At 62.4% G+C, this 57,127-nt stretch carries 50 protein-coding genes (1 of these 50 cut by a window edge); 24 read left to right on the forward strand and 26 right to left on the reverse strand.

Translation table 11 applies throughout. The features are described from left to right. Positions 1-228: hypothetical protein (locus tag KW825_RS18395; protein ID WP_218330010.1), on the forward strand; the 228-nt coding region annotated here is incomplete at its 5' end. Between the two features lie 193 nt (positions 229-421). Beyond that, positions 422-1,618 carry an NnrS family protein gene (locus KW825_RS18400; protein ID WP_218330011.1) on the forward strand — a complete coding sequence of 399 codons (1,197 nt, stop codon included), beginning with the start codon at positions 422-424 and terminating at the stop codon, positions 1,616-1,618. Positions 1,619-1,621: 3 nt separating this feature from the next. Here the strand turns inward: KW825_RS18400 and KW825_RS18405 are convergent, their stop codons facing one another. Then, complete coding sequence (locus tag KW825_RS18405) at positions 1,622-2,191, reverse strand: helix-turn-helix domain-containing protein (RefSeq protein ID WP_218330012.1); 570 nt, start codon at positions 2,189-2,191, stop codon at positions 1,622-1,624. 116 nt (positions 2,192-2,307) lie between these two features. Here KW825_RS18405 and KW825_RS18410 point away from each other — a divergent pair, with 116 nt between their 5' ends. Both KW825_RS18410 and KW825_RS18415 read left to right on the forward strand, forming a co-directional pair. Next, the gene (locus KW825_RS18410) at positions 2,308-3,459 is read left to right on the forward strand and encodes a benzoate/H(+) symporter BenE family transporter (RefSeq protein ID WP_218330013.1); all 1,152 of its coding nucleotides are present in this window, start codon (positions 2,308-2,310) and stop codon (positions 3,457-3,459) included. 148 nt (positions 3,460-3,607) lie between these two features. Continuing rightward, positions 3,608-4,669 (forward strand): DUF3103 family protein, encoded by a 1,062-nt coding sequence (locus KW825_RS18415; RefSeq protein WP_218330014.1) that lies wholly within the window; start codon positions 3,608-3,610, stop codon positions 4,667-4,669. A gap of 71 nt (positions 4,670-4,740) precedes the next feature. Here KW825_RS18415 and metF read toward each other — a convergent pair whose 3' ends face one another. After that, complete coding sequence (gene metF / locus KW825_RS18420; RefSeq protein WP_042653383.1) at positions 4,741-5,637, reverse strand: methylenetetrahydrofolate reductase; 897 nt, start codon at positions 5,635-5,637, stop codon at positions 4,741-4,743. 328 nt (positions 5,638-5,965) lie between these two features. Between metF and KW825_RS18425 the strand changes: the two genes are divergently transcribed. Then, positions 5,966-6,781, forward strand: a complete 816-nt coding sequence (locus KW825_RS18425) for a GNAT family N-acetyltransferase (protein WP_218330015.1) — start codon at positions 5,966-5,968, stop codon at positions 6,779-6,781. Between the two features lie 51 nt (positions 6,782-6,832). Here the strand turns inward: KW825_RS18425 and KW825_RS18430 are convergent, their stop codons facing one another. The 6 genes from KW825_RS18430 to KW825_RS18455 all read right to left on the reverse strand — a co-directional run bounded on the left by KW825_RS18430 (position 6,833) and on the right by KW825_RS18455 (position 16,896). Next, the gene (locus tag KW825_RS18430) at positions 6,833-8,278 is read right to left on the reverse strand and encodes an ABC transporter substrate-binding protein (protein WP_218330016.1); all 1,446 of its coding nucleotides are present in this window, start codon (positions 8,276-8,278) and stop codon (positions 6,833-6,835) included. An 8-nt stretch (positions 8,279-8,286) separates the two neighbouring features. Next, the gene (locus KW825_RS18435; protein WP_218330017.1) at positions 8,287-10,260 is read right to left on the reverse strand and encodes a methyl-accepting chemotaxis protein; all 1,974 of its coding nucleotides are present in this window, start codon (positions 10,258-10,260) and stop codon (positions 8,287-8,289) included. Between the two features lie 202 nt (positions 10,261-10,462). After that, on the reverse strand, positions 10,463-11,074 hold the full coding sequence (locus KW825_RS18440) for an OmpW family outer membrane protein (protein WP_042653387.1): 612 nt from the start codon (positions 11,072-11,074) through the stop codon (positions 10,463-10,465). A gap of 416 nt (positions 11,075-11,490) precedes the next feature. Then, positions 11,491-13,197, reverse strand: coding sequence for a diguanylate cyclase (locus KW825_RS18445; protein ID WP_218330018.1), 1,707 nt, complete (start codon positions 13,195-13,197; stop codon positions 11,491-11,493). Positions 13,198-13,333: 136 nt separating this feature from the next. Beyond that, positions 13,334-16,162, reverse strand: a complete 2,829-nt coding sequence (gene uvrA, locus KW825_RS18450) for an excinuclease ABC subunit UvrA (protein ID WP_218330019.1) — start codon at positions 16,160-16,162, stop codon at positions 13,334-13,336. 95 nt (positions 16,163-16,257) lie between these two features. Next, entirely contained in the window at positions 16,258-16,896 is a 639-nt protein-coding gene (locus tag KW825_RS18455) for a LuxR C-terminal-related transcriptional regulator (protein ID WP_218330048.1), read from the reverse strand. Positions 16,897-17,413: 517 nt separating this feature from the next. Here KW825_RS18455 and KW825_RS18460 point away from each other — a divergent pair. Continuing rightward, on the forward strand, positions 17,414-17,995 hold the full coding sequence (locus KW825_RS18460; RefSeq protein ID WP_218330020.1) for a single-stranded DNA-binding protein: 582 nt from the start codon (positions 17,414-17,416) through the stop codon (positions 17,993-17,995). Between the two features lie 168 nt (positions 17,996-18,163). Continuing rightward, positions 18,164-18,934 (forward strand): ABC transporter substrate-binding protein, encoded by a 771-nt coding sequence (locus KW825_RS18465; RefSeq protein WP_218330021.1) that lies wholly within the window; start codon positions 18,164-18,166, stop codon positions 18,932-18,934. Positions 18,935-18,982: 48 nt separating this feature from the next. Here KW825_RS18465 and KW825_RS20595 read toward each other — a convergent pair whose 3' ends face one another. After that, positions 18,983-19,105 carry a hypothetical protein gene (locus tag KW825_RS20595; protein WP_126623417.1) on the reverse strand — a complete coding sequence of 41 codons (123 nt, stop codon included), beginning with the start codon at positions 19,103-19,105 and terminating at the stop codon, positions 18,983-18,985. A 547-nt stretch (positions 19,106-19,652) separates the two neighbouring features. Between KW825_RS20595 and yjbD the strand changes: the two genes are divergently transcribed. Beyond that, entirely contained in the window at positions 19,653-19,937 is a 285-nt protein-coding gene (gene yjbD, locus KW825_RS18470) for a DUF3811 domain-containing protein (RefSeq protein WP_042653393.1), read from the forward strand. 397 nt (positions 19,938-20,334) lie between these two features. Further along, on the forward strand, positions 20,335-20,547 hold the full coding sequence (gene cspA, locus KW825_RS18475) for an RNA chaperone/antiterminator CspA (RefSeq protein WP_025328559.1): 213 nt from the start codon (positions 20,335-20,337) through the stop codon (positions 20,545-20,547). Between the two features lie 291 nt (positions 20,548-20,838). Here the strand turns inward: cspA and KW825_RS18480 are convergent, their stop codons facing one another. Both KW825_RS18480 and KW825_RS18485 read right to left on the reverse strand, forming a co-directional pair. Beyond that, a complete protein-coding gene (locus tag KW825_RS18480) occupies positions 20,839-22,224 on the reverse strand; it encodes an ATP-binding protein (RefSeq protein WP_042653434.1) in 1,386 nt (461 codons plus the stop codon). A gap of 10 nt (positions 22,225-22,234) precedes the next feature. Continuing rightward, positions 22,235-22,957 (reverse strand): response regulator, encoded by a 723-nt coding sequence (locus tag KW825_RS18485; RefSeq protein ID WP_218292710.1) that lies wholly within the window; start codon positions 22,955-22,957, stop codon positions 22,235-22,237. Positions 22,958-23,157: 200 nt separating this feature from the next. Here KW825_RS18485 and KW825_RS18490 point away from each other — a divergent pair, with 200 nt between their 5' ends. Then, positions 23,158-23,517: a hypothetical protein gene (locus tag KW825_RS18490; protein WP_218330022.1), complete on the forward strand. Its 360-nt coding sequence runs from the start codon at positions 23,158-23,160 to the stop codon at positions 23,515-23,517. Between the two features lie 164 nt (positions 23,518-23,681). Here KW825_RS18490 and KW825_RS18495 read toward each other — a convergent pair whose 3' ends face one another. The 3 genes from KW825_RS18495 to KW825_RS18505 form a co-directional block, all read right to left on the reverse strand. Then, on the reverse strand, positions 23,682-24,101 hold the full coding sequence (locus tag KW825_RS18495) for a hypothetical protein (protein WP_218292712.1): 420 nt from the start codon (positions 24,099-24,101) through the stop codon (positions 23,682-23,684). Between the two features lie 126 nt (positions 24,102-24,227). Beyond that, positions 24,228-25,235, reverse strand: coding sequence for a sensor domain-containing diguanylate cyclase (locus KW825_RS18500; protein ID WP_218330023.1), 1,008 nt, complete (start codon positions 25,233-25,235; stop codon positions 24,228-24,230). Positions 25,236-25,417: 182 nt separating this feature from the next. Then, positions 25,418-26,320: a helix-turn-helix transcriptional regulator gene (locus KW825_RS18505; protein WP_218330024.1), complete on the reverse strand. Its 903-nt coding sequence runs from the start codon at positions 26,318-26,320 to the stop codon at positions 25,418-25,420. Positions 26,321-26,395: 75 nt separating this feature from the next. On the opposite strand from KW825_RS18505, the gene KW825_RS18510 reads away from it, so the two are divergent. After that, positions 26,396-26,794: a VOC family protein gene (locus tag KW825_RS18510; RefSeq protein ID WP_218292713.1), complete on the forward strand. Its 399-nt coding sequence runs from the start codon at positions 26,396-26,398 to the stop codon at positions 26,792-26,794. 266 nt (positions 26,795-27,060) lie between these two features. Here the strand turns inward: KW825_RS18510 and KW825_RS18515 are convergent, their stop codons facing one another. Then, positions 27,061-27,540: an N-acetyltransferase gene (locus tag KW825_RS18515; protein WP_218330025.1), complete on the reverse strand. Its 480-nt coding sequence runs from the start codon at positions 27,538-27,540 to the stop codon at positions 27,061-27,063. 583 nt (positions 27,541-28,123) lie between these two features. Here KW825_RS18515 and KW825_RS18520 point away from each other — a divergent pair. After that, positions 28,124-29,398 carry a RelA/SpoT domain-containing protein gene (locus tag KW825_RS18520; protein WP_218330026.1) on the forward strand — a complete coding sequence of 425 codons (1,275 nt, stop codon included), beginning with the start codon at positions 28,124-28,126 and terminating at the stop codon, positions 29,396-29,398. 70 nt (positions 29,399-29,468) lie between these two features. Here the strand turns inward: KW825_RS18520 and recD are convergent, their stop codons facing one another. From recD to KW825_RS18550, 6 genes are all read right to left on the reverse strand, one after another. Beyond that, positions 29,469-31,562, reverse strand: coding sequence for an exodeoxyribonuclease V subunit alpha (gene recD, locus KW825_RS18525; RefSeq protein WP_218330027.1), 2,094 nt, complete (start codon positions 31,560-31,562; stop codon positions 29,469-29,471). Next, on the reverse strand, positions 31,559-35,179 hold the full coding sequence (gene recB, locus KW825_RS18530) for an exodeoxyribonuclease V subunit beta (protein WP_218330028.1): 3,621 nt from the start codon (positions 35,177-35,179) through the stop codon (positions 31,559-31,561). Before recB ends, recD begins: the two co-directional genes overlap by 4 nt. Further along, the gene (recC, locus tag KW825_RS18535) at positions 35,179-38,589 is read right to left on the reverse strand and encodes an exodeoxyribonuclease V subunit gamma (protein WP_218330029.1); all 3,411 of its coding nucleotides are present in this window, start codon (positions 38,587-38,589) and stop codon (positions 35,179-35,181) included. The genes recB and recC overlap by 1 nt, the downstream gene beginning before the upstream one ends. A 229-nt stretch (positions 38,590-38,818) precedes the next feature. Beyond that, positions 38,819-39,211 carry a DoxX family protein gene (locus tag KW825_RS18540; protein WP_218330030.1) on the reverse strand — a complete coding sequence of 131 codons (393 nt, stop codon included), beginning with the start codon at positions 39,209-39,211 and terminating at the stop codon, positions 38,819-38,821. Positions 39,212-39,295: 84 nt separating this feature from the next. Further along, positions 39,296-39,982: a pirin family protein gene (locus KW825_RS18545; protein WP_042653404.1), complete on the reverse strand. Its 687-nt coding sequence runs from the start codon at positions 39,980-39,982 to the stop codon at positions 39,296-39,298. 30 nt (positions 39,983-40,012) lie between these two features. Then, entirely contained in the window at positions 40,013-40,345 is a 333-nt protein-coding gene (locus KW825_RS18550) for a hypothetical protein (RefSeq protein ID WP_218330031.1), read from the reverse strand. 255 nt (positions 40,346-40,600) lie between these two features. Here KW825_RS18550 and KW825_RS18555 point away from each other — a divergent pair, with 255 nt between their 5' ends. Continuing rightward, positions 40,601-41,515, forward strand: a complete 915-nt coding sequence (locus tag KW825_RS18555; protein ID WP_042653406.1) for a LysR family transcriptional regulator — start codon at positions 40,601-40,603, stop codon at positions 41,513-41,515. A 442-nt stretch (positions 41,516-41,957) separates the two neighbouring features. Further along, the gene (locus tag KW825_RS18560; protein WP_042653407.1) at positions 41,958-42,722 is read left to right on the forward strand and encodes a helix-turn-helix transcriptional regulator; all 765 of its coding nucleotides are present in this window, start codon (positions 41,958-41,960) and stop codon (positions 42,720-42,722) included. Between the two features lie 155 nt (positions 42,723-42,877). Here the strand turns inward: KW825_RS18560 and KW825_RS18565 are convergent, their stop codons facing one another. Next, a complete protein-coding gene (locus tag KW825_RS18565) occupies positions 42,878-43,663 on the reverse strand; it encodes a UTRA domain-containing protein (RefSeq protein ID WP_218330032.1) in 786 nt (261 codons plus the stop codon). 238 nt (positions 43,664-43,901) lie between these two features. Between KW825_RS18565 and KW825_RS18570 the strand changes: the two genes are divergently transcribed. The 6 genes from KW825_RS18570 to KW825_RS18595 all read left to right on the forward strand — a co-directional run bounded on the left by KW825_RS18570 (position 43,902) and on the right by KW825_RS18595 (position 49,312). Further along, entirely contained in the window at positions 43,902-44,948 is a 1,047-nt protein-coding gene (locus tag KW825_RS18570; RefSeq protein ID WP_084228333.1) for an ABC transporter substrate-binding protein, read from the forward strand. 9 nt (positions 44,949-44,957) lie between these two features. After that, a complete protein-coding gene (locus KW825_RS18575) occupies positions 44,958-45,797 on the forward strand; it encodes an alkaline phosphatase family protein (RefSeq protein ID WP_218330033.1) in 840 nt (279 codons plus the stop codon). Beyond that, a complete protein-coding gene (locus KW825_RS18580; RefSeq protein WP_218330034.1) occupies positions 45,797-46,693 on the forward strand; it encodes an ABC transporter permease subunit in 897 nt (298 codons plus the stop codon). Before KW825_RS18575 ends, KW825_RS18580 begins: the two co-directional genes overlap by 1 nt. A gap of 95 nt (positions 46,694-46,788) precedes the next feature. Beyond that, entirely contained in the window at positions 46,789-47,565 is a 777-nt protein-coding gene (locus KW825_RS18585) for an ABC transporter permease (RefSeq protein ID WP_042653412.1), read from the forward strand. Positions 47,566-47,571: 6 nt separating this feature from the next. Next, positions 47,572-48,579, forward strand: coding sequence for an ABC transporter ATP-binding protein (locus KW825_RS18590; RefSeq protein ID WP_218330035.1), 1,008 nt, complete (start codon positions 47,572-47,574; stop codon positions 48,577-48,579). A 73-nt stretch (positions 48,580-48,652) separates the two neighbouring features. After that, the gene (locus KW825_RS18595; RefSeq protein WP_218292726.1) at positions 48,653-49,312 is read left to right on the forward strand and encodes an HAD family phosphatase; all 660 of its coding nucleotides are present in this window, start codon (positions 48,653-48,655) and stop codon (positions 49,310-49,312) included. Between the two features lie 15 nt (positions 49,313-49,327). On the opposite strand, the gene KW825_RS18600 is transcribed toward KW825_RS18595, so the two are convergent. Further along, positions 49,328-50,890 carry a sensor domain-containing diguanylate cyclase gene (locus KW825_RS18600; RefSeq protein ID WP_218330036.1) on the reverse strand — a complete coding sequence of 521 codons (1,563 nt, stop codon included), beginning with the start codon at positions 50,888-50,890 and terminating at the stop codon, positions 49,328-49,330. 167 nt (positions 50,891-51,057) lie between these two features. Here KW825_RS18600 and KW825_RS18605 point away from each other — a divergent pair, with 167 nt between their 5' ends. Together KW825_RS18605 and KW825_RS18610 are read left to right on the forward strand one after the other, a co-directional pair. Next, the gene (locus KW825_RS18605; RefSeq protein ID WP_218330037.1) at positions 51,058-51,498 is read left to right on the forward strand and encodes a DUF2214 family protein; all 441 of its coding nucleotides are present in this window, start codon (positions 51,058-51,060) and stop codon (positions 51,496-51,498) included. A gap of 262 nt (positions 51,499-51,760) precedes the next feature. Then, the gene (locus KW825_RS18610) at positions 51,761-52,672 is read left to right on the forward strand and encodes a DMT family transporter (protein WP_042653417.1); all 912 of its coding nucleotides are present in this window, start codon (positions 51,761-51,763) and stop codon (positions 52,670-52,672) included. A gap of 277 nt (positions 52,673-52,949) precedes the next feature. Here the strand turns inward: KW825_RS18610 and KW825_RS18625 are convergent, their stop codons facing one another. Further along, a complete protein-coding gene (locus tag KW825_RS18625; RefSeq protein WP_218330038.1) occupies positions 52,950-53,825 on the reverse strand; it encodes a GyrI-like domain-containing protein in 876 nt (291 codons plus the stop codon). Then, positions 53,822-54,310: a GNAT family N-acetyltransferase gene (locus KW825_RS18630; protein WP_218330049.1), complete on the reverse strand. Its 489-nt coding sequence runs from the start codon at positions 54,308-54,310 to the stop codon at positions 53,822-53,824. Before KW825_RS18630 ends, KW825_RS18625 begins: the two co-directional genes overlap by 4 nt. A 163-nt stretch (positions 54,311-54,473) precedes the next feature. Here KW825_RS18630 and KW825_RS18635 point away from each other — a divergent pair, with 163 nt between their 5' ends. Then, a complete protein-coding gene (locus KW825_RS18635; protein WP_218330039.1) occupies positions 54,474-55,919 on the forward strand; it encodes a catalase in 1,446 nt (481 codons plus the stop codon). Positions 55,920-56,551: 632 nt separating this feature from the next. Here the strand turns inward: KW825_RS18635 and KW825_RS18640 are convergent. Then, positions 56,552-56,869 carry a YnjH family protein gene (locus KW825_RS18640; protein WP_218330040.1) on the reverse strand — a complete coding sequence of 106 codons (318 nt, stop codon included), beginning with the start codon at positions 56,867-56,869 and terminating at the stop codon, positions 56,552-56,554. 223 nt (positions 56,870-57,092) lie between these two features. On the opposite strand from KW825_RS18640, the gene KW825_RS18645 reads away from it, so the two are divergent. Beyond that, positions 57,093-57,127: the 5' end (the start) of a hypothetical protein gene (locus tag KW825_RS18645; protein WP_218330050.1), read on the forward strand. The gene runs 1,186 nt beyond the window's last position; 35 of the gene's 1,221 nt are visible here — the first part of the coding sequence; the start codon lies at positions 57,093-57,095; its stop codon lies off the right edge, out of view.

Raw genomic sequence — 57,127 nt, forward strand, 5'->3', positions numbered from 1 at the left:
ACTTCACCAGACATTGAAAATCAAAAATTGTTTTTGATGCTCGATGCTGTGAGTGCCCACACAGATTGCTTGATTCAAATTGTTAAAGAGCGTCACGCTTATCGCGTTGAGGAGGCGCATATTACGCCCCTCACTTCGAAAGTCAAGCGCTTGTTTTCGCTTTTCTTTCGGCGCCCACTTCACGAGGAAGCTAGCTCATCAGTCCGGCGTGTTCTGCCGTGCTGGTAGGGGCGCATTATAGGGAGCCAGGCCGCGATGACAAGGGCTTTTTCACCATAATCGTTCGTTCGCTCAGTTCTACAGCAAACCGGTCTTTTTTCGCCCATAACCGTATCGATTTCGGTATTCCCTGGATTTAAATTGAACATTTGAAAAGCCACTTTATAATTGGCTTTTCAAATGCTCAATTAAGGTTGCTGCCATGCACCAGATCCTGGATAGCCATAAGGAAGAACAGATAGTCCCGCTGTTCCGCCTGGGGTTTCGCCCCTTCTTCCTGCTCGGGGCACTGTTTTCCTGCCTGGCCATGCTGGGCTGGCTGGGACAACTCAATGGCTGGCTGCGCCTGCCGGGAATAGCCAATCCTATCTGGTGGCACGGCCATGAGATGCTGTTCGGCTTCTGCGCCGCCATAGTGGTGGGCTTTCTACTGACCGCCGTACAAAACTGGACGGCCCATCCCGGCGTGCGGAGCTGGCCATTGGCACTGGTGGTGGGTCTGTGGGCCCTGCCAAGATGCTTGTTGCCCTGGCTGGGGGAAGGGAGCCACATACTGATGGCGCTGGATCTGGTCTGGCTGCCACTCTGCGCCTGGTTCCTCGCCCGGCCCATCATGGTCACCCGACAATGGCGCAACCTGTTCTTCGTCCCCTTGCTGTTGGTCCTGACCCTGCTCAATGGCGCCAGCTGGTTATGGCGTGATGACGGGGCCATGCTCGAACACCTGCTGATCACGACGGTGCTGCTGTTCAGCACCCTGATTGCGGTCATGGGCGGGCGGGTCATCCCCTTCTTCACCGCCAGGGGTACGGGCCAGGAGAAAGCGGCCCCCCTGCCATGGCTGGAGCGCGGGGCGCTCGCAGCGCTGTGGCTGATCATGCTGCTCTGGTTGCTGCTGCCCACCCCATGGACCACCAGCCTCTATATGCTGCCTCTATATATAGTGGCGGCACTCCTTCATCTGTGGCGACAACTGCGCTGGCGGCCGCTGACGACGCTCACCCATCCCCTGCAGTGGTCGCTGCATCTCGCCTACCTGTTTATTCCCCTGGGTCTGCTTGCCCTGGCGGCTCAGGCCGCGGGTTGGCCCATTACCCTGTCGCTGGCCAGCCATCTGTTCAGTGCCGGCAGCATGGGCGCCATGATCCTGGGGATGATAGCGCGGGTCTCCCTCGGCCATAGCGGCAGAGCCTTGCAGGCGGGACGCAGGATCACCCTGGCTTTCGTTCTGATCATCCTGGCCGCAGTGATGCGCACGCTGATCCCGCAATTCTGGCCCGCCTTCACCCTCGACGGCTGGAACCTGAGTGGCTGGAGCTGGATAGCGGCTTATGGCCTGTTTGTCTGGGTTTATACCCCCATCCTGACTCGCCCCAGGGCCGACGGACGACCAGGTTAATTCTCAAGGACGGGGCGCGGGATAGTGGATCAGGTTGTGGAAGACCACGGGCGCTACCCCGCCATTGCGATAACCATGGGGCCGATCGGCGGCAAAGCGGACCGCCTCCCCCTGTTTGAGTGAATGCCACTCCCCGTCTATCAACACCTCCATGGTGCCGCTGATGACGATGACATGCTCGGTCACGCCCGGCTCGTGAGGCTCGGACTCCCGCACATATCCCGGCAACAGGGTGAGCTCGAACAGTTCGAAGCCAAAGCGGCCTTCATAGGGAAACAGCGGCGCCACCTGCATGCCCTCGCCCGCCGGCTGCTGGCGAATGGCATCGGCGACGCGATACAAGGTTTCATTCTGCACGGCCGGGGCCGGCTCGATAAAGCTGGAGAAGGAGGCCCGGAACCCGGTGGCAATCTTCCACAGGGTGGCCACCGTCGGGCTGGACTCTCCCCGCTCGATCTGCCCCAGCATGGCCTTGCTCACCCCCGTCTCTCGGGCGGCCGCATCCAGGCTCCAGCCCCGCTCGGTGCGCAGCCCCTTCAAGTGCTGAGCCAGGTGTTGACCCATCTCTTGCATATCTCCCCCCTGAATTTTCCATGACTGACTTGTGCGCTATAACGCACGCGCTTATAGTAAAAAGTACATTGTACGTAATAACGCACAAGCTGCCAGCATCCAACAAGGAAGTCATCATGCCCTTTGCCCTACCCCACCTGGTCGCAGGTCTGATCGCCGTCATGGTCGGCTATACCAGCTCGGTCGTGCTGATCATTCAGGCCGCGACCGCCGCCGGGGCCGACGCGGCCCAAGTCTCCTCCTGGCTATGGACGCTGGGGATTGGCATGGGAGTGAGCTGCATCGGTCTCTCCCTTTATTATCGCATCCCGGTGCTGACCGCCTGGTCCACCCCGGGCGCCGCCCTGCTCATCACCAGCCTGGGCAACTTCAGCCTGGCGGAGGCCATAGGTGCCTTCATGATCTCCTCGTTGCTGATCACCCTGTGCGGTATCAGCGGCTGGTTCGATCGGCTGATGCGCCACATTCCCGCCCCCCTGGCCGCCGCCATGCTGGCCGGGGTGCTGCTCAGCTTCGGGCTGGATCTGTTCAAGGTGGCCCCGCAGGATCCTCTGCTGCTGGGCACCTTGCTGCTGGCCTTTCTGATCGGTCGCCACCTCTGGCCCCGCTATACCATGGTGCTGGTGCTGAGTGCGGGGATGTTGCTCTGCACCCTGAGAGGGGAGCTACAGCTGAGCGCCGTCAGCTGGCAACTCTCCAGCCCGGTCTGGACCTGGCCCGAGTTTTCCTCGGGCGCCCTGCTGGGCATAGCCCTGCCGCTGTTCCTGGTCACCATGACGTCGCAGAACATGCCGGGCATCACCATTCTGCGCGCCCATGGCTATCAGCCGGCGACCTCGTCCCTGATCGGCTGGACCGGCCTGACCGGGCTGTTGCTGGCCCCGTTCGGCGGCTATGCCTTCAACCTGGCCGCCATCACGGCCGCCATCTGCATGGGCAAGGAGGTGGATCCCGACGCCAGTCGCCGCTGGCCCGCCGCGGTCTGGGCCGGTGGCTTCTACCTGTTGACCGGCTGCTTCGGTGCGACCGTGGTCGCCCTGTTCGGCGCCTTCCCCGCCGAGCTGGTGACCTGCGTGGCGGGTCTGGCCCTGCTCGGCACCATCGGCAGCAGCCTGCACGGGGCACTGCAACAGGATGAAGAGCGGGAGGCGGCGCTGTTGACCTTCATCATCACCGCCTCCGGGATCAGCCTGCTTGGGGTGGGCTCCGCCTGCTGGGGGCTGCTGGTCGGCATAGGATTGCATCTCGTCAACCGGCGCCGCGCCTGACCTGACCATCTGGGGAGACTCCAGTGAGACGCCGCACATAATTCAGCAAAGAGGGTTCACAGTTGAAACCTATTGCCGTCTAGTGCGCTTGAGGCGCCGATCCTTCCCCGATGCGCGCCTCTGTCAGACTCAATACTGGAGAACAAGAATGAGGAATCAGGCTGTCATTTTATTGCTGACCCTGCTGGGCACCGCTGCCCACGCCGCCGATCAGGATCGGGAGCTGGCACGCCAGCTCGCGTTGCAACAGAAGAACCTGCTGCCCCTGCTCGCCAATCAGGAATACCAGAGTCCGCTGCCCAACCTGCTGCAAAAGGCGAGCTCACGCCTCAAACGGCAGGCCACAGATGCCAATCAGGCCGCCATCAATCGGCAAGGGCTGGAGGGTGAAGTCAAACAACTGATGCAGCTGAGGCTGGCCAACCCCGAGCAGGCTGTCGCACTGAAGCAAGGTGTCGAGCCGCTCGTCGCCTATGTTCCCAGCGGCGATGAGCAGAGCTGGAGCGCCATCGAGGCCTTCGACACGGCCGGCAATCCTGTCTACCTCGATGTGAATCAGCCACCGGCACGCCCGGTACTGGTGGTGGAGGCCGACCCCGTCAAGGCCAAGAATGCCGGTCTGAGGGTGATGCGCAAGGCGCTGGCCGAGGCTGAGCTGCAGGCCGCGCCGCGCGCCGCCGACAGCACGGCACCTCTCAAGACCAGCATTCTGAAGAAGATCCGGCTGCAGGACGATCAGGAGCCCTGGCTGCTCGGCGCCGCCGAGGTGTATGCCGTGGTGGCCGGGGTCAATCCCAGCCGGGATGAGCCCGTGGTGGACATAGTCGACCTGCCCTACCTCGACTATGACAACACCGACTACAGCCCCAACCAGATACTGGTGTACTGGGATCGCTATCGCTGGGGCGCCGTCGATCTCGTCATGATGGAGCAAGATGACAACGTCAACTACAAGGAGCTCAGCGCCCTGCTGATCGAGGCGCTCAAGCTCGGCTTCACCGCCGGTGGTGTGCCGGAGGCCCTGCCCTTCCTCGATCTTGGCGGCCGCATCGTCAAGGCGCTGCCCGACTCCTGGATGACCAACAACGACGACTACCTGGATACCTTCTACACCCTGGAGCAGGATCAGAGCTATCACCAGTACCCCGGTGCGGCCGGCAATGCCGTCATCACGCTGGAACCAAAAGAGATCCAGCCAACCCGGCCCTGACAAGCCAGCCAAAACAAAAAGCCAATGAGGTGACTCATTGGCTTTTTTTGTCCTGTTCCTTCTGCTCGGGATCAGGCCTGGCCCTTCGGTCTGACCCCCAGGGTGTGGCAGATGGCATAGGTCAGCTCGGAGCGATTCAGGGTATAGAAGTGGAAATCCTTCACTCCTTCCTGGCTCAGCACCCGCACCTGATCGATGGCGATGCTGGCGCCCACCATGTTGCGCGTCATCTGATCGTTCTCCAGCCCCTCGAAGCGCTGGTGCATCCAACCCGGGATCTTCACGTTGGTGAAGCCGGCAAACTTGGTGAGCGTCTGGAAGTTGGAGACCGGCAGGATCCCCGGCACAATTTCCGTATCGATGCCGATGGCGGCGCAGCGATCCCGGAAACGCAGGTAGGTCTCCACATCGAAGAAGAACTGGGTGATGGCCCGATCAGCCCCCGCATCTATCTTGCGCTTCAGGCTCAGCAGATCGGACTGCGCACTCCTGGCCTCGGGGTGACCCTCCGGGTAGGCGGCCACCGAGATGTCGAAATCGGCCTCGGACTTGAGCAGGGCGACCAGATCGGTGGCATACATGTCGGGCTTGTCGATACCCGGCGGCAAGTCACCGCGCAGGGCGACGATATGACGAATGCCGCTGTTCCAGTAGTCACGGGCGATGGTTTTCAGCTCGTCGCGGCTGGCATCGATGCAGGTCAGGTGTGGCGCGGCGATGAGGCCGGTGCGCTCCTTGATGTCCTTGATCACCTTGTGGGTGCGATCCCGGGTGCCCGAGTTGGCGCCATAGGTCACGGAGACAAACTTGGGTTCCAGCACCTGCAGCCGCTCGATGGACTGCCAGAGGGTGTTTTCCATCCCTTCGCTGTTGGGCGGGAAAAACTCGAAGCTGACCGATATGTCGCCACCCAGATCAGCCAGACTCTGGTTGAGTGCCTCTACCTGACGCGCGCTGTGAAATCCCATCTGTTATCTCCCTGTCCTACAACCGATTCCTGTACGTCAAAACGGATGTTTGGACGTCTAAACGTCTTGCTATCTTTATGAGAAAACGGATCAAAGTCAACACCGATTTACCGTCAGGGCGGGATCAGCGGCTTTTTTATTTGGCGATTCAATTTAACTAACCCTGTCCCCCCATCCCAAAATGGCCCCAGTCGCGCTATGATGCGGGCGGATCGTCCTGGACGTTCTGAATCTGCGTGTGATTGTTTGGCCGGGCTTTCCCGGCCTTTTTTTTAACTTCCTCCCCTGCCTGCCGATAATCAATTGAGTCACTTGCAGGAACCCCATCATGGAAGATCATCCCGGCTTTGCCACCGATTTGCTGTTCGATCGCTATCAGGGCGAGGTGGTGGACCATGAGCAGTTCTGGGCCGTACGAACCCCGACCGCCCCGGATTACTATTTCGGCAACTACCTGTTGCTCCCCACCCCGCCCAGCGATCGTGACAAGGGCTGGCTCGAGGCCAGCTTCGACAAGCTGATCGGCAGTGACCCCAGAGTGCGCCACCGCACCTTCCAGTGGCCACTTGCCCCGGGCCAGAACAGCCGGGTCGCCGGCTTCGTGGCGGCGGGTTATCAATATATGGAATGCGTGGTGCTGGCACTGGATGCCACCAGCTGGCAGCAGACGGCCCCACCCCCCGCGACGACCCATGCCCGCCCCTTCACGGCGGCCGACTGGGATGATTGGCTGGTGCTGGAGTGCGATGAGCGGGATCCGAGCCACGAGGAGGAGCGCTACCTGCCCTATCTGCAGTCACGCCGCAGCCTGTATCAGGCCATGATCGCCGATGGGCTGGGGCAGTGGTGGGGGATCTGGCAGGGGGAGCAGCTGGTCGCCAGTTGCGGCCTGTTCTTCACCGGGACCATGGGGCGCTTTCAGCTGGTGCGCACCCACCATGACTGGCGCAACCGGGGGCTCTGCCGCCAGCTGCTGAGCCAGGTCGCCCGCCAGGGCCTGACCTGCGCCGAGCGCCTCATCATAGTGGCCGACGAGCACTACCATGCCCAGCGCGTCTACCGCTCGCTGGGATTCGTGCCCGTGGCCCGCATCGGCAGCCTCTGTCGCTGGCACTCGACGGCCGTCGACCGCCCGCAGGAATGAAAACGGGAGGCTGATGCCTCCCGTTGTCGATGCTTCCTTTTATTGTGCGCTTTATTGTGTGGGCGTCGCCAGTTCGCTGGCGAGCGCCTCTTCGACCCCGGCTGCCGGTAGCGGGGTCGCCGCCGCAGGCGTGCCCATCGAGGGTGCGAGGGAAGCCGATGCTCCTGACACCGCGGCCGAGGGTGCGAGGGAGGCCGATGCACCCGTCACCGCGGTCGAGGGCGCCGCCGGCACCTCACACTGGCAATCCGCTGCCTTGGCCTTGCCCTGATGGGGGCCATACCAGCCCTTCAGCCCCTGCTCCAGCTGCTGCGCCGCGGCCTGTGGCGCCAGCTTGCCCTGCAACACCGCCTGACTCACCTCGGCCAGTTCGTCCCCCAGCTTGGGGGTGCCACGGGAGAGGATCTGGGTCGCCACCCGGATGGAGGAGTCGCACTGATCGCGCCACTCCATCATCTCCTTCGCCGCCGGATTGGTCACCTCGAAGAAGTGGTTGGAGAGGGAGAAGAAGCCGGGCAACGAGTTGGTATAGAGTTCGGCAAACTGAGGGGTGGTCAGCCATTGCAGGAAGGCCATGCCCGCCTCCTTGTTCTTGCTGGCCGGGTTCAGCCCCATCCCGATGTCGGTGTGATCGGTGAAGAAGCAGCCGTCCCCCTGCTTGGCCACGGGGGGACGCATGACGCCGAAATCGACCTTGCCGGTGAAGGGGGCTATCTCCCAGGAGCCCGCCGCATAGAAGGCCGCCTTGCCGGAGGTGAAGAGCGCATTGGTGCTGGCATAGTCACGGCTCTCGCCGCCCTCCCCCAGATAGGCGCGCCAGCGGGCCAGCTCGTCGAATGCCCGCACGTATTGCGGGTTGTCGAGCCGCTCCTGGCCGCCCAGCAGCGCCAGCCGGCCATCTTCCCCCTTCCAGTAGTTGGGCCCTATGTTCTGGAAGCCCAGCTCGGACGCCACCCAGCTCTCGGATCCGCTCACGGCCAGCGGCACATAGCGCCCATCCGCCTTCACCTTGTCCAGCACGGCGAAGAAGTCGTCGCGGGTCTGCGGCACTGAGAGACCCAGGTCGCTGAATATCTTCTTGTTATAGAAAAAGCCGTGAATGACGGAGGCCATGGGCACGCAGAAGGTCTGAGCGCCGGTATCCGTCTGCCAGGGCGACTGGGCGAAACTGGGGAAGTTTTCCATCCCGGCCATCTCGCTCAACTCCACCAGATGGCCCGCCTTGAACAGGGCGAGGGAGTCGTCGAACGGGCGGCAGGTGATGAGATCCCCCGCCTTGCCATCCTTCAGGCTGGCCCAGAGGGTCGGCATGTAGTCGACGTTCTGCACCCCGTTGAACCTCACCTGGATGCCTGGGTGGGCCGCCTCGAAGGCGGGAATGATCTTCTGCTCCCACAGGGCCTTGTCATCGATCCGCCAGCTCTCGATCACCAACTCACTGGCCATCAGCTGGCCGCATAACAGGAGACTCAGGGCCCCAATCCACTTGTTAGACATAAGCCCTCCTAGACCTTGAAATGTGCGATCAATTGCTGCTGCTTGGCGACCAGTTCCGCCAGCACTTCACTGCTGCCGGCCGACTCCCGCGCCTCCCGCTCGGTCTCGTAGGCCACATCGGCGATCCCGGCGATATGACGGGCCACCCCCTGGCTGACCGAGATCTGCTCCTGGGCCGCGTGGGCCACCTGATCCGCCATCGACTTGATGGCACTCATCCGCTCGGCGATGGACTGCAACGCCAGATCCATGGCGCGGGTCTGCTCCACGCAGCCCAGCGTCTGCTCCTGGCTGCGCCCCATCACCTCCACCACCTGCCGGCTCGAACTCTGCAGGTTCTCGATCATGGCCTGGATCTCCTCGGTCGAGGTCTGGGTCCGGTTGGCCAGAGCCCGCACCTCGTCCGCCACCACCGCGAAGCCACGGCCGGCATCGCCGGCCCGGGCCGCCTCGATGGCGGCGTTGAGTGCCAGCAGGTTGGTCTGCTCGGCGATGCTGCGAATCACATCCAGGATGCTGCCGATGTTGTTGCTGAATTCCCCCAGCTTGTGGGTGATGCCGACCGCCTCCTCCATGGCGCCCGCCAGCTGCTCGGTGATCTGGCGGGTGGCCGCGACCTGCCGACGACCGGCGCGGGCCTCCTCGTCGGCCAGATCCACCTCCCGCTTGGTGCCATCGGTGGAGCGGGCCACCTCGGTGGCACTCACCTCCAGCTCGGTGATGGCGGCGGCGACCTGGTCGGTCTGGCTCTTCTGATCCTGCACCCTGGCCATGGCCCGCTCGCTGATCTCGGCGGCGCGGCTCGCCTCGCCCACCAGGTGGCGGGAGCCGGCGTTGATCTGGGAGAGCAGCTCTCCGGTCTTGCCCGCCAGGGTATTGATGGAGCGGACCAGGCTGCCGAACTCGCAGCGGCTCTGGTAGTCGATGCGCCTGGTCATGTCACCGGCCGCCATGCGGCCCAGCTCCCGATCGATCAGCTGCAGCGGACGCTGGATACTGCGCGCCGTGGTGTAGCCGATGAGCAGCGCGGCGGCGGCCGAGACGGTCGCCACTATCAGGATCCAGAGGCTGGCACTGCTGACCGCATCATCCGCGGTGAGACGGCTCTGGCTGGCGATGACGCCGGCCGACTGACCCATCTCGTCGAGCAGAGCCAGGCTGTTGGCCAGGCTGGCATCGAGCCGCTGGTTCAGCTCCTGTTGCGACGCGGCCAGTTGCTGGGCGTGACGCATGGTGGCCAGCAGCCCCTGCGGGCCGAGCGCCAGCTCCTGCATCCGATCCAGGTTGGCGACGAAGCGCTGCTTCACATCGTCGGGCACCAGCACCCGCTCGAGCCGCTTGCGGGCCATCTCTATGTCCTTGCTGAGCACCTTCTCCAGCTCGTTGAGATCCGTGCCGGCATCGGCCCGGCGGATATTCTTCAGATCCCGCGCTATGCCGGAGGTGATGAGCTCGGCCTTGTTACGCATGGAGCGCTTGCCGGACGCCTGTTGCAGCAACAGGTCGGCGGCCCACTGATAGGTATCTTCCAACCGGATGAAGGCGATCTCCAGCTGGCGGCGCCGATCGAGGGCCTCGACCCATTGCACATGCTGGGTCAGCACCTGGTCCGCCAGGCCGTAGAAGGTCTTGGTGGCATCATCGACCTGCCGGAAGCGCTCGTTCGCCTCGGTCACGAACTTGCCCATCCCCTGGCTCAGTTGCACGAAGTGCGCCTGCTGCGCCTTGAACTGGCTGGCCAGTTGCGGCAACTGGGCCGCATCCTCGCTGCTGCGGTAGACCAGCACCCAGCGGCTGCTGTCCTGCAGTGCCCCTTTGAGCCCCGCCACGGTAATCACCAGGGGGGTGGCCCGATCCGAGACCTGCGACAGCCCCTCGTTGATACCCCGAATCTTCAGGGTACTGATGAGGCCAAGCAGGATAAGAAGCAGCAACATCAACACAAATCCGGCGATGATCCGCTGCACGATAGACAAACCCATAGAGACATCCTCACTCGTTGGGAAAAATGGCGTGAATGCAGAGACTATCGGCAGGGTCGTTCAATAGGAGAGTGCTATCTGGCGCGATGATGGGCTGGATCAACGTTATGGCCCAGTCGCGGGCAGAAAAGGGCCCGAACAGAGCCGGGCCAAAGAGACGTGCTTGGTTGTCATGGCCTTGAGGCGGCCAACCCGCGTCCTATCAGAAGCGATAGCCGACGCCAAACATGAAGGCGACCGGATCGATGGAGGTGTTGATGGTCCCCACCGCGGTGTGCACATCGGTGTCGATATCGATGAGCCAGGCGGAGGCGTTGACGAACCAGCGATCGTTGATCGCCATGTCCAGACCCACCTGACCCGCCAGACCCCAGGAGGAGTCGACGCTCACATCCGTGCCCGCCAGGGCACCGCGTCCCTCTTCATCGAAGAAGGTGGTGTAGTTGATGCCGGCACCGACGTAAGGACGCACCTTGCTGTTGGCATCCCCGAAGTAATATTGCGCCATCAGGGTCGGTGGCAGATGCTTGACCTTGGCAACCTCACCCAGCCCTGGGGTCGAGACCGAGTGGGAAAAGGGGGTGGCGGCCAGCAACTCGACGCCCCAGTTGTCCGTGATCATGTAGGAGAGGGTCAGCCCCAGTTGCATGTTGCTGTCGATATCCAGTTCGCCCGTACCCAGAACATCGTCACTGCTGGTCTGAGGGGAGACGAAGGCCAGACCACCACGAACCAGAATATCACCGGCCTGATGGGCCATGGCGGCAGGGGAAGCGAGGGCGGCTGCGATCAGCAGCGGCAGGATCTTTTTCATCACGTATTTCCTTTTTTGTTTTCTTTCTATGTTGTAAGCCCGAAAACTATAAAAGGATGTGAATAATCAGTTATTGATTTAGCTCAATAGTTGCCAAGAAATAGATGGATGTACATAACAGCTTTCGTTGCTCATCAAATCATCAACAAATTAAAATAAGGCCATTAATTACAATAGATTAACGTGAGATATAACTGAGTCTTGCCCACTTAAATATAATTTAAATACACCTTTGCGGCCGCTCATTCCCGTCTTGAGCGTTGTTTACCTATCCTGAAAGGCGTATTTTATTAAGGTGATGTAACACGCCTGTAAGCGATATTTTATGAAAGAGCAAACCACCAGAGACAAAGTATTAGGCATCCTGGCAGCCATCTGGGGCATAGGCTCCTTCCTGTTCATCTTGCTGGGATTTGTTATCGCGCTGGCGTGGCTGGTCCTGATGCACTAGTGTCCTCCGCCGGGCCGGACGTCCGATAATTCAGCACCCCACCGGCGACGATCTGCTCAGGCGACGACGCCCACCACTCGCGAGGCAACTCGCCGTCGAACCCCTGCCAACGATCACGCCCCTCCTGCTTGGCACGATAGAGCGCGATGTCCGCCAGCTTGAAGCTCAGTTCCCAGAACGACTCCTCCAGCTCCCGGTGCAAGGGGTAGTCGCAATAACCCAGCGAGACCGTCATGTGCAGCGGCGCCGTCTCCGGGCCGAACGGATAGGCGGCGATCTCGCGGTGCAGGCTGGCGAGGCGGACCTGCCCATCCTGGCGGGAGAGCAGCAACAGAAACTCCTCCCCACCCAGCCGGATCAGCGGCTCCCCCTCCCTCAGCGAGTGGCGCAGCAGCGCGGCCAGCTGGCGCAGCACCAGATCCCCCATGTCGTGACCGAAGTGATCGTTGACCCGCTTGAAGTGATCCAGATCCAGCAGCACCGCCAGCCTGGGCTCGGCCAGCTCGTAGCGGGCCAGCAACCACTCCTCCAGATAACGGCGATTGAAAGCCCGGGTCAGGGGATCCGTGTAGGCGGCCATCTCCAGCCGGGAGGAGTGCGCCTGCATGGCGCTGTGCTGCAGGCTGATCTTGGCCGCCATCTCCCTGAATTTGCGGCTGAGCAGGGCCATCTCCCGGCTGCTGTCGAAGATGGGAAGGCGGCTCACATCCGGCTGCTCGCTGAAATGCTGCAGGGCGGTCACCAACTCGTTGACGGGCTCCAGCACTATGGTGCGCAGCCGCTGCCGGGCGATGAGGATGCAACACAGGCTGATCAGCAGCATGCCAAACAGCATCCAGAGGGTGCCCTCCAGCGCGCCCCGCAGCACGTCCCGCTCCTCCTCCACGATCAGCGTCAGCACGGGATTGCCCGCGCTGTCGAGCAGCAACCCCTCTCCCCGTACCCAGCGCAGGCCGAGATCCACCAGCCGATAGCGCACCCGGTTGCCGAGCGTGTCAAACCCCGCCATCTCTCTGGCCGACACCGGCGGCGCGAAGCGAAGGGGGATGGCGACGCGCTCGGCCAGCTTGGCCATGTAGCGTCGATCCAACCAGCGCAGCGCCAGCAAGAAGCCGTTGGGTTGGTGCAGCCCCGCACTGTCGGTCACCGGCTGCAACGAGAAGATGAGCGGCCCCCACTGGGAGCCCAGCACCCCGCTCAGGGCACCCATCTTCCCCTGGCGCGACTCCGCCAGCAGGCGCGTTGTCAGCTCGTCCAGAAAATGGGGCAACAGGGTCGTATCCACCCCCTCGGTGTCCGGCAGCATGGTGCGGGTCCAGACCTCCTCCCCCTGCAGATCCAGATAGCTCAGCAGGTTGAGCTCGAAATCCCGCATCGGGGTGTCGACCAGCAGATTGGAGTTGATGTAACCCCGGTTGGGCTTGGCGATGAAGGTCCGGGTCTCGTCCCAGATGCCCCAGTCCCGGGTAAAGGCGTTGATCGCATCGATGTCCCCCTGCACCGCCCTGCACACCCGTTGCAGGTGTTCCCTCATCCTCTGCTCCTCGAGCCGCTCCACCGCCGGTATCTGCGACAGGGCGATCACGATCAGCAACATCAGCACCGCCCCCACCCAGACGGGTAACATGGAGTAGGCCAGCAGATGATCGATGGGACGGGGCTTGTGGGTCATAGACGCCGGGATCCTGATGACAGCAAACAAGGACGGGGACGAGATCAAGTATGGGGCATAGCCTCGGGATGGAGCCGCTCCGCCAGCCCATAAAAAAACAAGGGGCCCTGGGCCCCTTGTTGCATGACTGAGACGCTTATTTTACCAACAAGGGCGCCAAAAAGCGCGCCGTATGGGAATCTTTGCAGCGGCTCATCTCCTCGGGCGTGCCGGTCACCAGGATGCGGCCACCGCCGGCGCCCCCCTCGGGACCGAGATCGACGATCCAGTCGGCGGTCTTGATGACGTCCAGGTTGTGCTCGATGATGACGATAGTGTTGCCCCTATCCCGCAGCTGGTGCAGCACCTTGAGCAGTTGCTGGATGTCGTGGAAGTGCAGCCCGGTGGTCGGCTCGTCCAGGATGTAGAGAGTCTGGCCGGTGTCGCGCTTGGAGAGCTCCCGCGCCAGCTTGACCCGCTGCGCCTCGCCGCCGGAGAGGGTGGTGGCCGACTGGCCGAGCCGGATGTAGGAGAGGCCCACATCCATCAGGGTTTGCAGCTTGCGCGCTACCGCCGGCACAGGATCGAAGAACTCGCGGGCATCCTCCACCGTCATGTCGAGGATCTCGTGGATGTTCTTGCCCTTGTACTTCACCTCCAGGGTCTCGCGGTTGTAACGCTTGCCTTTGCAGACGTCGCAGGGCACATAGACATCCGGCAGGAAGTGCATCTCCACCTTGATGACGCCATCCCCCTGGCAGGCCTCGCAGCGCCCCCCCTTGACGTTGAAGGAGAAGCGGCCCGGCAGGTAGCCGCGCGAACGCGCCTCCTGGGTGCCGGACAGCAACTCGCGGATCGGGGTGAATAGCCCGGTGTAGGTCGCCGGGTTGGATCTCGGGGTGCGGCCTATGGGGCTCTGATCGATGTCCACCACCTTGTCCAGATGCTCCAGCCCTTCCACTTCGCGGTAGGGCGCCGGGGTCGATTCGGTGGCCTTGTTCAGCTCCCGGTGGGCGATGCGGAACAGGGTGTCATTGATCAGGGTCGACTTGCCGGAGCCGGAGACCCCGGTGACGCAGGTCATCACCCCTATGGGCAGATCCAGGTTGACGTTGCGCAGGTTGTTCCCGCTCGCCCCTTTCAGCTTCAACCACTTGCCGGTGAGCGGGGTGCGCTCGGCGGGAATGGCGATCTGCTTGCGGCCGGAGAGGTAATCCCCCGTCAACGAGGCGGGGTTGGCGATGATCTCCTCCGGCGTGCCCTGGGCGACGATTGAGCCGCCATGGACGCCGGCCCCGGGGCCTATGTCCAGCACATGATCGGCGAGGCGAATGGCGTCCTCGTCGTGCTCCACCACGATCACGGTGTTGCCGAGGTCGCGCAGGTGAGTGAGGGTCTTGAGCAGCCGTTCGTTGTCCCGCTGGTGCAGGCCGATGCTGGGCTCATCCAGCACATACATCACCCCCACCAGGCCGGCGCCGATCTGGCTGGCCAGCCGGATGCGCTGCGCCTCGCCACCGGACAGGGTCTCGGCGCTGCGAGACAGGCTGAGGTAGTTGAGGCCGACGTTGACCAGGAAGCCGAGCCGCTCGACGATCTCTTTCAGGATCTTCTCGGCGATCTGGGCACGCTGGCCGGTCAGCTCGATCCCGGCGAAGAACGCCAGCGCGTCGCCGATGGATTGCTCCGCGATGGCGGGCAGGTTGCGGTTATCCACGAACACGTGGCGCGCCTCCTCCCTCAGCCGGCTGCCACCACAGCTGGTACAGGACTTGTTGGCGATGTACTTGGAGAGCTCTTCCCGCACCGAGTTGGATTCGGTCTCCCGGTAGCGACGCTCCATGTTGTGCAGGATCCCCTCGAACGGGTGCTTGCGCACCACCACGTCGCCGCGATCGTTCATGTAGCGGAACTCGATCTCGGTGCGACCTGAGCCACGCAGGATCACCTCCTGGGTCTTGGCGGGTAGATCTTCCCAGGGGCTCTCCAGATCAAACTTGTAATGCTCGGCGAGGGACTTGAGCATCTGGAAGTAATAGAAGCTGCGCTTGTCCCAACCGCGGATGGCACCGCTCGCCAGGCTCTGGCTCGGGTCGTGGATCAGCTTGGCGGGATCGAAATATTGCTGCACCCCGAGGCCGTCACAGGTCGGGCAGGCGCCGGCCGGGTTGTTGAAGGAGAAGATGCGTGGCTCCAGCTCCGACATGGAGTAGCCACACTCCGGACAGGCGAAGTTGGCGGAGAAGGTCATGGGAACCACCCCCGCCTCCCCGTCCATGGGGGCCACCAGCACTATGCCGCCGGAGAGGGTCAGCGCCGTCTCGAAGGATTCGGCGAGGCGCAGCGCCAGATCGGCGCGCACCTTGAAGCGGTCCACCACCACTTCTATGGTGTGCTTCTTGTGCAGCTCCAGCGGGGGAGGATCGGAGAGATCGCACACCTCGCCATCGATGCGGGCGCGGATATAGCCCTGCGCCGCCAGATTCTCCAGCAGCTTGCTGTGCTCACCCTTGCGATCCCGTACCACGGGCGCCAACAGCATCAGCTTGCTGCCCTCGGACTGGGCCAGCACCTGATCCACCATCTGGCTGATGGTCTGGGCGGCGAGCGGGATGGCGTGGGTCGGGCAGCGGGGTTCACCTACCCGCGCAAACAGCAGGCGCAGGTAGTCATAAATTTCGGTGATGGTACCCACGGTCGAGCGCGGGTTGTGGGAGGTGGACTTCTGCTCGATGGAGATGGCCGGTGACAGCCCCTCTATATGATCCACATCCGGCTTCTCCATCAGGGAGAGGAACTGACGGGCATAGGCGGAGAGTGACTCCACGTAGCGGCGCTGCCCCTCGGCATAGAGCGTATCGAACGCCAGCGAGGATTTGCCGGAACCGGACAGACCGGTGACCACGATCAACTTGTCGCGGGGCAGGGTCAGATTGATGTTCTTGAGATTGTGGGTGCGGGCACCCCGAATCACGATTTTTTCCATCTTCTTGCACGCTCGATACACAAACCAGAGCGAACCAGTATGGCACAGTGACTACTGGATGAATAGACAGGCTTTTATCAGCCTGACCCCGCCCTTCAGAGATATTCCTTGGCCCAGCTCACCGCCTGCAAACGGTTCTTGACGTTCAACTTCTTGAACACGTTATAGAGGTGGGACTTGATGGTGTGTTCGCTCACAAACAGGCTGTCGGCGATCTCGGTATTGGAGGCTCCCGTCATCAGGTGACGGACTATCTCCTGTTCACGGGCCGTCAGCAGAGTCTGGTTGCGCAGCGGCTGGCCGCTGCCCTTGCGGTAGTAATCCACCAGATCACAGAGCAGGTGGCGCGGGATCCAATACTCCCCCTGCAGCACCTTGCCGATGCCGATCACCAGCCGATCCAGGCTGTCCTGGCGGAAGAAGAGTCCGCTGGTGTGCGGCCACATCAGCAACAGCTCCCGGTCCGTACTGGTGGGGGCATTGAGCAGCACGGTGCTGGCCCCACCGAATCGACTGCAAAGCGTCTGGCTCCAGTCCGCCTGCTGAGTCGACTTGAGGTAATCCAGATCGATCAGGAACAGGGGCTGGCTGTCGGTGTCTGCCGGTTCCGGCAGGGCATCCAGCTCTCCCACCAGCAGGATGGCCAGGCCCAGCTGCTCGCCGAGGTGACGCTGAAAACTGATGGCTTGTGCGTTATGTTCGGTGATCAGCACTAAGGGGTATTCGGGCGTCATCAAGAAGACTTCCTTGCACATTCGGATCTGGGCTTTTCGACGGGAGAGAGTACCAATCCCCCCTCCTGACTGAAGTATTAAAAAAGTATTAGGCGCTACTGTGATTCCTTTGAAGCTTGCCAATTTCTCAATCAATACAAATGACTAGCATACCCTCCCCATTTGGGGGGTCTACTAGTACCTGCCGGCACAGGCATGGCCCTCCCGGGCGGACAGGGCTCTCACGGGTAGCGCCGCTTGCTGGCAACCCCGCACCTCGGGTAAGTTAATGAAGGATCCGACGGCGGGATTGACACCCGCCGGGCAGGAAGATGTGCCCTCATGCCCGCCAACTCTGTTACTATTGCGGGCAAACGCTGGGACGAGCGGCTGGTGATTTATTCGGCCAGATCGGGCGCAGCCATGACATGAGTGAAGATCCCCCATCCAGTGGGGCGCATCTCACCAAACACGAACGAAATGTTGAATTGGTCCGGGCATTTGGCCCGGCCGGTATATAAAGGGTGGAAGAGAGATTATGGCCAGTCGAGGCATCAATAAAGTCATTCTGATCGGTAACCTGGGGCAAGACCCGGAAGTGCGCTACATGCCGAGTGGCGGTGCCGTGACCAACATCACCCTGGCCACCTCCGAATCCTGGCGCGACAAGCAGACCGGTGAGCAGAAAGAGCGCACTGAATGGCACCGTGTGGTGTTCATGGGCAAGCTGGCCGAAGTGGCTGGCGAGTACCTGAAAAAAGGCTCCCAGGTCTATGTCGAAGGCAAACTGCAGACTCGCAAGTGGCAGGATCAGGGTGGTCAGGAGCGTTACACCACCGAAATCCTGGTCGACAGCTTCAGCGGCGTGATGCAGATGCTGGGTGGCCGTCCGCAAGGCGGCGCCGGTCAGAGCATGGGTGGCCAACAATCCCAGGGCAACTGGGGTCAGCCGCAACAGGCCGCTCCCCAGCAGAACATGCCGCGTCCCGCGGCCGCACCGCAGCAAAATATGCAGCAGCAAGGTGGCTACAGCCGTCCTCAGCAACAGCAGCAACCTCAGTCTGCCCCGCCGGTTTACAACGAACCGCCGATGGATTTCGACGACGACATTCCATTCTAGGCTCGCGTGACTGACTACCAGGCCCTGACTGTTCAGGGCCTTTTTTTGCCTGCTTCTGACGCAGCCATCGTCCACATCACCCCGTTACCGGGACTGGCGAACAGGTTGGGTCTCTCCCATTGGGAGTTGTGGGTATCATCAGACCGAGTCATCCGCCTGAGAACAAGCATGGGCTTCCTTAACCGCCTGCTGCGCTTCACCCTGCTGCTGCATATGGGCACCCTGGCCGCCGAGCCACTGCGGGTGGGCGTCAATTTCGCCATTCCGCCTTACGTGATCAAGCACCAGGGCCGCGGCATCGAGCTGGATCTGCTGACACAGGCCTTTGCCGGCAGTGGCTACGAGCCCCGGTTCATCTACCTGCCGCTGGAGCGTACCTTCCGCATGCTGGAAGAGGGCAAGCTGGATGCCATCATCAACGTGAAGCCCGGCATGCTGAAGCACGCCTATCTGTCGCAGCCGGTGATCACCTTCCGCAACCGGGTCTTTACCCTGGACGATAGGGTCATCCACTCGATCGCGGATCTGAAGGGGTTGCGTGTCAGCGCCTTCCAGCGGGCACGGCAGATCCTGGGGGAGGATTTCGCCAGCATGGTCGCTCAGAATCCTCGCTATGAAGAGGTGGCCAGGCAGCAGAGCCAGGTACAGATGCTGCTGTTGGGGCGCACTGATGCCGTGATCCTGGAGCAGAGGGTGTTCTACTACTATCTGGCGCAGCAACGCGAGAGTGAATCGGACAGCGGGCGCCATGCCCCCGTTCGGGTCAGGCAACATACCCTGTTCGCCCCCACCCACTATCACTTTGCCTTTCGTCGAGCCACCCAGCAGCAGTGGTTCGATCGCCAGCTCGCGCGCATGAGAGAGGATGGGCGCTATGAACGGATCTTGGCGAGCTATGAGGCGAGCTCATCGGCCGAAAACATAAAAGCCAGCCCATGATGGGCTGGCTTGATACTGGCTCCAGAGGAACAACAGTGTAGCGGAGCGTTACTTCAACACGCTGCCATTTTTCAGGTCGGCTTTCTGCCGTTTGGCATCGCGCTTCTCTTTCAGTGACATCTGCGGTTTTTTCTTGGCATCTTTGCCGTGATGCTGTTCTTTGTTACTCATCATCAGACTCCAAAAATGTTACCCAGACAGGTTGGAACCGGGGCTCCAGCGTGTCAGCCGAATCATAGATCACAGTACGCTAACAGTGACGATCGGGGATCGCACTGGTACCAGCATACCCCTAACCTCAGGCCAGGATCCAGCCTCACACAATAACGGCAGATCGCCGACCAGGCACGCTCACCGCCAGCACCTCCGAAATGGCCCGCCACGGCCCCCACAGCGCAGTACATACAGCCAATCCGGGCCAGGACATCTCCCGATGCGATGACCTGCCAGTCTGTTGAAAGAGCGGTGACGGGACCCAGTCGCCCCATTCCTTCCTTATCCCATGATTGATCGGGTTCAGAGCATCCCTAGCCGCCCTGCTCGGGTCCGGACAATGGGTTCCATCAGCAACAAGCCGCCGGAAACTGTCCATAAAAGGGTGAGAACATGGTGGGAAATGGCCCTCAATCTGCCCTTTTGGTGGCAAGGCGACGATAGCATAAGAGATGTACCGTCAGAGTGTGCTAGGGTGTGCTATCCCCTGCCGCAGGAGCGCGCCATGAAAAAACTGGAAATGAAAGACCTCACCGAGGCCGAGAAGGCCGAGATCACCCTGCTGCTGCAGAAAGCCCAGGCCAATGCCGATCACACCCTGACCAATGGGGAGCGCAACAAGATCCGTGAGGAAGGGCGGCTGCTGATCGCCGCGGAGCGCGCCAAGGTTGCCAAGGTCGCCTCAGCGCTGGCGCGGGAGAAAGCCAAGGAGCGCGCCAAGAACCAGGTGTTGCCCGATACCTTCAGCTGGATTGACTCCGTCAGCAACAAGTTCCGCAGCAAGCGCTAATCTCTTCTATATTCATGCATTCATGCCCGGACGCATCCCCTGCGTGCGGGCATGAACATTATATCGCCATGCCCCCTAACCTGAATAAACCTCTATCAAGTTGTTAAACAACGATATTTCTCATCAATGAGACCCAAACGCCAGCGTCACTGGGTAATTAATATCAAGATAAAGATTGCCACATCAGGGTGAGCGTGTTCTAATCAACCTCGATGGTTCGGTAGTTCAGACCTGATTATGTTAGGCAGTCATTTTAAAGCAGTGATTTGTTTAGAGTTGTCCCAGATAGCTCTTATCAAATAATTTCCTTCTTTAGTGCTCCCCATACGTATTGCTGACGAAAAATCATGGATTGCCACAACCGTGGCGTTTCAATATCACTATTAAGGAAATTATTATGTCTAACAAAATGACTGGTACCGTTAAGTTCTTCAACGCAGAAAAAGGTTTTGGCTTCATCTCCCCGGCTGACGGTGGCAAAGACGTGTTCGTACACTTCTCCGCTATCCAGTCCACCAGCTTCAAAACCCTGGACGAAGGTCAGCGCGTTGAGTTCACCATCGAGCAAGGCCAGAAAGGCCCGGCTGCTGCCAACGTAGTTGGTCTGTAATTCAAGCCAGGAAGCCTTCCCGTTAATCGGAAAGACCTTCTGCAAGAATTGAAAAAACCCGCCTCGGCGGGTTTTTTGTTGCCTGATTTTCGGCCAGTCCTGTCTATTCCTCCCCCACATTCACACCGGTCACAGACCACAGCCCCGCAGTTCCTCGCACCACACCCTGCGTGCTCCCCACTCACTCGATCTTTCCCCCATGCACCATGTCGTCAGCCTCGCGTAATCTCGGATACGAAGAGGGCGCCAACCCGGGCGCCCTCTTGTCAGATCGGATGAAGGTATAGGCCCTCACAGCGGCAGGCTGATCCTCGCCTCCAGTCCGCCTTCGGCACGGTTATGCAGGCTGAGCTCCCCACCGTGCTGGTGTACCAGAGTACGAGCGATGGCAAGCCCCAGCCCCACACTGCCGGATTCCGTGTTACGAGCCTCATCGAGGCGCACGAAGGGCTTGAACACATCCTCCAGCCGGCTCGGATCTATACCAGGTCCCCGATCGCAGACCCGAATAAACAACTCCCCCTCGCCTCGCTCCAGCGACACCTCGGCGCTGCCCGCGTACTTGATGGCGTTGCCGATGAGATTTTGCAGCACCCGACGCAGGGTGTTGGCTCGGCAGGCATAGACCTGCTTGCCCTCGGCCAGGCAGGTGACCGGCTGGCCGGTGTCGGCATAGTCGTCACACAGGCTCTCCAGCAGGCTGACCAGATCCAGCTCCCGGGTCGCCTCCTGCTGCCCTTCCTCACGGGCGAAGCTCAGGGTCGCCGCCAGCATCTGCTCCATCTGTTGCAGGGTCTGCTGGATGCGCTCCTTGTCCTCCCCCTCCGCCAGAAACTCGGTGCGCAGGCGCAGGCTGGTGATGGGGGTGCGCAGATCGTGGGAGATGGCCGCCAGCATCCGGGTCCTGTCCTGCACGAAGCGATCGAGCCGGGTATGCATGCGGTTGAATGCCTGAATGGATTCACGGATCTCGGTCGGCCCCTCCTCCCGCAGCGGCTCGATATCCTCGCCACGCCCCAGCCTGTCCGCGTTGGCGGCCAGCTGCTTGAGCGGCTGGGTGGCGCGGCGGAACAACCAGATCATCAGGCCGATTACCAGGCTCGCCACCAGGATCAGGTTGAGGGTGGTCTGCCAGGACCAGCTGACGGACTCCTTGTCCACCAGAGAGCTGAACTGCAACCAGCCACCATTGGGCAGCTGGATGGAGCCATAGAGCCGCATGTCCTGGGGCGGCGGCATGCCGTTGCGATCCTTCATCATGCGATTGTGGTGCCGCCAGGCCTGGCTGCGCTGGAACTCCTGCTTCAGCTCGGCGCTGATCTCCACCGCCAGTTGCGGCGGATAATCCAGCTTGGCCCGCACCAGCTTCTCAAAACGGGGGCTGCGATTGTCAGGCTGTAGCGGTTCGTCGGCGAGGCGCAGCAGCAGAGTCTCGCTGCGGCTCGCCTTGAGGATCTCGTGATAGAGCGAGGGGGGCGAGAGGGTCAGCAGCCGCACCACTGAGACGATGCGCTGCATGGCATTGCGGCTGTTGACGTAACCGAGCGCCTCTTCTCGATCGGAGCGGTAGATCTGGATGCTGAGCAGCTGGATCAACACCAGCCCCGCCAGGGCAACCAGCACTATCTGGCCAGTCAGCCCCTTAGGCAACAGCCTGGCGCAGAGTCGCTTGATCATGGCCACAAGCTCACTCCTGGGTCACATCGGCGGCGAACAGGTAACCGCCGCCCCAGATGGTCTTGATCAGCTCAGGATTCTTGGGATCCCGCTCCAGCTTGCGGCGCAGGCGGCTCACCAGGGTATCGATGGCGCGATCGAAGGCCACCGTCTCACGGCCCCTGGCCAGATCCAGCAGCTGATCCCGGCTCAGCACCCGCTGCGGCCGCTCGAGGAACACCCGCAGCAGGTCGAATTCGGCGGTGGAGAGGCTCAGCCCCACCCCTTCCTCATCCACCAACTCGCGGCGATTGATGTCGAGCAGCCAGCGATCGAAGCGCAGATCCCGGGTCAGTGCCTCGGGCGCCGGCTGGGGATCGGCCTGAGTGCGGCGCATCACCGCCTTGATGCGGGCCAGCAGTTCACGGGGATTGAACGGCTTGGCGAGATAGTCATCGGCCCCCATCTCCAGCCCTATGATGCGGTCCGTCTCCTCGCCCATGGCAGTGAGCATGATGATGGGCAGCCTGGACTTCACCCGCAGCTCGCGGCACAGGGTCAGGCCATCCTCCCCCGGCATCATCAGATCCAGCACCAGCAGATCGAACTCCCGCTCGTCCAGCAGCCGCTTCATCTCCTTGCCATCCCGGGCACAACTGACCCGCATGCCGTGCTGCTCCAGAAAGCGTTTCAACAGATCGCGGATCTCGCTGTGGTCGTCGACCACCAGAATATGGGGACTGCCTTGGTTCATCACTGCCTCTCCTGACTTAGAGCTGGCACGAGTATACGAAAATCGACCGGGCGGGTTGTGTCAAAGTGTGCCAGAGCGGCAGGATGCCACACTCTGCTACAAAATAGGCTCCAACTGGCAAAATTCAGACACCTCCCGGGTGTTTACTTGGGGTCAAGGCGAACAAGCCGACCCAGACTCAATCCGACAGGAGTAACAAGATGAAATCACTGACCAAGACCCTGCTGACCGCCACCCTGATCCTCGGCCTGCCGCTCGGCGCCTACGCCGCCAGCGAAGCCGTGAGCACTGCCCAACCCACCGCAGCAGCGACCACCACCGGTTGCCCCATGGACGGCTCAGGCATGATGGGCGGCAAGCACCACGGTGGCCGTCACGACAAGATGGCCCGCATGCAGAACATGACCCCGGAGCAGATCCAGGCTCACCTGCAGCAGCGCTACGACAAGATCGAAGACCCGGCCAAGAAGGCCGAGTTCGTCAAGAATCTGGAGCTGCGTGCCGACGGCATGACCAAGCACGCCGAGGTGATGAAGCAGTTTGCCGAAGCCAACAAGTAAGCGGATCCGGATACGAGAGAGGGTGGCCCAGGCCACCCTCTGCTATTGGTGTCGCCACCCGGCCCGGCAGTGGGGCAGGCAAGCGTCATCCGCCTGCACGTTTCGTTGTCATCGCCAATCAAAAAGGGGCCACAGGGCCCCTTTCTCATGCACGGATGTCAGACTCACGCCTTGGCGTTGTCGGCCAGGCTCAGGGTCTTGACGGTCTCGCCTTCGAACTTGATGACGACGCTCTTCTGAGCGGCTTCGGCATCCTTGAACAAGGTCTTGGAAGTCTCCGCCAGCATGGGAGAAGCCTTGTTCAGGGCGGTCAGATCATAGCTCCACACTTCCTGACCGGCTTCGGTCCTGGTGCTGGCCGGGGCGCCCAGCTTGTCCTTGATGGCCTGCTTGTTGGAGGCACCTTCCTTGATGTCCAACGCCTTCTTGATTGCTTCGTTGGAGGCGCTGTCCATGGCGCTGCCCGCCATCTCCTTGGCGCTGCTGGTGAGGCTGCTGGTCACGGTATCGGTCAGGGAATCCATCAGGCCGGCGTGGGCAACCAGAGGCAGGGCGGTCAGGGCAATCAGGAGGCACTTCTTCATTAAGATACATCTCACAGGAATGAAAGAGCGCGCATCAGACCAGTGCATAGAGTCGGAGTCAAGGTGATCCCTTGGTCAAGCCACATCCGGGGGGGAGGTAAACGTATCGATGCCAAAAAGGCCCCGTCAATGCCAGCCACAGAGCTGATTCTTGCCTGACAGCTTGGCCTGATAGAGCGCCCTGTCCACCCGCACCATCAGCTGGCTCTGGGATTCGCTCAGGTGATATTCCACCAGGCCGAAGCTCATGGTGATGCCCTCCTGCTCGCCCACGCTGAGCTGGCTCAACCGCTGGCGCAGCTTCTCGGCGACCACCTGGGCATCCGGCAACCGGGTATTGGGCAGGATCAGCATGAACTCGTCGCCCCCCCAGCGGGCAATCAGATCGATCTCGCGGATGTTGTCCCGCGCCAGCCGCACTATGTCGATCAGGGTCTGATCGCCGACCGCGTGGCCATAGCGATCGTTGATCCGCTTGAAGTCGTCCACGTCCATGGCGATGACGGAAAAATGATCCTTGAAGCGCTTGGCACGTTCGGACTCCAGCCTGATGACCTGTTCCAGCCGATAGCGGCTGGCGGCCCCGGTCAGGGAGTCCGTCTCCGCCAGCCGGCGATTCTCTTCGACCTGCCGCTGCAGCTCCCGATTGAGCCGCTGCAGCTCGGCGGTGCGCTCCGCAACCTGCTGCTCCAGCGAGCGATTCTGCAACTCCAGCCGGGTGTAGAGCAGCTTCTGGGCATGGATGTCGCGATGGGCCCCTATCATGCGGGCCACAGAGCCATCGGGGTTGCGGGCGATGATCCGGCCATAATCCTCGACCCAGGCGAAGTCGCCATCCCGAGTGCGGCAACGGTACTCGACCTTGTAGTGCGGCGCCTCCCCGCTCAGATAGGCATCGAAGCAGGCCATCACCCGCGTCAGATCATCGGGGTGGATCACGTTCTCCCAGGTGAATACCGTATTGCCGAGGGAGTGTGGCTCATACCCCAGCATCCGATACCAACCCGAGTTGCGGTAGACGAAACCCGTGTTGGCGTTCCAGTCCCAGACCCCTTCGCTGATCACCTCGAGGATGCCGTGTACCACCCCCTCGCTGACATCCGATATCTTGATCGTATCCGTATCTGGCAGCATAAAAGACTATCCTTGTCCTCTATCCCCATGACCATGGGGGCGCAAAGCTTGAGTGTAGAAGTCAGAACCCGGCATGGCACTGTCTACGCCTCATCCGCCGGTTCACCCTGGGCCGGCCTGTCTGGTTATCGGCCCATTATGGCTCTGGATGAGTGGAATACCCACGCATCTGGTGCAGGATCTCAGAGTAGTCCGGATTTAAAGCCAGGATGATGCAAACTGCGATAATGGCTGGGGGCCAGCCCGTGCTGGCGCTTGAAGGCGGTGGAGAAGTGGTATTCGTTCTTGAAGCCGCACAGCCTGGCCACCTCCTTGACCGGCTCGCTTCGACTGGCGAGCAGCAGCGCGGCCCGTTGCAGCCGCAGCCGTTGCAGCAGCGCCATGGGCGCCAGCGCGAAGTGCTGCTGACAGAGGCGATAGAGCTGACGCTCGGAGAGGTGCAGCGCCCCGGCCATCCGGCTGATATCCCAGCACTCGCCGAGCGCCTCTTTCAGCAGCAGCTCGAGGCGCAGGGCCAACCGCTCGCCACGTTTCTGCCCCTCCCCTTTTTGCAGCAGGCGGCGCAGATAGAAGCCGAGCTGCTCCACCAGCAGCGTACTGAGCAGCGGGTCCTGATGGCGCTCCTGCTCCGCATAGAGGTTCTTCAGGGTATGCAGCAGGCTGGCCTGCTGGGAGGTGCAACCCAGTCTGGAGTGGCTTGCGAAGGCATCCCAGGTGGAGCCCTTGTGCAGCAGCAGCCACACCAGCTCCCACTGACCGCCAGTGGGCAATTGCGGCTCCGGCAACTGCGTCTCTGCTAACCGGTAGCGGAGCGGCTGGCCTGCCGGGATCAGCGCCCACTCCCCGCTTACAAGCCGCTCATAGCGCTCACCGATCAGCACCTCCCCCTCACCGCCCAGGGTGATCAAGAAGCAGTGCACGTCCGCGAAACTGCGTTCGATCCGATAGTGGGTCTGCAGGCGGGAGTGGCCCGCCAGCCACACTCGCTCCTGGGTCAGCGCCGGCAACAGGCTGTCGCAACAGATCTGCTCGCGGCAGTCTGGGGAGACTTCTATCACTTCCAGATTGGCAGTTTCAGACATCATCAGGACGGGCTCAGCCATGTCGGACCATAGCCGCCGAGCATAGCATGGAGGGCATCAATGCAAAGGAGACCCACCATGCATATCCATCATGTCGCCATCTGGGCACAGGATCTGGACGCCCTCAAGAGCTTCTACTGCACCCTGTTTGGCGGGCAGGCGAATGAGCGCTACCACAACCCGGCCAAACAGTTCAGCTCCCACTTTATCCGCTTCGAGGGGGGCGCCAGTCTGGAGCTGATGCACAGCCCCAACCTGTTTCCAGCTGATCTAACTCTGCCTCACCCGCTGCAGGGGCTGGCCCATATCGCCTTCGCCCTCGGCAGCGCGGAGGCGGTGGACAAGATGACAGCCCGTCTCAAGCTGTTCAAAGGGGCCGAGGTGAAACATCTGGACGGCCCGCGCTGGACCGGCGATGGCTATTACGAGAGCACCTTCCTCGACCCGGAAGGCAACCGGCTGGAGCTGACCATCTAGCTGAGGGGCGAGCCCCTATCACCCTCTCGCAGGTTCGTCGTAGGTTCGATTAGCGAAGCGTAATCGGACGGCGGTAACGTTATTTCCCCCTTCTCCCGCTTAATTAAAAAAGAGGAGATGTAGTGGGGTAAGGGGGGGCGGCTCCCTTCTCCCCTTGCGGGAGAAGGGCTGGGGATGAGGGGCGGTAATATCATTTCCGTAGCAAACGAACACCCAATAAGTGGTGCAATGCTTCGCTTATTGCACCCTACCGCTAGGGGTTATTGTTAGACAACCAGTCCAAGTCGATAGAAATCCGTCTCTGCGTGTTTGGGATTGGGACGGAGGAACTGCCAGCCAAAGCGTCTGTAGTGATTGAGAGCCCGTTGATTGGTGCGGCTAACCGACAGTAGCGCCCATCTGCAACCCGCGCTTAACAAGTGATGACGGATATACGCCTGCAATTCTGCCGCCAGGCCGGATCCACGATACTCGGGGAACAGATAGATAAGCTGCACATAGCCGGTTTCGGGCTCATCGGAGAAGCTGCGAAACTCCAGCTGACCAACCAGCTGCTCGCCAGCCCAGATATGCAGGTAGCACCATTCCCGCTGCGCCAGTCGCTCACCGATCCGCTCCCGATAGCCAGAGATAAATTCTGCAAAGCCATCATAGGTATGGAAGCTGCAGAAATAGGCATCCCTGCGCGCCTGCACACAGTGTTCGTAATCCCGATCCAGATCGATGGTGTTAAATTCGAGTCGCAATCAATAAGATCCTGTCGTGAGTAGGTAGGGTGCAACAAGCGCAGCGCATTGCACCTTTTTGGCAGATAAATATGGTCGGTGCAATTCACTTCGTTCATTGCACCCTGCCATATTGTACAAAGTTGGCATTGTGGTAACCCGCTCCCTCACCCTGACCCTCTCCCCATGGGAGAGGGGATAAAGCAGCGCCGGGGATATGATCGCCAGCCACGCAGGTTCGATTGGCTAAGCGTAATCGGACAGCGGTAACGGCATTACGCCCTTCTCCCGTTTATTAAAAAAGGAGGAGAAGGGCTGGGGATGAGGGGAAGGAAAAAAGAGAGCACGCGGTAAACGTTGGGCTTCGCTACGCTCAGCCACAACCTACACAATCGGTAGGTTGGTGCTGAGCTGCAAAGCCCAACATACGAGATGAGGAGTGAGCACTAACCTGATTTAATCTTGTATATACCCCATTACCCTTTTCTTATCGAACCTACACTCTATCTTTTTCTACAGAAACTGTGTTCCCCAGCAGGCAGATGCCTTCCCTTCAATAAATCATTATGTTAGATATTAACAATAACTTAAGGATGAGTCACCTATGAAGCTATCAAAAAATAAAGTAGATAAGTCAGGATTAGCTCTAGCCAGAGGTAAATATAAAGACGAAGTTGAATTTATTGAGTTGGAAGATACTTTTGATGAATATAGGAAAGCACACCTCCAACCGCTTTCTGATACTACGATGAACATTCAAAGATTATTAGCTAATTATGGCGAACCATTTTATATAGCGCAAAGATTAAAACGAAAGCCGCAGATAGTAAGAAAATTAAACAGGCTAAGTGTCAGGTTGACACAATTGCAAGACATCGGTGGATGCAGAATAATAGTTCAGAAAAACTCAGATGTAGATAAACTATTTCTTTATTTAAAAGATATCAGTTCTCAAGAGAATGACATCTCTGTTTCCAGAGTTACTGACTATAGAGAAAAAGGTAGAGATATTACAGGTTACAGGTCCTTGCATGTTATTTTAGATAAAAATGGCTATAAATTAGAACTACAAATACGCAGTAGAATTCAACATTACTGGGCAGAAAGTATTGAACGAACATCTGTTATATACGGTCATCATTTGAAAGAACAAGAAGGGGCACCAGAAGTCATATCATACTTTAGGCTGCTATCAGACCTCTTCTATGAAATTGAGGCAGGAAGAGAGCCCAGCATACAGCAGAAAATTGATATTGATGCGATTAGAGAACGTTGTGAACAGATAATTATCAGGTCAGATAAACACAAAATTTTTGACAGCTTCGTCAACACCGATATTATCAAAACACTTATAGAAAAAGAGAATAGAAATCCTAGCGGCCTCAATAACTGGATTCTAATATTTGATTGGAACCAAGGAATGTTTGTAAGTTGGGATATAGTAGGTAAAAATCCTGATGATGCTGTAGCTAGCTATATAAGTTATGAACACCAATATCCGGCAGAGCAAGGATATGAGGTGGTATTAATTGGTTCATCTGATATTGCAACAGTACGCCAAACACACAGTCATTATTTTGGAATTGAAAACCATTCAAATATCTTAGAAAACATCGATAGTTCTATTGTAGGCTTTGCCAGTAAAATAGATATTGATGTGGGTGCTAGAAAAATTCTCGCCTGTTTACATAGGAAGCATTTCTGGGGTAAGAAAACAGTCCAAGAAGATACGTTAAAAAATCATCTTTGTAAGGGGGTATTGTCATTTGACTCATCGATTCAATCTTTAATTGACAGAGAGTTAATAATAAAGTCTACATTAAATGATGGCTTTTCATTAAACGTAAGAAAAAAACCCGAGGTCGAACAATATCTATAACCATAACGACCCTTAGGCCATGGACTAAGCACAATCAGGCAGCGGTAAATCCCATTACCGCCGCCATCAATCACTCCCCCAACCTCTCCGCCAAGCCGGAATATCGCTCGGTCTTTTTCCGCACTGCCTGTGCCAGCAGGGCACGATCGCCGTAGAGATCGAGGCGGGCCTTGGCGCGGGTGATCCCGGTATAGACCAGCTCGCGAGTCAGCAGCGGGCTGATGCTGTCCGGCAGCACCAGCACGGTGTGGGCAAACTCGGAGCCCTGTGACTTGTGAATGGTCATGGCGTAGACAGTCTCGTGGGGCGGCAGGCGGCTTGGCAACAGGGCGCGCAGGGTGCCATCCGGCTGCTCGAACCACACCTTCAGCCGGCCGGTTTCATCGGGCAGGCAGAGCCCCATGTCGCCGTTATAGAGGCCGACCCCGTGATCGTTGCGTACCACCATCACGGGGCGACCGGCATACCAGTCGCCATCGTGCTGGATAAGGCCGACCCGGGACAGGGCCAGTTCGAGCCGCTGGTTCAGCCCCTCCACCCCGAAGGGGCCATCGCGCAGGGCGCAGAGGATCTGAAAGCCGTTAAACGCCTTGAACACCGCCGCCGGATCCTGCCCCTCCCGGGCCGCCTTGAGGTAGCTGCCGTAACCGGCCACCCCCTGGGCGATCAGCCCTTCATAGGCCTCGCCGACCCAAGGGTGCAGGCTGATATCCTTGAAGCCCGCACTCCAGACCGCCTCCACCGCCGCAGCGTCACCCGCGTTGCAGGCCCGCGCCAGCTGGCCTATGCCCGAATGCTGATCGAAGCGCCAGCTCTTGGCTAAAAGGCAGAGGCTATCGCGCACCGAGGCCCCGCCTGGGACGCCACCAAGAGCGCCCGTTGGCGTGCCCTGCAACCGATAGCCGGTCTGGCGGGAGAGCCAGGCCGCCTGCTCCGGGCTGATGCCCTGCTCGATAAAGCTGCAGATATCGCCGAGCACGGCCCCCGCCTCCACCGAGGCGAGCTGATCCTTGTCGCCCAGCAGGATCAACCGGGCGTGGCTCGGCAACGCATCCAGCAAGCGCGCCATCATCGGCAGGTCGACCATGGAGGCCTCGTCCACCACCAGCAAGTCCAGGTGCAAGGGGTTGCCCGCGTGGTGGCGGAACTGGCTGCGACCGGGGATCACCCCGAGCAGCCGGTGCAGGGTGCCCGCCTCGGTGGGGATGGCATCGACCCACTCGGGGGGCAGATCCAGGGCCTGCAGGGCCGCGCCTATGCTCTCGGTGAGGCGTGCCGCCGCCTTGCCGGTGGGGGCCACCAGCCGCACGGCCGGGGCCTTGCCCCCTTGCAGGCCTGTCTCCACCAGGATGGCCAAGAGCTTGGCGACCGTGGTGGTCTTGCCGGTGCCGGGGCCGCCGGAGATGACCGCGAAGGGGCGCGCCGCCGCGGTGGCCGCCGCCAGCTTCTGGCCGTTGCAGCAGAGCGCCTCGGGCACCAGGGCATCCAGCGCACTCAGCTCGCTCGCCGCCTGGGCACTGGCAAGCAGGGTTTCGATAACGGGCCAATCCACTTCATTCGGAAAGACCAGATCCAGATACTTCTCGATAAAGTGGCGCGTCGAAAAATCGGGGGCGAGCCGCGCCTTGAGCAGGGCGGCGAAGATCAGCCCATAGTCGCGGGCAAACAGCCGCGCCAGCGCCGGGGCTATCTCCGGCCATTCGGCTCGCTCGCTCAGGGCGCGCAGGTGGCGGGCCACCCCCTGCTCGTGATCGTGGTAGCGGGTGAGGTAGAGCCGCCCCTGCCAGAGCCGCAGCGGCCAGCGGGGGGCATAACCCTCGCTCCCTTCGTGACCCGCTTGCTCGGTGCCAACCAGGGGGCTCTCGGCAAACAGGCCAGGCCAGCGGCCAGGATCCGCAAGATCCGCCAGCAGATCCCGGCTCTGTTGCGGATCCAGCCCGAACGGGCGCAAGGCTCCCTGTCCGTTACCAGAATGCGCCAGCAGATCCAGCGGCAGGCAGACGTGGCCGCGCCCCAGCTCGAAGCAGGTGAGCGCCGCCCCCAGCACCAGCTCGGGGCTGCCGCCGAGATCGGCCACCAGCTTGGCAAACTGCAGATCCAGCTGACGGATGCGGCCCGCCAGCGCCAAGGTCTTCAGCCGTTCGATGATCATCCCGCTGCTCATGATTCAACCTCATTCCACTCTTGTGCACCGGCAGCGGGCTGCGCCGCGCCCTCGCTAAACAACTCGTCCAGCCCCAGCACCAGCTCGCGGCTGGGGCGGGTATGGAAGACACCCCCTTCGGGCATGCCGCGCAGGAACAGATAGAAGACACCGCCAAAGTGCTGGTCGAAGTCGTAGCCCGGCAGGCGCAGGGAGAGCAGCCGGTGCAGCGCCAGGGAGTAGAGCTGGTATTGCAGATCGTAGCGATGCTCCGCCATGGCCCGCTCCAGCGCCGGACGGCCGTAATCCGCCGGACTCATGCCGAGGTGGTTGGATTTGTAGTCGAGCAGATACCAGCGCCCCTGCCACTCGAACACCAGATCGATGAAGCCCTTCAGCATGCCCTGCACCGCCGCAAAGCTGAGGGGCTTGTTGCCTCTCGACAGCGGATCGTGCCGCTGGCACAGCGCGGTCAGGGCCGGCGCCGTCACCCGTCCCATGGGCAGGAAGAACTCCAGCTCCACCTGCTTGTGGCGATCGGTGAGCTGGCGCAGCCGGACCGGCTCGCCGCCCTCGTCTTGTTGCAAGGGAAGCTGCAACTCGGTATCTAGCACCGCCTCCACCTGCTGCTGCAGCACCGGGGCCCAGGCTGCGTCGAAGCCATCTTGCACCAGCAGGGTGGCGATGTGCTGCGCCAGCTCGTCGCCGCCGGCGCTCGGGAAGTCGATGGTCTCGAACAGGCTGTGCAGCAGAGTGCCGGGGCGGGCGCCCTTGGGGAAGGTGAAGATGGAGGGCTGGGGCGCCTCTGCCTCCTCCGGCAACGCGGCGGCCGCCTCGGGCGCCACCTCGTCATCAAAGCCGGGGTTGGCCAGCACCCCCTTGCTGTGGCCGTTGCCCTGAGCCGCCAGCCCGGAGTAGGAGCTGATCCACCAGTCCCGCTCGAGCTTACCGGTGAAGTGGCGCACCTGGGGCTCGCCCAACTGCACCAGCTCGGGTGCCAGCGGGGCCGGACGGCGGAGCGAGGGCTCACCGACGGCTACCCCGGGCAGCGCCTGGGCCAGCTCCTGCAAGGCGGTGGCCAGGGTGCTGGCATCGCCCGCCTCCCCCTTCTGCAGCAGATAGCCGATGGCGGTGTGGTGCAGATCCGTGGTTTCGGACTTGCCGCTGCCCGAGCGCACCGGGGCCAGCCCTAGCCAGGTGGCGTAGACGCCCCGGGTCAGCGCCACATAGAGCAGCCGCAAGTCTTCGGCGAGCCGCTCCCTGTCCGCCTCGGCCAGGGAGCCTTCGGCGCCGGTCAGATCGAGAATGGTGTGATTGCCCGCCTCATCCGCCTCGTGATAGAGCGGCGTCTCGGCGGCGCGATGGCTGCAGATGAAGGGCAGGAACACCAGCGGGTACTCCAGCCCCTTGGATTTGTGGATGGTGACTATCTGCACCAGCTTGCGCTCGGACTCCAGCCGCAGTACCTGCTCCGCCACCTGGCCGTTGGGGTGCGCGATCGCCTCCCCCAGCCAGCGCAGCAGGGCATACTCCCCGTCCAGCTCGCCGCTCGCCTGCTGCAGCAGCTCCCCCAGATGGAGGAAGTTGGTGAGGCGCCGCTCCCCGTAGGGGCTCGCCAGCAGGGAGGAGGCGAGGTTGCGCCCGTGCAGCAGAGCCCGCAGCATGGCCAGCACGCCGCGGCGGTGCCAGATCTTGCGGTACTCCACGAACTCCTGCACCGTGCTCTCCCAAGCACGCTCGTCCGAGGCCAGGGTGTCGAGCGCCCTGGCATCGAGATCGAACAGGCCGGTGGCCAGCGCCGCCCGCAGGCTGCGCTCCTCGCTCGGGTTCTGGCAGGCGTGCAGGATGAGCAGGATCTCCCGCGCCTCCACCTGTGCCAGCACGCTCTCGCGATTGGACAGGTAGACGGACGCGATGGCGAGCCGCGCCAGCTCCTGCTGTACCAGCCGCCCCTCGGCGCCGGTGCGCACCAGCACGGCGATATCCCCCGCCTTGACTGGCTGGTCGCCGATCAGCGCCTGCTCCCCCCGGGCCAGGCTCAGCAGCCGGTGGATCTCCGCCGCCGTGGCGCGGGCCATCAGGCTCTGGTAATCCCCCCGGTTGAAGGTGGGCTGACCGCCGAGCTGCCAGCAGTGCAGCACGGGGGCGGTTTCACCTGCCAGCCGCAGCGCCTTGCCCTTGCCCTGTGCCTCCACCGGCAGGAAGGGGATATCCGCCTCGTAGATGAAGGGATCCCTGGCCCGCTGGAACAGGCCGTTGACCGCCGCCACCAGAGCGCCGCTGGAGCGGTAGTTGCGACCCAGGGTGTAGTGGGCGCTCACATTTCGCCGCGCCTGAATGTAGGTGAATATGTCGGCGCCGCGAAAACCGTAGATGGCCTGCTTGGGGTCCCCGATCATCAACAGCGCCGTGTCGCTGTGCCCGCCATAAAGCCGATGGAAGATACGGTACTGCTGGGGATCGGTGTCCTGGAATTCATCGATCATGGCGACCCGGTAGCTGGCGCGAATGCGCTCGCACAACCTATCGCCGAGGTTGGAGCCGAGCGCCCCGTCGAGATCCTTGAGCAGATCGTCGAACGACAACTGATGGGCCTGGCGCTTGCTGATGCGCATCCGCTCGCGCACCACCCGCGCGGCCCGCTGCAGGATCAGATCCCGGATGCCGGGGCGGCTGGCGAGCAGTTCGTCGATTTGTGTGAACAGTGGCAGGGTCGGCAGCGCCTTGCCCTTGCTCAGCTTGGCTTCCAATGCCTCTTGACCGAAGCGCTCGAGATCCTTGGCCAAGGCGTAGCCAGTGGTCGGGTCTTGTGCCCAGTCGGTTATCTTGCCGAGCCAGCCTTCGTAGTTCTTGCCGGTATAGAGCTTGATCTGACCCTCGGTCTGGCGGCGGATCTCGTCAAGCTGACTGAGCCAGCCCTGCTTGATCGCCTCAATGCGGCTCATGGCTTGTTGATGACGCTCGGCCAGGGTCTCATCCCCCAGTTGAGGGCGTATCTCCAGCTCGCTGTTGTCCAGCCAGCCGCTCATGTCCCGCAGCAGGGCGGCGGGGCTCGGCCACTGCTGGCGCACCGCCCGGGCCAGCGCCTCGTCCACCGGATAGAACTCGGCGCGCCAGTAGTCGCTCACCGCCTGCAGCCTGAGCTGGCTGTCGTCGGTCAAGAATTCGGTTTCAAACAGGGCGCCAGATTCGAAGGCGTTCTGTTTCAGCATCCGCTGGCAGAAGCCGTGGATGGTGAACACCGCCGCCTCGTCCATCTGCCGCTCGGCGGCCAGCAGCCGGCGTGCCGCCTGCTCGTGATCCTCCACTTCCAGCAACAGCTGGGCCAGCAGCGGATCCGGACTCTCGCCGCGCAGGAAGGCGAGGCGTGCCTCGTGGATGCGGGCGCGGATCCGCCCCCGCAGCTCGGCGGTGGCGGCCTCGGTGAAGGTCACCACCAGGATCTCGGTCACCGACAGCGGCCGCTCGTGGGCGCTGGGCTGACCCGCCTCCTCCCCTTCCTCGATGAGCGGGCCGTGGCCCAGCAGCAGCCGCAGGTAGAGGCCGGCGATGGTGTAGGTCTTGCCGGTCCCGGCGGAGGCCTCGATCAGCCGCTCGCCATGGAGGGGGAAGCGCAGGGTGTTCAGTGCTTGGGCCATTACTTCAGCTCCTCCAGGGTCTGGTGCAGCGGGGTCAGGTGCTCGCGGGCCAGTGCCTGCAACTGAGTCAGCACCTCCTCGTCGAGGGCGGGGAAACAGCGGGCGACATAGGGGTCTTCGCCTTCACCTATCAGTTGCCAGCCGCCCTGGAAGCGGGCCAGCGCCGCCTTGTCGGCGGCCTCCGGCTTGTCCGGATCCTTCTCGATGGCCTTGAGCCAGTCCCAGGCGGTGTTGGGGAAGAAGGGCAGCGGCCGCTTCATCCCCTGCTGCCAGAGCGCCACCAGCGCCGCCAGCCTGGGCCGCGCCTCGTCGGCGGACAGCGCGGGCAGTCGCCAGCCCAGCTTGGCATCGAGCAGCAGGGTGTCGCCGGGGGCCTCGCTCAGGGCGAGGCAGAGGTGCTGAACCCAGCCCAGCAGCAGATCCTTGCCGTTGAAGCTGCCGGGCTTGACGATCAGCTGACGCCCCCGCTGGGTGTCGATCCAGCCCTGCAACTGGCCCTGGGCCAGGGCGATATCGATCTCCACCGCCTGCTTGCCGCCATCCTCTTCACCGGCGAGCCAGGGGCGCAGGCGCTCGGCCAAGTTGCCCATCTGCTCGTCCAGATCGTCTAGCAGCAGGTTGCCGAACCAGCCCTGCGGCAGCTGGCCCGACAAACGCAACCGCTCGCGCCGCTTGTTCACACTATCGCTCCGCTCCGGGCTGTTGCCCTCCCTGAGGTGAGCCTCCAGCAGCAGGCTCTTGAGCTGATAGTGCTGCAGGCCGTCCAGCTCGAACGGCTCGCTGTCCTCGATGTTGGCCTCGTTCAACTCGAACCACACCTTGAGGCGGCGGTTGAGGAAGTAGCGCGCCGGCTGGCGATAGAAACGCAGCAGCTCGGCCAGCTCCAGCCCCTGCTCCTTGCCCCATTCGGGAGGTAACGGCAGCTCGCCGCTCTGGAAGTTGCTCGCCCCCGGCACCGGGTTGAGGGCCGGCAGCCAGTCGGTGGCATAGGTAAAGAGACGCGGCTCATGTTCAGAATCGGGCTCGGGGTAGAAGTAACTATGGCTATAGGGGGTGAGCGGGTGCTCGACCACCAGGTGCGCGAGCAGCCGCTCGCCGGAGGCCTCGTCGGGGAGCGCTTCGTCCCCCGCCAGCACGAAGCCCTGGCGCACATAGTCAACCAGCTCCGCCAGCAGCACTGAGGGCACCTTGGGACTGTTGTCCTCGGCGCTGAAGCCCTGATAGCTGATATAGAGCCCCTGCTGGGCGCTGAGCAGCGCCTCGAGGAACAGATAGCGGTCATCGTCCCGGCGGGATCTGTCCCCGCGGCGGGAGGCCGTGGCCATCAGATCGAAGCCCATGGGGGCCAGGGTGCGCGGGTAGACGCCGTCATTCATGCCGAGCAGGCAGACCTGCTTGAAAGGGATGGAGCGCATCGGCATCAGGGTGCAGAAGTTCACCTGACCGGCCAGGAAACGCTGGCTGGAGCGCTGCTCGCCGAGCTGATTGCCGAGGTAGTCCTGCAGCAGCTCAGGGCTGATGGGGTGGTCGAAACGCGCTTCACCCAGCTGGGCCTGCCACTCGGCGAGCTGGCTGCGGATGAGTTGCAGCAACCGCTCCTCCTCTTCGTCCGCCAGATAGAAGCGATCCAGCAGCTCGTTGAGGCAGGCGACCCAGCCGGGCAGGCTCTGCGCCTGCTGCAGGCGGGGCAGGAACTCGGCGAGAGAATCCACAAACCAGGCCAGCTTGCCGAGCGCCAGCCCCTGCTGACCCTCGATGTCGGCGTAAGGCAGTATGCCCGCCACCGGCTCGCCATCCCCCATGGCGAAGCCGAGCAGCATACGGCGCAGGCCGAACAGCCAGCTGTTGCCGCGGAGCGGCGGCAAGTCGAAGCGCAGCGGATAGGCATCGTCCAGCCCCCAGCGGATGCCGGTCTCCTGCACCCAGACCCGCAGCTGGTTGAACTCGCCGTCATCCAGCTCGAAGCGGCGCAGCACGGCGGGCACCTCCAGGATGGCGAGCAGCTCCCCCGCCCCGAAGCGGGCATTGGGCAGCCGCAGCAGGGCGAGGAAGCTCTGCAGCAGCGGGCTCTCCTGACTCGCCGCGCGATCCGAGACCGCGAAGGGGATCTGGCCGCGGGCCCCATTCTTTTCTTTTCCAAACACGGCCTGGATGTAGGGGCCGTAGCTGTTCACATCCGGCATCATCACCACCACGTCCTTGGGGGTGAGGCTCGGATCCTGCTCGAACAGCCCTAGCAGCCGATCGTGCAGCACCTCGAGTTCGCGCATCGGGCCGTGGCAGGCGTGGATCTGCAGGGATCCATCCGCCGGATCGAGCGGGCTCTTGTGCTGGCTGCCGTCCAGATCGAACCGACCGGCACCCCGCTCTGCCAGCTCCAGCACATCCTTCTGGATGGCGCGCAGCAGCCTGACATTGCCCTTGGCATCGAGGTCGTCGATATCGACGAAGGCCTCTATTTGGGGCACCTCCAGCTCCATCAGCTGGTGCAGATAGTCCCGCCCCAGCTTGCCCATGGAGGCGAGCAACGGGTTGGCGGGCCCTTGCAGGGTCTCGATGTCGGTGCCGGGCTTGAGCTTGTTGGCCAGCCGGGCGAGCGTCTTGCGATCCAGCAGATCCCCCCAGTAGTAGCGGCAGGGGTTGGTGATGAACAGGTGCACCTCCACCCGGCTGCCGAGGGCCTGCAGTGCCTCCACGTAGCGCGGCGGCAGCGCCGAGATGCCGAACACGAACACCCGCTCCGGCAACCTGCCCGGCAGCTCGGCGCTCTGTTGCAGCCCCTGGATAAACTCCTCATAGAGGTTGGCTCTGTGATAGCCGCTCGGGCTCAGCGCCAGGGTGCGGGCCACCAGCTCGCGCCACAGCTCGGGCTGCCAGTCCTGGCCACTCACCCCCGCCAGCTCCAGCCCCAGACTCTCACCCTCTTCCCAGCGGGCGATCCAGTCCGGCCGGTAGACCAGATACTGGTCGAACAGATCCGCGATCTTCTGGCAGAGCTGCCACAGCCGCACCTGTTCGGGCTCCTGCTGTTGTTCTGCCTGCGGATCCTGTTCCTCGGCGCCCCCCAGATAGGCGGCAAGGGGGGCGAAGGCGGGCCGCTCCAGCAGGGCCGGCAATATGGTCATCAGCTGCCAGCTCATGGAGCCCTTGTTGTAGGGGCTCTGGCGCGGCACATCCGCCAGCACCTGGGTGAACATCTCCCAGATGAAGCTGGCGGGCAGCGGGAAGTCGATGTTGGCGGCGATGCCGAAGGCCTTGGCCAGCTCCAGCTTGAGCCACTGGGCCATGCCGGGGCTCTGCACCAGGATCTGTTCCCGCTGGAAGGGGTGAGAGAGGGGGGCCTGCCGGATGCGGTTCACCAGCAATTCTTTGAGCAGATCCAGCTGATTGGAGTGGTAGAGGGTAAACATGGACGACTCCCGCCAATTCGAAAGAGGGGTGCGCGCGAGAAAATGTGAGTCATTCCCGTCACTTCACACGAAATGGGATTGTCGGGGATCGGGGGGGAAGATGCAAAAGGCGCTTGCGGCCGCCGATCACGGCGTCGGCACAATTCCGGATAGGGGGCTCTGGCGGGCATAAAAAAGCCGGTGCTGCTGCACCGGCCAAAGGCGTTGGAAAACTCGAACTATCAGGCTATTACCAGTTCTTGCCGAGACGGGCATCCAGGCTGAAGGCCCCCGCACCGGCCGCCGCCAGGGCCAGGAAGCCACCGGCGATGGAGAGGTTCTTCATGAACATCAGCATCTGCATCTGTTCGGCAGGCTGATAGTGGAAGAGGAAGGCCGCCATCAGGGTGAAACCGGCAAGCAGCACGGCGATGCTACGGGTAAACAGGCCCAGCACGATGGCGAGACCGCCACCCAGCTCCAGCAGGATCACCAGCGGCAGCACAGCCCCGGGCACGCCCATGGCTTCCATGTAACCTTGGGTACCGGCATAACCGCCGATCTTGCCCCAGCCTGCAATCACAAACATCAGCGCCAGCAGTACACGACTCACCAGCAGTGCCACGTCTCTCATCTTGTCCATCTTCAGATTCCTTTGATTACCCATAACTGTGTTAATAGTGTAAGACCGAATTGTTAACTCATTCATTTCGCCAAGATTTATTTATCAGGGCAGATCAAATAACAGGGCCTCACTGGCCTGGGAGGCGGTGAGCACCCAGGCCTGCTCGTCACGGCTGAGCAGGCCATCGCCGGGTCGGGCAGCCAGACCGTTGCCAGTCAGCTCCCCCGAGATCATATGCAGGTAACCATGCCGACCTTGCAATGCCCATTCGAGGGTCTCCCCCGCGGCAAGTTGCAGTCGCCATACCTTGGCCTGCTGGCGGATCCTGAAGGATCCTTCCTCACCCTCGGGTGACGCCACCAGCGTCAGCCCGGGCTGGGCTTCTATCTTCTTCTGCTGATAGCCTGGGGTAGTGCCGTATTCATTCGGTTCGATCCAGATCTGCAACAGGGAGAGCGGCTCGGTCTGCGAGGGGTTGTACTCGCTGTGCCGGATGCCGGACCCTGCGCTCATCAGCTGGAAATCCCCGGCCGGGATCTGCTCGGCATGACCGAGGCTGTCCCTGTGCTCTATGGTGCCTCTCAGCACGCAGGTCAGGATCTCCATGTTGGCATGAGGGTGGGTGGCGAAACCGCCACCCGGCGACACCAGATCCTGATTGATGACCCGCAAGACCGAGTGTCCCATCCAGTCCGGGTCATAATAGTGCCCGAACGAGAAGCTGTGACGCGCGTCCAGCCAGCCAAAGTTGGCATGACCTCGCTCTTCTGCGGCTCTCAATTTCATCATGGTGTGCTCCTCAAATATCGATACGGTTGATTAACGCTGGCGACCGCCACCCACCCCGTACGGGATGCGGTAGCTGCTGCTCTGATCACCCAGGCTGACCGTCAGGTTGCCCTGGGTGCGGCTCGGGATCTTCACCTGCTGGGTGCCCGTCAGGCTGGCGTGGACGGATGCCAGCACATCGCCAGACTCGTCACGCACCTCCAGCATGGGGTTGGCAGGGCCGTCGACGGCGGCACTGGCCTGCCAGTTGACAAACAGGACCCCAGGCGCGGCGTTGAAGTCGGCGGGGACACTTGCCTGGGCGGCACCAGCGGTCATCAGGCCTGCAACGGCCAGCATCTTGATTACGTTTTTCATGCTCATTTCTCTCTTGAATTGTTATGTCATTGATAGGCCGTTCAGCCTGGGCCAATGCCTCCATGCAAGAGACTATTCAAATATTATGTTGTTCTTTTACTGACGACTGACCGCCTGTTTGAGAGGGGTCACAGCCTTGAACTGCACTTATTTGGTCGCTGAACCATCCTGTCCGAGCGGTGATTGAATAATAGAGTCGCTTGTCTTAACTTGTTAGCGAGATAATCTGGCAAACATATTCAAAAAAATTGAAGGGTAGATATGGCCAAAGATGGGAACAAGGAGCGGGCGCTGACCCTGGAGGCCATCCGGGTGCTGGATGCCATCGAGCGCCGTGGCAGCTTCGCGGCCGCCGCCGATGAACTGGGCAAGGTGCCGTCGGCGCTGAGCTACACGGTACAGAAGCTGGAAGACGAGCTGGGCGCCATGCTGTTCGATCGCAGCGGCCATCGCACCAAGTTCACCCCGGCCGGGCGCATGCTGCTGGAGCGGGGCCGGGTGCTGCTGGAGGCCGCCGAGCATCTGGTGGGGGAGACCCGGGCCCTGGCCCGTGGCTGGGAGACCGACATCACCATAGCCGTCGATGCCCTGGTGCCGCTGCAGGCGCTCTACCCGCTGGTGGAGCGCCTGGCCGAGCTCACCGACACCCGGCTGCGGCTACGGGCCGAGGTGCTGGCGGGCAGCTGGGAGTGCCTGGAAGATGGCCGCGCCGACCTGCTCATCTCCTCCCTCAACCCCGACATCATGCTGACCGGCATCAAGCACCAGCCGCTGCAGGAGGAGGTGATGCTCTATGTCGCCCACCCGGATCACCCGCTGCACCAGGAGCCTGAACCCCTGGCGGACGATACCCTGCGCCGCTATCGCGCCATAGCCATCGCCGACTCGGCCCTGCGCAAACCCGTGCTCACCTACCGGCTGCTCGACAAGCAGCCGCGCCTCACCGTCAGCACCATGAGCGAGAAGCGCGATGCCCTGCTGGCCGGGATCGGCGTGGGCACCATGCCGTTGAGCTGGATCGAGGAGGACATCAAGGCAGGGCGCCTCAAGGTGATAGGCCCGGAGTATCGCCATCAGATCCAGGTCGTGCTGGCCTGGCGGCGGGATACCATGGGCAAGGCCAAGAGCTGGCTGGTGCGGGAGATCCCCAAGCTGTTCCCCTGCAAGGGGGAGTGAGCCCTATGGTTTGAGCCCAGATCCGGGGGAAAGTGTCGAAAAATGCGCCCCATCCTTGACGGCAGGCTCAGATTCGGACAAAAGAAAAAGCGGACCTCTTGCGAGTTCCGCTCAATGCCAGGAAAGAATAAAACCTTGCGGTTAAAAAAACCCTTAAATTGGAAGCAAACAATCGTTTTCTCAACCAGGAAGGTCATGAATCCGATTCGAGTTGAATTATGTGCGATGTATTATGCATCACCAGCAAAATGTTGAAAGGTTGAAGGATATGCACCGTAGAGTGTCATTATCTGCCACCTTGCCTCATAACTGGTCAGGCCATTTCAGCCGTTTTCGCCGGGTTTATTTCCTCTGGTTTTTACAGGTGTCAAAATCTGAGCCCAAAACAGAAAAATAACTCACTTTCTGACACGACTAAAAATGCAGATAAAGGAATAGTTGCATGACCTACAGCCAGACCCTGGCCAACCATGTTCTCGACACCCTGAAGAAGACCCTGACCGACAAGGGGATCCGTTACCAGACCCTGGCCGAGGCCATGGGTGTCTCCATCGCCACCATCAAGCGGATGATGAACAAGCCCTCCCTGCCGTTCGATACCCTGCTGGAGATCTGTCACCTGGTGGGACTGTCGTTCGAGGAGTTGCTGGACCGCACCCAGGATGCCCAAAGCCGCCGCGCCGTCTTCACCCAGGAGCAGGATGAGGCATTCCACAAGGAGCCCGGGCTCTACGCCTTCCTCGCCAACATCTTCTGGCGCGACAAGACCCTGATCGATCTGAAGCGGGAGTATGGCCTGACCGATGCCTCCTGCTATCTCTACCTGCGCAAGCTGGAGAAGCTCGGCATACTGCAGCTCGGCATCGACAACAGCTACCACTTCCTCATCAGCGAGCGCATCAGCTTCGAGCAACACAGCCGCTTCGCCCGTCAGCAGGCCAGGCAAGCCATGGCGGTGCTGGGGGACTATCTGGTGGAGAACATGCACAAGTCCAACAACTACATGGCGCTCTGTCAGCTCCATCTGGACGAGGCCGAGGCGCTGGCGCTGATCGACCGCATGAAGGAGTACTGGCATCAGGAGCTCAAGCTCAACCGCCCCGCCATCGGCCAGCGGGAGGGCAGCAAGACCTACACCATGTCGCTGCAACTGGCCGACTGCGGCTACCAGAGCTTCGACGACCTGATCCCCAACATCGACAACTGATCCCGCAGGATCCTGCCGGGATCCGCTGCGCCTTCCTCACCTGTTATCCGCGCCTGTCGCCTCCCCTCGTCGGGCGGCGGCATGGCACGGCCATCCAGGCTGATGCGGATCGCCATTGAACCCTCCCGCGTCGCCTGGATAGCCCCCGAGCGTCCCTAATCCAGCATCGGTTCCTGCAGGCGCCTCCCGTTGGCGACTTGCAGGGCCCGGGTATCAAGGCTGATGCGGATCGCATCGGGGCGCCAGTGCTCTATGTCGCAGTCCACCAGCCCGCCCCGCTCGTCGTAGTTGACCCGCACCAGCCGCAGCACCGCGCTCCCCTCCGCCAGGTTGAGGGCGCGAGCGATGGCGCCCCGCGCCGCCGAGGGGGTGATCTCCAGACTGGCCCCGCCCTGGCCTATGCCATAACGCTGCTGGTATAGCTCGGTGAGGGAGCTCGCCAGCGGCGCGCCGGCGATATCGGGGAAGCGGCTGGCCAGCAGATGGTGGCTGACGTGCAGCACGGGGCGAGCGTCGATCAACCGCAGCCGGCGGATCTCGTAGAGCGGGGTGAAGGGGGCCAGCCCCATCCAGTGGCACAGTTCGCTGCTGGCCAGGGCGCCGCCGTGGTCCAGCACCCGGGTCTCGGCCACCCGCTGCTGCTCGCCAATCCACTGGTGGAAGTGGGTGTGGATCGCGGGATCGTAGGTGAGCCTGGGCGGCGCCACGAACCAGCCGCGCCGCTCGGCCCGGTAGATCAGGCCGTCCGCCTCCAGGCTCGAAAGCGCCTCCTTGATGGTGATGCGGGTGGTGGCGAAGCGCTCGCTCAGGGCGCGCTCGGCGGGCAGCTGCTGTCCCGCCACCAGCTGGCCGCTGCCGATGTAGCGGCGCAGGATCTGGCAAATCTGTTCACTCTTGGATGGCTCTCTGCGGTTGCTCACTGTCGGGTCCCTGTGGCTCATGGCTGGCATAGACCAGCCGCTATCGACTCTGGGTTGTAACCCGGCAGGATGACAGCCCCGTGACAGGGTCGCCGTCATCAAAGGGCCATCCTTGTGCCCGCCATCGTCGAGTTGACGCTCATTGGCAACCCGGCCGGAAACCGTCATCAAACTGCCATCAAAGCGCCCCGCCACCGTCATATTTCCCCTCTAGCATCCCTCTCGAACCTTAACTGACCTAGTCCAGAGGGATGGGATGATGAAAATCGTGATCGCAAGTGCACTGGCCATGGCGGCCATCAGTCAGCCACTGTTTGCCGCCGACAACATCGCGGATCTGGAGAAAGCCGCCCGCGGCGAAGGCCAGCTCAACAGCATCGGCATGCCGGACAGCTGGGCCAACTGGAAGGACACCTGGCAGCAGATCGGCAGCGTCTACGGCATCAAGCACCAGGACACCGACATGAGCTCGGCCCAGGAGATCGCCAAGTTCGCCGCCGAGCGGGACAATGCCACCGCCGACATCGGCGACGTGGGCGGCGCCTTCGGCCCGGTCGCGGTCAAGCAGGGGGTCACCCAGCCCTACAAACCCTCCACCTGGGCAGACATCCCGAACTGGGCCAAGGATGCGGACGGTCACTGGATGCTGGCCTATACCGGCACCATCGCCTTCCTGATCAACAAGGATCTGGTCAAGGCCGCCCCCACCAGCTGGCAGTCCCTGCTCGGCGGTGACTACAAGGTGACCCTGGGGGATGTGGGTGTCGCCTCCCAGGCCAACAACGGCGTGCTGGCGGCGGCCTATGCCACCGGCGGCAGCGAGAAGAATCTCAAGCCCGCATTGGAGCTGTTTGGCCAGCTGGCCAAGCAGGGCCGCCTGTCGCTGAACGACCCGACCATCGCCAACATCGAGAAGGGTGAGGTGGAGGTGGGCGTGCTGTGGGACTTCAACGCCCTCAACTACCGCGACCAGATAGATCCGAACAAGTTTGCCGTGGTGATCCCGAGCGACGGCTCCGTCATCGCCGGTTACACCACCATCATCAACAAGTGGGCCAAGAACCCCAACGCCGCCAAGCTGGCGCGGGAATACATCCTCTCCGACGCCGGTCAGGTCAACCTGGCGCGCGGCTACGCCCGCCCCATCCGCAGCAACGTGGTGCTGCCGGATGACGTCAAGGCCAAGCTGCTGCCGGCCGAGCAATACGCCAACGCCAAACCGGTCAGCGACCATGCCGCCTGGGAGCAGAGCTCCAAGGCCCTGCCGCGCCAGTGGCAGGAAACCGTCATGATCAACATGCAGTAAGGAGTGCCAGTGCAACACAAGGTGATACTGGTACTGGTGGATGGCCTGTCTGCCGAGGTAGCCCATGCCATGGGCTACCTCACAGGCATGGTGGAGGCGGAACGCGGGCTGTTCACGACCCTGAGCTGCGCCCTGCCCTCCCTCTCCCGGCCGCTCTACGAGTGCATCCTGACCGGGGTGCCGCCGGTGTCGAGCGGCATCACCCACAACGGCGTCAGCCGACTCAGCCAGCACGACTCCATCTTCCATCTCGCCCGCGCCGGCGGCAAAGGCACCGCGGCCGCGGCCTATCACTGGGTGAGCGAGCTCTACAATCGCAGCCCCTGGCAGGTGGCCAGGGATCGCTTCACCCAGGACGAACAGCTGCCGATCCAGCACGGCTGCTTCTACTGGGACGACGGCTACCCCGACAGCCATCTGCTGATGGACGGCGAGTGGCTCAGAACCCAGCATGACCCCGACTTCCTGCTGATCCACCCCATGGGCGTAGATGATGCGGGCCACAGGTTCGGGCTCGATTCCCGCCAGTACCGCAATCAGGCACGGCGCATGGACAGCCTGCTGGCCGACCTGCTGCCCCAGTGGCAGGCGGAGGGCTATCAGGTGCTGGTCACCGCGGATCACGGCATGAACGAGGATCTGAGCCACGGCGGCACCCTGCCCGAAGAGCGCAACGTGCCGCTCTGGCTGTTTGGCGATGCCTTCGTCAGCCGCTGGCCGGAGGGGCCGGATCAGCAACTGCAGCAGACCCAGCTCTGCGCCCTGATGGCCGATCTGCTCGGGGTTGCCCACGACAAGCCGCGCGGCCCTCAACTGCTCAAGTCAGCCGCTATGCAGGAGGTGCACTGATGATGCCTGCCAGCACGAGGATCCTGGCGGATCAAGACGCGATCCCGCGCCCCGTCCGTCACCACTGGCTGCCGGCCCTGGTGCTGCTGCCCTTCGCCCTGTTGCTGATCCTGTTCCAGCTCGCCCCCATGGTCTGGGTGCTGGTGGGCAGCTTTCAGACCCCGGATGGCTGGGGCCTGGGTTATTACCGTGAGATCCTCAGCTCCCCCTTCTACCTGCAGTCGTTTGGCAACTCCCTGCGCATCGCCGGCATCGCCAGCCTGGCGGGGCTGGTCATCGGCACGCTCGGCGCGGCGGCGCTGCGCCACAGCGGCGAGCGGGTCAAGCGGGGGCTGCTCGCCTTCGTCACCATGACGGGGAATTTCAGCGGCGTGCCGCTGGCATTCGCCTTCATCATCATCCTCGGCATCAACGGCGCCCTCACCCTGCTGCTCAAGTCCTGGGGCTGGATCGACGGCTTCAACCTCTACTCCGGCACCGGCCTCATCCTCATCTACACCTACTTCCAGATCCCGCTCGCCCTGCTGCTGCTCTATCCGGCGTTCGATGCCCTGCAGGATGACTGGCCCCAGGCCGCCGCCCTGCTCGGTGCCAGCAAGCGGCAGTATGTGTGGCACGTGGCGCTGCCGGTGCTGACCCCGGCCCTGCTCGGCACCCTGATCATCCTGTTTGCCAACGCCGTGGGGGCCTATGCCTCCGCCTACGCCCTCACCACCGGCAACTTCAATCTGGTGACCATCCGGGTGGCCAGCCTGGTCTCCGGCGACATCTTCCTCGAGCCCAATCTGGCGGCGGCGCTGGCGGTGATCCTGATGCTGCTGCTGGGAGTGGTGACGGCCGCCAACCAGTGGCTGCTGAAGAGGAGTTATGTGAACAGGGGGAACAAGCATGCGTGACCTTAAACCGAGTCTGGGATCGAGCACGCTGGGTGCCATCAACCCGCCGCAAGGCGCCAGTGGCAAGGGCCGCGATCAGGGCGGGAGGACGCGACATGCATGACCTTAAACCAAGCTGGCCGCGCTGGGTGCTTGGCGCCCTGGTGGCCACCCTGCTGCTGCCCCTGCTGGCGACCCTGGTCTATTCCCTCTCCACCCGCTGGGGGGCGACCTTGCTGCCGGATGGCCTCACCCTCGACTGGTATCTGAAACTGTGGGGGGATCCGCGTTTCCTGGCCGCCTTCGGCCGCAGCCTGCTGGTCTGCTTCGCGACCCTGCTGCTGGGCACCCTGGTGCTGGTGCCGACCGTGCTGGTGGTGGCCTACTACTTCCCCCGGCTGGATCCCTGGATGAACCTGCTGATCCTGCTGCCCTTCGCGGTGCCGCCCGTGGTCTCCTCGGTGGGGCTGCTGCAGATCTACTCAAGCGGCCCACTGCCCCTCATCGGCACGCCCTGGATCCTGATCGGCACCTGGTTCACCATAGTGCTGCCCTTCATGTACCGGGCCCTGGCCAACAGCCTGCAGGGGGTGCCGCTCAAGGATCTGATGGATGCCGCCCACCTGCTCGGCGCCAGCAGCGGACGTGCCTTCGCCCTGGTGGTGCTGCCCTGCCTGCGCAAGGGGTTGCTGGCGGCGCTGTTCCTGTCACTCTCCTTCCTGCTCGGCGAGTTCGTGTTCGCCAACATGCTGGTGGGCACCCGCTACGAGACGCTGCAGGTCTATCTCTACAACATGAGGTCCACCTCGGGCCACTTCACCAGCGCGCTGGTGATGAGCTACTTCCTGCTGACCCTGCTGCTCACCTGGGCGGCGAACAGATTCCATCGGTGATCCAACATGTTCCATCTAGAAGTAAGCCAACTGCACAAGTCCTACGGCGAGACCAGGGTCTTTGAGGGGATCGAATTCGGCATCCGCAAGGGGGAGCTGGTGACCCTGCTCGGCCCCTCCGGCTGCGGCAAGTCCACCCTGCTGCGGGCCCTGGCCGGATTGACCCCGGTCGACGGCGGTCAGGTGCGGGTGGCCGGCGAGGACATCACCTGGCAGGCGCCCCAGAAGCGGGGCATCGGCATGGTGTTCCAGAGCTATGCCCTGTTCCCCAACATGACGGTGTGGGACAACGTGGCCTTCGGCCTCAGAATGAAACCCCAGCCGGGGCGGGAGCTGACCGCCAGCGTGCGGGAGGCGATCGGTCTGGTGGAGCTGGACGGCTTCGAGCGCCGTTACCCGAGCGAGCTCTCCGGCGGCCAGCGCCAGCGGGTCGCCCTGGCCCGCGCCCTGGTGGTGCGCCCGCGGATCCTGCTGCTGGACGAACCCCTGTCTGCCCTGGATGCCCGCATCCGCCGCAGCCTGCGCCTGCAGATCCGCGAGATCCAGCAGCGGCTCGAGCTGACCACCCTGTTCGTCACCCACGATCAGGAGGAGGCGCTGACCCTGTCGGATCGGGTGTTCCTGATGAACGAGGGCGCCATAGTGCAAAGCGGCAGCCCTGAGCAGATCTACACCAGGCCCGCCAGCGCCTTCGTGGCGAGCTTCATCGGCCACTACAACCTGCTGACCCCGCAGCAGGCCAGCGCCCTCTGTGGCCCGCGCACTCATACCCAGCTGGCCCTGCGGCCCGAGTCCATCAACCTGCTGCCGGCGGGCGCCGACAGCCAGGATCCCAGCCTGCACGGCATAGTGCGTCAGCAGCAGTTGCTCGGCAACGTCATCCGCTACCAGGTGGAGTGCGCGGCGGGCCTGCTGACGGTGGATCTGCTCAACCGCTCGGCCCGGGATCTGCTGGCGGTGGGCACCACTGTCACCCTGACGGTCGCCCGGGATCAGCTGTGTGAGGTAGCATAACCCCTTGGCGTGCATTCTCTTTTCACCGGTTGTGCCGCCAGCGTGACCGCCGTTTTGATAGCAAGGAGCCGATATGGCACTGGCACTCTTTGATTTGGACGAGACCCTGATTGCCGGGGATTCCGCCAGCCTCTGGCTGGAGCACATGGTGGCGCAGGAGCTGGCCCCGGCAGCCATGGTCGCCGAGGAGCAGGCCATGATGTCCCTCTACCATCAGGGCAAGATGGACATGCACCAGTACATGGCCTTTACCCTGCAACCCCTGGTGGGCAAGTCCCGCCACTGGCTGGATCAGCAGTGTCAGCACTTCGCCGAGCGGGTGCTGCGGGAGCGGATCTACCCGGAGGGGCTGGCCCGCATCGAGTGGCATCGGAAGCGCGGTGACGAGCTGGTGCTGATCTCCGCCTCCGGCGAGCATCTGGTGGCGCCCATGGCCCGCATGCTGGGGATGGATCACTGCGTCGCCATCCTGCTGGAGGAGCAGCAAGGCATGCTGACCGGCCAGACCAGAGGCACCCTCAGCTTTAGAGAGGGCAAGGTGGCCCGCATCGAGCAGCTGTTCGCCGGCCAGGCCGGACTCTGGCAGGAGAGCCACGGCTACAGCGACTCCCACAACGATCTGCCGCTGCTGCGGGCGGTGGCCCATCCCCATGCTGTCAACCCCGCCCCCAGCCTGCGCCAGGTCGCCGAGGCACTGAGCTGGCCGACCCTGAGCTGGCGGCTGGCGGCCTGAAAACAGAAGAGACCCTCAGGTCTCTTCGTTGCTCAGCAGGCTCCCCTGGGGCGAGACGTCCTCGACCGGCCCCGGCGGCTGGCCGAGGTAGATGCGGTTCTTGCCATCCCGCTTGGCGCGATACACCTCGGCATCGACGATCTCCAGCAGGCCCTTGGCATCCAGACCGGACGCACTGGCCACCAGCCCGCCGCTGAAGGTCAGCCTGAGGCCGGGTTCGCGCCAGTCCAGCGAGGTCACCCCGAGCCGGAACTGCTCGAGCAGCATCAGGCAGAAGTGCACATCCGACTTGATCAGCAGCACCATCAACTCCTCACCGCCGTAGCGGCAGACCCAGCCATGATCCCCCAGCAGCTGGTTGCCGAGCGCAGCCACCCGCTTGAGCACCACGTCCCCGGTGTGGTGGCCGTAGGTATCGTTGACCCGCTTGAAGTTGTCGAGATCCAGCATGGCCAGACAGAAGGGCTGCTGCTCGAGCAGCAGGTGCTGCAGCCGCTCATCGAAGAAACGCCGGTTGTAGAGGCCGGTCAGCTTGTCCATGTTGGCCTGCTGGCGCACCTCATGATAATCCTTGCTCACCTCGGCCAGCTCGGCATAGACCCGGCTGAGCTCGCGCATCCCCCCCTGAGGCACATCGTCGGGGCGCAGGCGGCTGGCCCGGATCATGGTCGAGATCTCGTCGAGCATGCGCCTGAAGTTGCGGGCCCAGAGCAGGGCCAGCAGCACATAGAGCACGCTGGCAAGCACCACCACCCCCAGCACGTTGAGGGAGGCGCTCGTCACCACGGCCTGCACGCTGGCCGCAGGCTGGACGCTGATCAGCACCCAGTTCCAGCGGGGCAGACGACGGTAGGCCACGTACTGCCGGGACTCGGCATCCAGGAAGATGCCCTCATTCTGGCTGAACTGGGCGCGCCACTGGGGAGAAGGCATGGACTTGAGCAACCGATCGGGATCCGGCCCCGCCAGCACCTTGCCGGACGAGTTGATGATCATCTGATAACCCGAGCCCGGCTGGCGATTCAGCTGGGCCGAGAAGGGGGCCAGCACGGCATCGATGGCCAGCACGCCCTGCACCCTGCCCTGCTTGTCTGCCAGCGCCCGCGCCAGGGAGACCATCAGTATGTTCTGATAGTCGCCATAGCCCTGATAGGGTTCGGTCCACACCATCTGGCCCACATGCTGGCTGGCCAGCTGGTACCAGGGGCGGGACCTGGGATCGTACTCGGCGGGTACTTCAGGCGCGGGGTAGATCAGCATGTTGCCCTGGGCTGTGCCCACATAGGCATAGCTGAGATCGGCGATGACCCCCTTGTAGAGCGCCCACTCCCGCAGATAATGTTCCGGGTTCAGCAAGACAGGGCCGCTGAAGTCCTCGACCTTCACCCGGTCGTAAATCAGGATAAACTGGCGTTCAAGCTCGTTGAGATAGGGCTCGATGAAGGTGTGCTGCAACTGCTGATTGGTGGTGAGCAGGCGCTGTTGCAGCTCGCTTTGCAGGCTGCGTTCCATGTGCAGGTAGTAGATACTGCCCAGCATCAGCACCGGCAGAAACAGCAATACCAGCCCCAGTCGCATGCGAGCAACCAGGGACCAGTTTTGCGTGGTAACAACCCGCTTGTCGCGCTTGGCCAATCCAGGCCCCCGGCTACCGTAAGATGTGATGTAGTGTCAGAATATCAGCCCCGCCTGATGGCGTCCAAAAGGAAGCTTGTGATGAGGTCGACGAGAGGGAACTGGCTCAGATGTTGAACCCGGATCTGTTGATGGCGCTGCACTATTGCGCCGTGATCACCCTGACCGGGGCCGTGACCTCGGTCTATTTCCTGTTCCGGCGCGGCATGTCCATCGATCAGGTCCGCAAGCTGCTGCTGGCAGACAGCCTGGCGGCGGTGGCGCTGCTGCTCATCTTCATCACCGGCGTCTTGCTGCTGCTCGCCCACCCGGTGGCGCCGGTCACTCTGCTCGCCAACCCCGGCTATCGCACCAAGCTGCTGCTGTTCTTCGGCATGGCCATCAGCTTCGGCTATCCGAGCCGGCTGTTCCATCACTGGCGCCGCTCCCTGCGCCAGGGGCGCCCGCCCCTGGTCTCCATCCAGCAGCAGTTCAGGGTGATCTGGATCCTGCGCGGCAACCTGCTGCTGCTCGCCCTGCTGCCCTTGCTGGCCAAAATTGCCAATGGCTAAAGCGTTGCAGGCTGACCTGGATCCTGCCTCGCCATTCTGCTGCCGCTCGCCCCGTTGCCCTTGCTGGCCAGGATCGCCAATAGTTGAGGGCATTGGCGCTGCTGGCTGATCAGGATCCGCCGTCACCATTGCGCCGCGATTGACCTCCTCCCCCCGCGAGCCAAAGATGCAAATCGCTGGCGACAAAGCCCCCCGCACGAGGGTATCGTGACAAGGGGGCTCAGGAGTGCCTCTTCTACCGCCTGCTCAGGGATGAATCCGTATGCGTTCGAACATGATGTTATTGATGGCCGCCGCCATCTGGGGACTGGGCTTCGTCGCCCAGCGCCTGGGGATGGATCACATGGGGCCTTTCACCTTCAACGGCCTGCGCTTCCTGCTCGGCGCCGCCTCCCTGCTGCCGCTGCTGTGGTGGCTCAAATCGCGCCAGCCTCGGCCACAACCCGGGCAACCGTCTGGCGATCACCGGCTGCTGCTGACCGGCGGCCTGCTCGCCGGCACTGTGTTGTTCAGTGCCGCCTCCCTGCAGCAGGTGGGACTGCTCTACACCACGGCCGCCAAGGCGGGCTTCATCACCGGCCTCTACATCATACTGGTGCCCGTCATCGGCCTGGCCCTGCGTCACAAGACCGGGACCAATACCTGGGTCGGCGCCCTCATCGCCATGGCCGGGCTCTACTACCTCAGCGTGACCGAAGACTTCAGCATGGGTTACGGGGATCTGTTGCAGGTCGCCGGCGCCCTGTTCTGGGCCATCCATCTGCTGGTGCTGGATCACTACTCGAACCGGGTCGCGCCTATCCGCCTCGCCGGGGTGCAGTTTGTGGTGTGCGGCCTGCTCAGCCTTGGCACGGCGTTTGTCATAGAGACGCCGACCCTGACGGGCGCCGTGGCGGGCTGGCAGGCGCTGCTCTACGCCGGCCTGGTGTCGGTCGGGATCGGCTACACCCTGCAGGTGGTCGGCCAGCGCGGCGCCCATCCGGCCCACGCCGCCATCATCCTCAGCCTGGAGACGGTGTTCGCCGCCATAGGGGGCGTGCTGCTGCTCGGCGAGACCCTGGACGAACGAGCCGTCGTCGGTTGCAGCCTGATGCTGGCGGGTATGCTCATCTCCCAGATCCGGCTGCGCTGGTGGTGGAAGTCCCGTCGGGACAAGGTGCCCAGCCAATCTTGACGAGCGCGTCATCACCGGTCGGTTGCCGCCTGATGCTGGCGGGTATGCTCATCTCCCAGATCCGGCTGCGCTGGTGGTGGAAATCCCGCCGGGACAAGGTGCCCAGCCAGTCTTGACGAGCGCGTCATCATCGGTCGGTTGCAGCCTGATGCTGGCGGGTATGCTCATCTCCCAGATCCGGCTGCGCTGGTGGTGGAAATCCCGCCGGGACAAGATGCCCAGCCAGTCCTGAATGCAACGAGGCGCCCGTGGGCGCCTCGTTGCTGTCGGGAGCGGTCTAGCCCCTGACGCTGGAGCAGAAGCTGACGTCGTCGCGCAGGGGATCGTCACTCATGCTGTGATAGAGCTCGAAGCAGGGGCCATCGCTGAACTCCAGCCCGGCGGCCACCACCTCGCCGATGTGCTCCTGCCACAGCACGCCGTACTGGCTGCGATCCGTGATGAGGTAGCGGGACTGGGCATAGCGGCCGGCCGGGATGAGCTGGGTCTCCACCTCCCCCTGGGTCGATGTGCCCGCCGGCACCGTCACCCCGATATCGGTGCGGCACAGGGCCGGCGCCGTCACCTCGGGGTTGTCGTGGTAGATGAAGATCCACTCCGCCTCCGCCAGCCCGCGCGCCGCCGCCCACTGATAGAGCCGCTGGCAAACGGGGCCATAGCCCTCACCATAGGGGCCGGTGACGCGAATATAGGCCAGGGTGCGGCCACTCATCTGTTCGGTTTTCATCCTGAAACTCCTCTCGTTTGACACCCCCTCATCATGACCGGCGGCCGGCTCGGATGCGTGTCCATGCTTGCTCTCCAGGTGTCCGATTTTGCTGTTTGGCAGTCGCTCCGGGTAGCTGCGTACCTCACCCGGGGTCATGGCAAACTGCTTGCGAAACGCCTTGGCGAAGGCCTGGGAGCTGGCGAAGCCCGCCGCCAGGGCCACGCTGGTCACCGGCGCCTGGCCGTAACGCAGCGCCACCGCGGCCCGCTCCAGCCGCAGCCGGCGCTGCATCTCGCCGGGGGACTCGCCGGTGACGGCGGTGAAGATCCGGTGAAAGTGGTAGCAGGAGAGGCAGGCCAGGGCCGCCACCTCGGTCAGGCTCAGCTCGGGATCCTGCTCCAGCGCCCGGATGGCGGGCCGCAGGCGGGCACAATAGTCGATCATGCTACGCGTACTCTCCCCATATGGAGCGCATCCACGAAGCGCCCCTGGCGAAACGCATAGGCGGGCGCGCAGCCCTCCTGCTCGAAGCCAAACTTGCGATAGAGCGCGATGGCGGCCGCGTTGTCGCTGTAGACCGTCAGCTCGAGCCGTTGCAGGTTGAGCCAGTTATCCGCCAGATCCACCGCCGCCCCCAGCAGGGCCGAGCCCACGCCACGGCCGGCCCAGTCATCCCGGACCCCCATGCCGATGCCAGCCACATGGCGACGACGTGGATTCGGCTCGAGCCAGAGCCCCAGATCGCCGACCAGCAGCTCATCCACTATGGCCACCAAGCCGTAGCCGCTACGCTCCGCCAGCCGTTGCTGCCACATGGCCAGGGTCGGATAGGGCATCTGCAGGGTGCCTGCCTGAGCCTTTGGCATGGCATAGAGATCCCGCAGCCCCTGGGCATCCCCGGCCTCCGCCTGACGAATCCTGATATCAATCATCCCCTCTCCTCCCTGATGCGTGAACATCCGTCCAAAATAGCGCCCTTTGTGTCCGTAGCCAACTCCATTAGGGCTACCTATCAAACACTTAGAGATGACCAATTGGCCCCGCTCGCGCCCCTTGCCGTATCGTGCCCCCATCATCACAAGGAGATGCCCCATGACTGACAAGAGCCTGCATAGCGCCAATGGCGCCCCCGTCGTCGACAACAACAACAGCCTCACCGCCGGCCCCCGTGGTCCGGTGCTGATGCAAGACATCTGGTTGATGGAGAAGCTGGCGCATTTCGATCGGGAGCGGATCCCGGAGCGGGTGGTTCACGCCAAGGGCTCCGGCGCCTACGGCACCTTTACCCTGACCCACGACATCAGCCGGTTCAGCAAGGCCGATCTGTTCAACAGCGTCGGCAAGCAGACCCCGGTGTTCCTGCGCTTCTCCACCGTGGCCGGGGAGAAGGGCGCCGCCGATGCCGAGCGCGACGTGCGCGGCTTCGCCTTGAAGTTTTACACCGAGCAGGGCAACTGGGATTTGGTGGGCAACAACACCCCTGTCTTCTTCATCCGCGATCCGCTGAAATTCCCGGACTTCATCCACACCCAGAAGCGGGATCCGCGCACCAACCTGCGCAGCGCCACCGCCGCCTGGGATTTCTGGTCCCGTCACCCTGAATCCCTGCACCAGGTCACCATCTTGTTCAGCGATCGCGGCATCCCCAAGAGCCTGCGGGAGATGAACGGCTACGGCAGCCACACCTTCAGCTTCATCAACGACGCCAATGAACGCTTCTGGGTCAAGTTCCACTTCAAGAGCGAGCAGGGCCACAGCTTCTACACGGATGAAGAGGCCGCCGCCGTGGTCGGCCAGGATAGGGAGAGCAGCCAGGCGGATCTCTACAACGCCATCGAGCGGGGCGACTTCCCGCGCTGGAAGGTCTATGTGCAGGTGATGCCGGAGGCGGAGGCCCACAGCTACCACATCCACCCCTTCGATCTCACCAGGGTGTGGCCCCACGGTGACTACCCGCTGATCCCGGTCGGAGTGCTGGAGCTGAACCAGAACCCGGACAACTACTTCGCCCACGTGGAGCAGGCCGCCTTCACCCCGGCCAACGTGGTCCCCGGCATCGGCTTCTCGCCGGATCGCATGCTGCAGGGTCGGCTGTTCTCCTATGGCGATACCCAGCGCTACCGCCTCGGGGTCAACCACGGCCTGCTGCCGGTCAACGCCCCCCGCTGCCCGTTCAGCGGCGCCCATCGCGATGGCGCCATGCGCAGCGACGGCAACGGCGGCGCCAGCCCGAACTACCAGCCGAACCGCTTCGGTACCCAGCAGCCGAGCGAGCAGCACGAGCCGGCGCTGAGCCTGGAAGGAGCCGCCCTGCACTACGACTTCCGCGACTACGACAGCGATTACTACAGCCAGCCGGGCAACCTGTTCCGCCTCATGGACGAGGGGCAACGCTCGCGCCTCGCCGCCAACCTGGCCCGCTCCCTCATCCAGGTGGAGGATGACGCCATAGTCGCGGTCCAGCTCAGGCACCTGGAGCAGGCCGATCCGGAATACGCCAAGCGGGTCGAGCTGGCGCTGGCCGCCCTGCAGCGCTAGGCCGCCGGCATGCAATATAAAAAGGGGGGCCATCAGGCCCCCCTTTTTTGCAGCATAGATATTTGATGAATAAAAAAACGGAGCCCTGAGGCTCCGCTTACCGATGCTGTTTCAATCCCGAACGGAACGCGCTTCGCGCTCTGCCCGTTCCCGTACCAACAGGCGTTTGTACCACCAACTACTGCGACGACGTTGGATTGGATAAAGGGAGGAAGAGCGACGCCCGGTCTGAGGAATAAAAAACGGAGCCCTGGGGCTCCGCTTACCGATGCTGTTTCAATCCCGAACGCAGCGCCCTCGCGCTCTGCCCGTTCCCGACCCAACAGGCGTTTGTACCACCCACTGCTGCGACGGCGTTGGATTGGATAAAGGGAGGAAGAGCGACGCCCGGTCTGATGAATAAAAAACGGAGCCCTGGGGCTCCGTTTACCGATGCTGCTTCAATCCCGAACGGAACGCGCTTCGCGCTCTGCCCGTTCCCGTACCAACAGGCGTTTGTACCACCAACTACTGCGACGACGTTGCATATTGGAAGAGCGACGAGCCATTTCTTAGGTCCCAGCCAAGAGAAGAAAGAGCCGCATTATGCGACAGAGATCACTTCCATGTCTGTAGCTGGATCAAGAAAAGCCTCACTGGCCCACGCTGATCGTCTCTCTATTGGCGGCCCCTTCGGCGGCGGGCAGGCGCACCACAGGCTCGCGCCAGGCCAGGGGACCGTTGCTCTCCTGCGCGTTTTGCGGGCCGCACTCCAGCCAGCCGTCGCCCTGCTGGATGCGGGCACCGAGGGAGTATTTTTGATCCTGATACCAGCAGACCCGCTCCGGCAAGGCGCCAAGCGGCAACACCAGCTCCGACTCCACCCCATGGCTGAGGGAGTTGGCGGCCGGGGCGGCGAGCACCGGGGTGAGGCCCGTCAGGGCAAACAGATAAAACGCGGCTCTGAGCATGAGATGAAACCTGTGACGACGAGGGTGTGATCCACTAAAGCGACCATCAGTGTCGCCGACCTGACCAATAAATATCGGCTCATCTGGCATTCCGGGGGCAATATGGTAGCCTGCCAGCGACCGCCGCATCCCGCCAGGAAGCGGCGCTCCAGTTCAGGTGATATTGTCGGGATATGGCAATATATACCCTTATTAATCAAATAATTACTTGGATATGTTGTCAATGCGTATCATGCCGTTGCTGCAGGCTACCTGCCT

This window comes from Aeromonas sp. sif2433, from assembly GCF_019218705.1.
Taxonomy (GTDB): domain Bacteria; phylum Pseudomonadota; class Gammaproteobacteria; order Enterobacterales; family Aeromonadaceae; genus Aeromonas; species Aeromonas encheleia.

Coding starts and splice junctions, on each gene's coding strand:
- KW825_RS18595 (WP_218292726.1), top strand. CDS start 48,653: ATGGCACTGGCACTCTTTGATTTGGACGAGACCCTGATTGCCGGGGAT.
- metF (WP_042653383.1), bottom strand. CDS start 5,637: ATGGGATTTCACAGCGCGCGTCAGGTAGAGGCACTCAACCAGAGTCTG.
- KW825_RS18605 (WP_218330037.1), top strand. CDS start 51,058: ATGTTGAACCCGGATCTGTTGATGGCGCTGCACTATTGCGCCGTGATC.
- KW825_RS20595 (WP_126623417.1), bottom strand. CDS start 19,105: ATGAGTAACAAAGAACAGCATCACGGCAAAGATGCCAAGAAAAAACCG.
- KW825_RS18435 (WP_218330017.1), bottom strand. CDS start 10,260: ATGGGTTTGTCTATCGTGCAGCGGATCATCGCCGGATTTGTGTTGATG.
- KW825_RS18510 (WP_218292713.1), top strand. CDS start 26,396: ATGCATATCCATCATGTCGCCATCTGGGCACAGGATCTGGACGCCCTC.
- KW825_RS18545 (WP_042653404.1), bottom strand. CDS start 39,982: ATGATGAAATTGAGAGCCGCAGAAGAGCGAGGTCATGCCAACTTTGGC.
- KW825_RS18635 (WP_218330039.1), top strand. CDS start 54,474: ATGACTGACAAGAGCCTGCATAGCGCCAATGGCGCCCCCGTCGTCGAC.
- KW825_RS18495 (WP_218292712.1), bottom strand. CDS start 24,101: ATGAAGAAGTGCCTCCTGATTGCCCTGACCGCCCTGCCTCTGGTTGCC.
- recB (WP_218330028.1), bottom strand. CDS start 35,179: ATGGCCCAAGCACTGAACACCCTGCGCTTCCCCCTCCATGGCGAGCGG.
- KW825_RS18555 (WP_042653406.1), top strand. CDS start 40,601: ATGGCCAAAGATGGGAACAAGGAGCGGGCGCTGACCCTGGAGGCCATC.
- KW825_RS18465 (WP_218330021.1), top strand. CDS start 18,164: ATGGGCTTCCTTAACCGCCTGCTGCGCTTCACCCTGCTGCTGCATATG.
- KW825_RS18625 (WP_218330038.1), bottom strand. CDS start 53,825: ATGATCGACTATTGTGCCCGCCTGCGGCCCGCCATCCGGGCGCTGGAG.
- recD (WP_218330027.1), bottom strand. CDS start 31,562: ATGAGCAGCGGGATGATCATCGAACGGCTGAAGACCTTGGCGCTGGCG.
- cspA (WP_025328559.1), top strand. CDS start 20,335: ATGTCTAACAAAATGACTGGTACCGTTAAGTTCTTCAACGCAGAAAAA.
- KW825_RS18520 (WP_218330026.1), top strand. CDS start 28,124: ATGAAGCTATCAAAAAATAAAGTAGATAAGTCAGGATTAGCTCTAGCC.
- yjbD (WP_042653393.1), top strand. CDS start 19,653: ATGAAAAAACTGGAAATGAAAGACCTCACCGAGGCCGAGAAGGCCGAG.
- KW825_RS18410 (WP_218330013.1), top strand. CDS start 2,308: ATGCCCTTTGCCCTACCCCACCTGGTCGCAGGTCTGATCGCCGTCATG.
- KW825_RS18405 (WP_218330012.1), bottom strand. CDS start 2,191: ATGCAAGAGATGGGTCAACACCTGGCTCAGCACTTGAAGGGGCTGCGC.
- KW825_RS18430 (WP_218330016.1), bottom strand. CDS start 8,278: ATGTCTAACAAGTGGATTGGGGCCCTGAGTCTCCTGTTATGCGGCCAG.
- KW825_RS18640 (WP_218330040.1), bottom strand. CDS start 56,869: ATGCTCAGAGCCGCGTTTTATCTGTTTGCCCTGACGGGCCTCACCCCG.
- KW825_RS18460 (WP_218330020.1), top strand. CDS start 17,414: ATGGCCAGTCGAGGCATCAATAAAGTCATTCTGATCGGTAACCTGGGG.
- KW825_RS18485 (WP_218292710.1), bottom strand. CDS start 22,957: ATGAACCAAGGCAGTCCCCATATTCTGGTGGTCGACGACCACAGCGAG.
- KW825_RS18585 (WP_042653412.1), top strand. CDS start 46,789: ATGCATGACCTTAAACCAAGCTGGCCGCGCTGGGTGCTTGGCGCCCTG.
- KW825_RS18560 (WP_042653407.1), top strand. CDS start 41,958: ATGACCTACAGCCAGACCCTGGCCAACCATGTTCTCGACACCCTGAAG.
- KW825_RS18565 (WP_218330032.1), bottom strand. CDS start 43,663: ATGAGCCACAGGGACCCGACAGTGAGCAACCGCAGAGAGCCATCCAAG.
- KW825_RS18540 (WP_218330030.1), bottom strand. CDS start 39,211: ATGGACAAGATGAGAGACGTGGCACTGCTGGTGAGTCGTGTACTGCTG.
- KW825_RS18400 (WP_218330011.1), top strand. CDS start 422: ATGCACCAGATCCTGGATAGCCATAAGGAAGAACAGATAGTCCCGCTG.
- KW825_RS18550 (WP_218330031.1), bottom strand. CDS start 40,345: ATGAGCATGAAAAACGTAATCAAGATGCTGGCCGTTGCAGGCCTGATG.
- KW825_RS18570 (WP_084228333.1), top strand. CDS start 43,902: ATGAAAATCGTGATCGCAAGTGCACTGGCCATGGCGGCCATCAGTCAG.
- KW825_RS18600 (WP_218330036.1), bottom strand. CDS start 50,890: ATGCGACTGGGGCTGGTATTGCTGTTTCTGCCGGTGCTGATGCTGGGC.
- KW825_RS18455 (WP_218330048.1), bottom strand. CDS start 16,896: ATGACGCCCGAATACCCCTTAGTGCTGATCACCGAACATAACGCACAA.
- KW825_RS18490 (WP_218330022.1), top strand. CDS start 23,158: ATGAAATCACTGACCAAGACCCTGCTGACCGCCACCCTGATCCTCGGC.
- KW825_RS18505 (WP_218330024.1), bottom strand. CDS start 26,320: ATGATGTCTGAAACTGCCAATCTGGAAGTGATAGAAGTCTCCCCAGAC.
- recC (WP_218330029.1), bottom strand. CDS start 38,589: ATGTTTACCCTCTACCACTCCAATCAGCTGGATCTGCTCAAAGAATTG.
- KW825_RS18580 (WP_218330034.1), top strand. CDS start 45,797: ATGATGCCTGCCAGCACGAGGATCCTGGCGGATCAAGACGCGATCCCG.
- KW825_RS18480 (WP_042653434.1), bottom strand. CDS start 22,224: ATGATCAAGCGACTCTGCGCCAGGCTGTTGCCTAAGGGGCTGACTGGC.
- KW825_RS18610 (WP_042653417.1), top strand. CDS start 51,761: ATGCGTTCGAACATGATGTTATTGATGGCCGCCGCCATCTGGGGACTG.
- KW825_RS18590 (WP_218330035.1), top strand. CDS start 47,572: ATGTTCCATCTAGAAGTAAGCCAACTGCACAAGTCCTACGGCGAGACC.
- KW825_RS18500 (WP_218330023.1), bottom strand. CDS start 25,235: ATGCTGCCAGATACGGATACGATCAAGATATCGGATGTCAGCGAGGGG.
- KW825_RS18415 (WP_218330014.1), top strand. CDS start 3,608: ATGAGGAATCAGGCTGTCATTTTATTGCTGACCCTGCTGGGCACCGCT.
- KW825_RS18425 (WP_218330015.1), top strand. CDS start 5,966: ATGGAAGATCATCCCGGCTTTGCCACCGATTTGCTGTTCGATCGCTAT.
- KW825_RS18440 (WP_042653387.1), bottom strand. CDS start 11,074: ATGAAAAAGATCCTGCCGCTGCTGATCGCAGCCGCCCTCGCTTCCCCT.
- KW825_RS18445 (WP_218330018.1), bottom strand. CDS start 13,197: ATGACCCACAAGCCCCGTCCCATCGATCATCTGCTGGCCTACTCCATG.
- uvrA (WP_218330019.1), bottom strand. CDS start 16,162: ATGGAAAAAATCGTGATTCGGGGTGCCCGCACCCACAATCTCAAGAAC.